This is a genomic window from Faecalibacterium gallinarum, from assembly GCF_022180365.1.
GTDB classification, from domain to species: domain Bacteria; phylum Bacillota; class Clostridia; order Oscillospirales; family Ruminococcaceae; genus Faecalibacterium; species Faecalibacterium gallinarum.
The window spans coordinates 1-57,060 of the sequence record NZ_BQKV01000098.1 but is presented as its reverse complement, the minus strand read 5'-3'; the positions used below and the strand labels follow the sequence as shown (position 1 = coordinate 57,060).

The 57,060-nt window shown below is 61.1% G+C and carries 49 protein-coding genes and 1 riboswitch (1 of these 50 only partly in view); of the genes, 28 read left to right on the top strand and 21 right to left on the bottom strand.

Features of this window, described 5'->3' with window-relative positions:
• The 15 genes from JCM17207_RS10830 to JCM17207_RS10760 all read left to right on the top strand — a co-directional run.
• Positions 1–7 carry the end of a linear amide C-N hydrolase gene (locus JCM17207_RS10830; protein WP_238317638.1) on the top strand. 1,202 nt of this gene lie to the left of the window's left edge, so the window shows 7 of its 1,209 coding nt (coding positions 1,203–1,209); its start codon lies off the left edge, out of view; it ends in the stop codon at positions 5–7.
• Positions 8–131: 124 nt separating this feature from the next.
• A riboswitch (cobalamin riboswitch) is annotated at positions 132–336 on the top strand.
• A gap of 175 nt (positions 337–511) precedes the next feature.
• A complete protein-coding gene (locus tag JCM17207_RS10825) occupies positions 512–1,708 on the top strand; it encodes an ABC transporter substrate-binding protein (protein WP_238317637.1) in 1,197 nt (398 codons plus the stop codon).
• Positions 1,709–1,786: 78 nt separating this feature from the next.
• A complete protein-coding gene (locus tag JCM17207_RS10820; RefSeq protein ID WP_238317636.1) occupies positions 1,787–2,893 on the top strand; it encodes a FecCD family ABC transporter permease in 1,107 nt (368 codons plus the stop codon).
• A 2-nt stretch (positions 2,894–2,895) separates the two neighbouring features.
• Positions 2,896–4,002 carry an ABC transporter ATP-binding protein gene (locus JCM17207_RS10815; RefSeq protein WP_238317635.1) on the top strand — a complete coding sequence of 369 codons (1,107 nt, stop codon included), beginning with the start codon at positions 2,896–2,898 and terminating at the stop codon, positions 4,000–4,002.
• A gap of 18 nt (positions 4,003–4,020) precedes the next feature.
• Positions 4,021–5,379, top strand: coding sequence for a cobyrinic acid a,c-diamide synthase CobB (locus JCM17207_RS10810; RefSeq protein WP_238317634.1), 1,359 nt, complete (start codon positions 4,021–4,023; stop codon positions 5,377–5,379).
• The gene (locus JCM17207_RS10805; RefSeq protein ID WP_238317633.1) at positions 5,372–5,995 is read left to right on the top strand and encodes a precorrin-8X methylmutase; all 624 of its coding nucleotides are present in this window, start codon (positions 5,372–5,374) and stop codon (positions 5,993–5,995) included. The genes JCM17207_RS10810 and JCM17207_RS10805 overlap by 8 nt, the downstream gene beginning before the upstream one ends.
• A 12-nt stretch (positions 5,996–6,007) precedes the next feature.
• A complete protein-coding gene (gene cobK / locus JCM17207_RS10800; protein ID WP_238317632.1) occupies positions 6,008–6,808 on the top strand; it encodes a precorrin-6A reductase in 801 nt (266 codons plus the stop codon).
• Positions 6,805–7,767 carry an adenosylcobinamide-phosphate synthase CbiB gene (gene cbiB / locus JCM17207_RS10795; RefSeq protein WP_238317631.1) on the top strand — a complete coding sequence of 321 codons (963 nt, stop codon included), beginning with the start codon at positions 6,805–6,807 and terminating at the stop codon, positions 7,765–7,767. The genes cobK and cbiB overlap by 4 nt, the downstream gene beginning before the upstream one ends.
• 18 nt (positions 7,768–7,785) lie before the next feature.
• Positions 7,786–8,847 carry a pyridoxal phosphate-dependent aminotransferase gene (locus JCM17207_RS10790; protein ID WP_238317630.1) on the top strand — a complete coding sequence of 354 codons (1,062 nt, stop codon included), beginning with the start codon at positions 7,786–7,788 and terminating at the stop codon, positions 8,845–8,847.
• A gap of 1 nt (position 8,848) precedes the next feature.
• Entirely contained in the window at positions 8,849–10,315 is a 1,467-nt protein-coding gene (locus tag JCM17207_RS10785) for a cobyric acid synthase (RefSeq protein WP_238317629.1), read from the top strand.
• A gap of 2 nt (positions 10,316–10,317) precedes the next feature.
• Positions 10,318–10,839 carry a cob(I)yrinic acid a,c-diamide adenosyltransferase gene (locus JCM17207_RS10780; RefSeq protein WP_238317628.1) on the top strand — a complete coding sequence of 174 codons (522 nt, stop codon included), beginning with the start codon at positions 10,318–10,320 and terminating at the stop codon, positions 10,837–10,839.
• A gap of 12 nt (positions 10,840–10,851) precedes the next feature.
• Complete coding sequence (cobT, locus tag JCM17207_RS10775) at positions 10,852–11,934, top strand: nicotinate-nucleotide--dimethylbenzimidazole phosphoribosyltransferase (RefSeq protein WP_238317627.1); 1,083 nt, start codon at positions 10,852–10,854, stop codon at positions 11,932–11,934.
• Positions 11,935–11,951: 17 nt separating this feature from the next.
• Positions 11,952–12,473: a bifunctional adenosylcobinamide kinase/adenosylcobinamide-phosphate guanylyltransferase gene (locus JCM17207_RS10770; protein WP_238317626.1), complete on the top strand. Its 522-nt coding sequence runs from the start codon at positions 11,952–11,954 to the stop codon at positions 12,471–12,473.
• Positions 12,460–13,227, top strand: a complete 768-nt coding sequence (locus tag JCM17207_RS10765) for an adenosylcobinamide-GDP ribazoletransferase (RefSeq protein WP_238317625.1) — start codon at positions 12,460–12,462, stop codon at positions 13,225–13,227. Before JCM17207_RS10770 ends, JCM17207_RS10765 begins: the two co-directional genes overlap by 14 nt.
• Complete coding sequence (locus tag JCM17207_RS10760; protein ID WP_238317624.1) at positions 13,224–13,784, top strand: histidine phosphatase family protein; 561 nt, start codon at positions 13,224–13,226, stop codon at positions 13,782–13,784. Before JCM17207_RS10765 ends, JCM17207_RS10760 begins: the two co-directional genes overlap by 4 nt.
• Positions 13,785–13,854: 70 nt before the next feature.
• On the opposite strand, the gene JCM17207_RS10755 is transcribed toward JCM17207_RS10760, so the two are convergent.
• From JCM17207_RS10755 to JCM17207_RS10745, 3 genes are all read right to left on the bottom strand, one after another.
• A complete protein-coding gene (locus JCM17207_RS10755) occupies positions 13,855–16,470 on the bottom strand; it encodes a cation-translocating P-type ATPase (RefSeq protein WP_238317623.1) in 2,616 nt (871 codons plus the stop codon).
• Between the two features lie 277 nt (positions 16,471–16,747).
• On the bottom strand, positions 16,748–17,122 hold the full coding sequence (locus tag JCM17207_RS10750) for a hypothetical protein (protein ID WP_238317622.1): 375 nt from the start codon (positions 17,120–17,122) through the stop codon (positions 16,748–16,750).
• A gap of 21 nt (positions 17,123–17,143) precedes the next feature.
• Positions 17,144–17,683 (bottom strand): hypothetical protein, encoded by a 540-nt coding sequence (locus JCM17207_RS10745; protein WP_238317621.1) that lies wholly within the window; start codon positions 17,681–17,683, stop codon positions 17,144–17,146.
• Between the two features lie 160 nt (positions 17,684–17,843).
• Here JCM17207_RS10745 and JCM17207_RS10740 point away from each other — a divergent pair, with 160 nt between their 5' ends.
• Positions 17,844–18,476 (top strand): CatA-like O-acetyltransferase, encoded by a 633-nt coding sequence (locus JCM17207_RS10740; protein ID WP_238317620.1) that lies wholly within the window; start codon positions 17,844–17,846, stop codon positions 18,474–18,476.
• Between the two features lie 56 nt (positions 18,477–18,532).
• Here JCM17207_RS10740 and JCM17207_RS10735 read toward each other — a convergent pair whose 3' ends face one another.
• The 9 genes from JCM17207_RS10735 to JCM17207_RS10695 all read right to left on the bottom strand — a co-directional run bounded on the left by JCM17207_RS10735 (position 18,533) and on the right by JCM17207_RS10695 (position 30,861).
• On the bottom strand, positions 18,533–20,239 hold the full coding sequence (locus JCM17207_RS10735) for a CocE/NonD family hydrolase (protein WP_238317619.1): 1,707 nt from the start codon (positions 20,237–20,239) through the stop codon (positions 18,533–18,535).
• Between the two features lie 27 nt (positions 20,240–20,266).
• Entirely contained in the window at positions 20,267–21,223 is a 957-nt protein-coding gene (locus JCM17207_RS10730) for an ABC transporter ATP-binding protein (protein WP_238317618.1), read from the bottom strand.
• 15 nt (positions 21,224–21,238) lie between these two features.
• Positions 21,239–22,228, bottom strand: coding sequence for an ABC transporter ATP-binding protein (locus JCM17207_RS10725; RefSeq protein ID WP_238317617.1), 990 nt, complete (start codon positions 22,226–22,228; stop codon positions 21,239–21,241).
• A gap of 5 nt (positions 22,229–22,233) precedes the next feature.
• On the bottom strand, positions 22,234–23,154 hold the full coding sequence (locus tag JCM17207_RS10720) for an ABC transporter permease (RefSeq protein WP_238317616.1): 921 nt from the start codon (positions 23,152–23,154) through the stop codon (positions 22,234–22,236).
• Between the two features lie 12 nt (positions 23,155–23,166).
• The gene (locus tag JCM17207_RS10715) at positions 23,167–24,114 is read right to left on the bottom strand and encodes an ABC transporter permease (protein WP_238317615.1); all 948 of its coding nucleotides are present in this window, start codon (positions 24,112–24,114) and stop codon (positions 23,167–23,169) included.
• Positions 24,115–24,234: 120 nt separating this feature from the next.
• Entirely contained in the window at positions 24,235–25,842 is a 1,608-nt protein-coding gene (locus JCM17207_RS10710) for an ABC transporter substrate-binding protein (RefSeq protein WP_238317614.1), read from the bottom strand.
• A gap of 260 nt (positions 25,843–26,102) precedes the next feature.
• Entirely contained in the window at positions 26,103–27,365 is a 1,263-nt protein-coding gene (locus JCM17207_RS10705) for a DUF3502 domain-containing protein (protein ID WP_238317613.1), read from the bottom strand.
• A gap of 125 nt (positions 27,366–27,490) precedes the next feature.
• Positions 27,491–29,074, bottom strand: coding sequence for a helix-turn-helix domain-containing protein (locus JCM17207_RS10700; RefSeq protein WP_238317612.1), 1,584 nt, complete (start codon positions 29,072–29,074; stop codon positions 27,491–27,493).
• Positions 29,071–30,861 (bottom strand): sensor histidine kinase, encoded by a 1,791-nt coding sequence (locus tag JCM17207_RS10695; protein ID WP_238317611.1) that lies wholly within the window; start codon positions 30,859–30,861, stop codon positions 29,071–29,073. The genes JCM17207_RS10700 and JCM17207_RS10695 overlap by 4 nt, the downstream gene beginning before the upstream one ends.
• 111 nt (positions 30,862–30,972) lie before the next feature.
• Between JCM17207_RS10695 and JCM17207_RS10690 the strand changes: the two genes are divergently transcribed.
• Entirely contained in the window at positions 30,973–31,383 is a 411-nt protein-coding gene (locus JCM17207_RS10690) for a PaaI family thioesterase (protein WP_238317610.1), read from the top strand.
• A gap of 58 nt (positions 31,384–31,441) precedes the next feature.
• Here the strand turns inward: JCM17207_RS10690 and JCM17207_RS10685 are convergent, their stop codons facing one another.
• From JCM17207_RS10685 to JCM17207_RS10670, 4 genes are all read right to left on the bottom strand, one after another.
• Positions 31,442–32,203, bottom strand: a complete 762-nt coding sequence (locus JCM17207_RS10685) for a ChbG/HpnK family deacetylase (RefSeq protein ID WP_238317609.1) — start codon at positions 32,201–32,203, stop codon at positions 31,442–31,444.
• 19 nt (positions 32,204–32,222) lie between these two features.
• On the bottom strand, positions 32,223–33,620 hold the full coding sequence (locus tag JCM17207_RS10680) for a PTS transporter subunit EIIC (protein ID WP_238317608.1): 1,398 nt from the start codon (positions 33,618–33,620) through the stop codon (positions 32,223–32,225).
• Positions 33,621–33,785: 165 nt separating this feature from the next.
• Positions 33,786–34,628, bottom strand: a complete 843-nt coding sequence (locus tag JCM17207_RS10675; RefSeq protein ID WP_238317607.1) for a PRD domain-containing protein — start codon at positions 34,626–34,628, stop codon at positions 33,786–33,788.
• Positions 34,629–34,794: 166 nt separating this feature from the next.
• Entirely contained in the window at positions 34,795–35,835 is a 1,041-nt protein-coding gene (locus JCM17207_RS10670; RefSeq protein ID WP_238317606.1) for a LacI family DNA-binding transcriptional regulator, read from the bottom strand.
• A 314-nt stretch (positions 35,836–36,149) separates the two neighbouring features.
• Between JCM17207_RS10670 and JCM17207_RS10665 the strand changes: the two genes are divergently transcribed.
• The 9 genes from JCM17207_RS10665 to JCM17207_RS10625 all read left to right on the top strand — a co-directional run bounded on the left by JCM17207_RS10665 (position 36,150) and on the right by JCM17207_RS10625 (position 46,911).
• Positions 36,150–37,520 (top strand): acyclic terpene utilization AtuA family protein, encoded by a 1,371-nt coding sequence (locus JCM17207_RS10665; protein WP_238317605.1) that lies wholly within the window; start codon positions 36,150–36,152, stop codon positions 37,518–37,520.
• Position 37,521: 1 nt separating this feature from the next.
• The gene (locus JCM17207_RS10660; protein ID WP_238317604.1) at positions 37,522–37,851 is read left to right on the top strand and encodes an AtuA-related protein; all 330 of its coding nucleotides are present in this window, start codon (positions 37,522–37,524) and stop codon (positions 37,849–37,851) included.
• On the top strand, positions 37,851–39,065 hold the full coding sequence (locus tag JCM17207_RS10655; protein ID WP_238317603.1) for a CaiB/BaiF CoA transferase family protein: 1,215 nt from the start codon (positions 37,851–37,853) through the stop codon (positions 39,063–39,065). Before JCM17207_RS10660 ends, JCM17207_RS10655 begins: the two co-directional genes overlap by 1 nt.
• A gap of 131 nt (positions 39,066–39,196) precedes the next feature.
• The gene (locus tag JCM17207_RS10650; RefSeq protein WP_238317602.1) at positions 39,197–40,618 is read left to right on the top strand and encodes a vWA domain-containing protein; all 1,422 of its coding nucleotides are present in this window, start codon (positions 39,197–39,199) and stop codon (positions 40,616–40,618) included.
• Between the two features lie 2 nt (positions 40,619–40,620).
• Positions 40,621–42,096 carry an AAA family ATPase gene (locus tag JCM17207_RS10645; RefSeq protein WP_238317601.1) on the top strand — a complete coding sequence of 492 codons (1,476 nt, stop codon included), beginning with the start codon at positions 40,621–40,623 and terminating at the stop codon, positions 42,094–42,096.
• A gap of 4 nt (positions 42,097–42,100) precedes the next feature.
• Entirely contained in the window at positions 42,101–43,507 is a 1,407-nt protein-coding gene (locus tag JCM17207_RS10640; protein ID WP_238317600.1) for a leucine-rich repeat domain-containing protein, read from the top strand.
• Between the two features lie 41 nt (positions 43,508–43,548).
• Complete coding sequence (locus tag JCM17207_RS10635) at positions 43,549–44,484, top strand: ROK family protein (RefSeq protein ID WP_238317599.1); 936 nt, start codon at positions 43,549–43,551, stop codon at positions 44,482–44,484.
• Positions 44,485–44,507: 23 nt separating this feature from the next.
• The gene (locus JCM17207_RS10630) at positions 44,508–45,329 is read left to right on the top strand and encodes an alpha/beta hydrolase (protein ID WP_238317598.1); all 822 of its coding nucleotides are present in this window, start codon (positions 44,508–44,510) and stop codon (positions 45,327–45,329) included.
• A 118-nt stretch (positions 45,330–45,447) separates the two neighbouring features.
• On the top strand, positions 45,448–46,911 hold the full coding sequence (locus JCM17207_RS10625) for a glycoside hydrolase family 1 protein (protein WP_238317597.1): 1,464 nt from the start codon (positions 45,448–45,450) through the stop codon (positions 46,909–46,911).
• 119 nt (positions 46,912–47,030) lie between these two features.
• Here JCM17207_RS10625 and JCM17207_RS10620 read toward each other — a convergent pair whose 3' ends face one another.
• Genes JCM17207_RS10620 through JCM17207_RS10600 form a run of 5 tightly spaced genes read right to left on the bottom strand, consistent with a single transcriptional unit; the run spans position 47,031 to position 54,118 of the window.
• Positions 47,031–49,421 carry a phosphoketolase family protein gene (locus tag JCM17207_RS10620; RefSeq protein ID WP_238317596.1) on the bottom strand — a complete coding sequence of 797 codons (2,391 nt, stop codon included), beginning with the start codon at positions 49,419–49,421 and terminating at the stop codon, positions 47,031–47,033.
• A gap of 28 nt (positions 49,422–49,449) precedes the next feature.
• A complete protein-coding gene (locus JCM17207_RS10615) occupies positions 49,450–50,928 on the bottom strand; it encodes an FGGY-family carbohydrate kinase (RefSeq protein ID WP_238317595.1) in 1,479 nt (492 codons plus the stop codon).
• Between the two features lie 16 nt (positions 50,929–50,944).
• Complete coding sequence (locus JCM17207_RS10610; protein WP_238317594.1) at positions 50,945–51,886, bottom strand: transketolase family protein; 942 nt, start codon at positions 51,884–51,886, stop codon at positions 50,945–50,947.
• The gene (locus tag JCM17207_RS10605) at positions 51,879–52,715 is read right to left on the bottom strand and encodes a transketolase (protein ID WP_373871959.1); all 837 of its coding nucleotides are present in this window, start codon (positions 52,713–52,715) and stop codon (positions 51,879–51,881) included. Before JCM17207_RS10605 ends, JCM17207_RS10610 begins: the two co-directional genes overlap by 8 nt.
• Before the next feature lie 2 nt (positions 52,716–52,717).
• Positions 52,718–54,118, bottom strand: coding sequence for an L-fucose/L-arabinose isomerase family protein (locus JCM17207_RS10600; RefSeq protein ID WP_238317593.1), 1,401 nt, complete (start codon positions 54,116–54,118; stop codon positions 52,718–52,720).
• Positions 54,119–54,395: 277 nt separating this feature from the next.
• Here JCM17207_RS10600 and JCM17207_RS10595 point away from each other — a divergent pair, with 277 nt between their 5' ends.
• On the top strand, positions 54,396–55,448 hold the full coding sequence (locus JCM17207_RS10595; protein WP_238317592.1) for a LacI family DNA-binding transcriptional regulator: 1,053 nt from the start codon (positions 54,396–54,398) through the stop codon (positions 55,446–55,448).
• A gap of 225 nt (positions 55,449–55,673) precedes the next feature.
• Positions 55,674–57,038, top strand: coding sequence for a PTS transporter subunit EIIC (locus JCM17207_RS10590; RefSeq protein WP_238317591.1), 1,365 nt, complete (start codon positions 55,674–55,676; stop codon positions 57,036–57,038).
• The last annotated feature ends 22 nt before the right edge of the window (positions 57,039–57,060 follow it).

Here is a 57,060-nt window from a genome sequence, read left to right as displayed (position 1 = left end):
GCCGTAACCGGCGCCGCCCTTCCCCAATCAGCGGGAATACAGCAAGAGAGGGCGCTCCCCAGGCGGGGAGCGCCCTCTTTCCTTTTTGGCAGGGATTGACAAAAGGGGGCCCGGCGTAGTATCATCAGAATGATATGGGCATTTGAGTGCCGCCGGTTCCGGTTCGGGCCGGCGGAGAATAGTGAATCCGGTCAGAATCCGGAACGGTACCGCCACTGTATGCGCGGAGGCCGTGCACGCGGCGAAAGCCAGTCATTGGGGGCAGCGCCCCTGAGAAGGCAGTGCACCGGCTGGGGAGGCGCGAGTCAGGAGACCTGCTTGAATGAAAGAGCTTATCGCCCCCGTGTTTTGGGGCAATGGGCTGTTTTTGTGCAGAAATCGGGCTGAGGCTGTCTGGAAACAGAGGCCGCGGCTTTTTCTTTTGTACCAAAAATTCAACGCAGCGGCGGGCCGGGCCCTGGCTTTGGCCGGAAAAGGCCCAACACAACCATCAACCTATGGAGGAATCTCAATGAAACGTTGCGTTGCACTTTGTCTTTCGCTGGCGCTGTCCCTCGGCATCCTGAGCGGCTGCGCCCAGCCGGCGGCCTCGTCTGCGGCCCAGAGCCAGGCGACGGCTTCTTCCACCGCAGCCTCGGCCCCCGCAGAAGATCTGCTGGGGAACGGCTGGGCGGTGGAGAGCAGCATGGAGCTGCAGTATGCCACCCAGTTCTCGGTGGATTATTTCGAGGGGGGCTACAAGCTGCTGAGCCTCTCCAACGGCGACCGGTTCCTGGTGGTGCCGGAAGGGGCCAGCCTGCCCGAGGGGATCGACCCGGACATCGTCCCTCTCTATCAGCCGCTGGATAATCTTTACCTGGCCGCTTCTTCGGCCATGAGCCTCTTTGACTCCCTGGGCCACGCGGACAAGATCCGCCTGTCCAGCACTAAGGAGACCAGCTGGTACATCGACTCGGCCAAGCAGGCCATGGCCGATGGCCAGATGGTTTATGTGGGCGCCTACAACGAGCCGGACTACGAAATGCTGGTGAACGCCGGCTGCCCCCTGGCCGTGGAGTCCCGTATGATCGACGAGGCCTCGGAGGTCAAGAGCAAGCTGGAAGAGCTGGGCATCGCCGTTCTGACCGACCAGTCCAGCCTGGAAAAGCACCCTCTGGGCCGCTCCGAGTGGATCCGGTTCTACGCCGCCCTCTTTAACGAGGAGGAAAAGGCCGCCGAGCTCTTCCAGCAGCAGGTGGATTTCCTGAACGAGGTCGCCAGCGCCGAGGCCACCGGCAAGACCGTCGCCTTCTTCTACATCAGCCCCTCTTCGGGCAGCGTGGTGGTCCGCAAGGGCAGCGACTACATCAGCAAGATGCTGGAGCTGGCCGGCGGCGACTATCTGTTCAGTGACCTGGACGACGGCGACCCCGAGAGTTCCACTGAGCCCATGGAGATGGAGGCCTTCTTCGCCGCAGCCAAGGACGCCGATTATCTGATCTATAACACCTCCGTCGGCGGCGATCTCGCCACCACTGCCGACCTCATCGAGCAGAACCAGCTGCTGGCCGAGTTCAAGGCCGTGCAGGAGGGCAACGTCTGGTGCACCAAGCGCAACCTCTACCAGGTGACCACCGAGCTGGGCCAGATGATCCAGTCCTTCCACGAAATTTTCACCGGCGAAGCAGACGAGACAGGGGATCTGCCCTATCTGTACCGGCTGCCGTAAGCCGCCTTACCGCTGCCGCTCGAAAGAGCGGCAGTTTTGCGCTGTTCTGCTGATTCCAACACGAAAGGGGTTTCTGCCATGAAGCCAAACCGTCCTGCCCCCCGGCTGAGCGATCCCGGCCGCTTTGCCCTGGTGATGTTTTTTTTGGCCGGGCTACTGCTGGTGGGCCTAGTGCTGAACGTCAACATCGGCTCGGTGTCCATTGCGCCGGGCCAGGTGTTTCGTCTGTTGTGGGACGCCATCCGGTACAGCGCGGCCAACCTGGTGACCCGGGGCGGCTACGCCGGAGCGTTGGAAGCCGTCGTCAAAGCCACCACCGAGAGCCAGATTCTGTTCAGCATTCGCCTGCCTCGGCTGCTGCTGGCCGCCGTATTGGGCGGGGCCCTGTCGGTCTCCGGCTATCTATTGCAGGTGTTTTTCCGCAACCCCATCGCCGGGCCCTTTGTGCTGGGCATCTCCTCCGGGGCCAAGATGGTGGTGGGCATCACCCTGATTTTCCTCACCCCCTATCTGGGCACCCTGAGCCCCTGGGTGCTGATCCTGGCGGCCTTTGCGGGGTCTCTCGTCATCACCCTGTTTGTGCTGCTTTTCTCCCAGACGGTGCGCAGCATGTCCATGCTGCTGGTGATCGGAATTATGGTGGGGTATCTTTGCGGCGCAGTGACCGATTTCAGCATCACCTTTGCCAGCGAGTACGACGTGGTCAACCTGACCAACTGGTCCATGGGCAGCTTCTCGGGGGCCAACTGGGCCTACGTCCGGACCGCCCTTCTGCTCTGTCTGCCGGGGGTGGCCGCCGCCGGACTTCTCTCCAAACCCATCGGGGCCTATGCTTTGGGGGAGGGCTACGCCCAGAGCATGGGGGTGCGGATCAAACCTTTCCGGGTGGCGCTGATTCTGCTGTCCAGCCTGCTTTCCGCCTGCGTGACTGCCCTGGCGGGGCCCATTTCTTTCGTAGGGATCGCGGTGCCCCACATCACCCGCAGCCTGCTGAAATCCGCAAAACCGGCCTTTGTGATCCCGGCGTCTTTCCTCTGTGGGGCGGTGTTCTGCGTCTTTTGTGATCTGCTGGCCCGGACGGTGTTTACCCCCACCGAGCTCTCCATCGGGACGGTGACCTCGGCCTTCGGCGCGCCGGTGGTGATTTATATGATGGTCCAGCGCCGCCGCACACAGGAGGGCTGAGAATGGATATTTACTTCAAAACCGATGATTTATCGGTGGGTTACAATGGACGCCCCCTGATCCGGGACATCTGCCTCCAGCTGGAAAAAGGCAAGGTCCTGACCCTGATTGGCCCTAACGGGGCGGGCAAATCCACCATTTTAAAAACCATCACCCGGCAGCTGTCGGCCCTGTCCGGCGTGGTGACCCTGGACGGCCGTTCCCTGACCGCCTGGCAGCCCCGGGAGCTGGCCCAGCGGCTGGCGGTGGTGCTCACCGACCGGGTCCGACCCGAGCTGATGACCTGCGCCGAGGTGGTGGCCATGGGCCGCTACCCCTACACTGGCCTATTGGGCCGCCTGACCCCCGAGGACGAGGCCGCCGTGGACGGGGCTCTGGCTCTGGTCCACGCCGAGAATCTGGCGGGGCAGGATTTTTCCACCCTGTCGGACGGCCAGCGCCAGCGGGTGCTCCTGGCCCGGGCTCTCTGCCAAGAGCCGGAGGTACTGGTATTGGACGAACCCACTGCCTACCTGGATATCCGGCATAAGATCGATCTTTTGGAACTATTGCGAGAGATGGCCCACCAGAAACAGCTGACGGTGGTGATGTCCCTCCACGAGATCGATCTGGCGGTGAAGAGCTCCGATCTTCTGCTCTGCGTCCAGGGAGACGGCATCGCCGCCTTTGGGCCGCCGGAGCAAATTCTGGCCCAGCACACCATTGAACAGCTCTATGGCCTCGAAGGGGGCTCCTATAACCCCCTCTTCGGCAGCGTGGAGCTGGGGGGCCCCAAGGGCAAGCCCAAGGTCTTTGTGGTGGCGGGGGCCGGGGCGGGGATTCCCTGCTATCGGCTGCTCCAAAAACAGGGGCTGCCCTTCGCCACCGGGATTTTGTTCGAGAACGACATCGACACCCCCATCGCAAAACAACTGACCGACTATGTAGTCACCGCCCCGGCCTACACCCCCATGACCGGCGAACAGTTTGAGGCCGCCGCCCGGCTGCTGGAAGGCTGCGAGCTGGTGCTGGACGCCGGGGCCCCCATCGGACCCCTGAACCGGATGAACCAAAAACTCCTGGCCCTGGCCCAGGAAAAACAGATTCCCGTCCGAAGGGTGGGCGAATAAACCAAAGGAGGCATCTGGATGGAAAAAGCAATCCCCCGGGTAATGCTGGCCGGGACGAACAGCGGCTGCGGAAAAACCACCGTCACCTGCGCTGTCCTGCAAGCTCTTGTGAACCGGGGCCGGAAAGCCGGGGCCTTCAAGTGCGGCCCCGATTACATCGACCCCATGTTCCACAGCCGGATCATTGGGGCCAAGAGTGCCAACCTGGACTCCTATTTCTTCTCCCCCAACACCCTGCGATATCTCCTGGCCAAAAATGGTGCCGACCGGGATATCTCGGTTTTGGAAGGGGTCATGGGCTACTACGATGGCCTGGGCGGCACGCCCCGGGCCAGCAGCTGCGAGGTAGCCCAGTGGACGGGCACGCCGGTGGTGCTGGTGATCGGAGCCCGGGGGGCCAGTCTCTCGGTGCTGGCGGTGCTGGCCGGATTTCTAGATTTTCTGCCCGAAAGCGGCATCTGCGGCGTCATTCTGAACCAGTGCGCCGCCCCCACCTACGCCTTGTTGGCCGAGGAAATCCAAAGGCGGTTCGGTGGGCGGGTGAAGCCCCTGGGCTACCTGCCGCCCCTGCCGGGCTGTACCTTAGAGAGCCGCCACCTGGGCCTTGTGACCGCCGCCGAGGTGGAGGGCCTGCACCAAAAGCTGGCCCAGCTGGCCGGCCAAGCGGAAAAAACGCTGGACCTGGACGGCCTCGAGGCCCTGGCCCAGAGTGCCCCTCCGGTCTGCTGCGAGGAGGTCCGGCTGCCCCATTTTTCGGAGTCGGTGCGGATTGGGGTAGCCCGGGACAAAGCTTTCTGTTTTTACTACGAAGACAGCCTGGAAGCCCTGGCCGAGATGGGGGCCGAGCTGGTGCCCTTCAGCCCGCTGGCTGACCCGGCTCTGCCCCCGGATCTCCAGGGGCTCTACCTGGGCGGAGGCTATCCCGAACTTTACACCGGCCCCCTGAGCGAAAATGCCTCCATGCGGGCCAGCATCCGAAAGGCTCTGGCGGCGGAGCTCCCCTGCATCGCCGAGTGCGGCGGGTTCATGTACCTGAGCCAGGCCATTGGAGATGCCCCTATGGCGGGGGCTCTGCCGGGGCGGTGCTTCGACGCCGGGCGGCTGACCCGGTTCGGCTATTTGCAGCTCACCGCCCGGGAGGATAACCTCCTCTGCCGGGCCGGGGAGAGCATCCCCGCCCACGAGTTCCACCGCTGGGACACCGACGCCCCGGGGGAGGGCTTCACCGCCCGGAAGGAGAACGGCCGGGAATGGAGCTGTGTATTCTCCACCCCCCGGCTCTACGCGGGATACCCCCACTTTCACTTTTACGCCAACCCCGCCTTCGGGGTCCGCTTTTACGAAACCTGTCTGGAGGAAAAACACCGCCATGATTGAACACATCCAGCCCATGGACATCGAACAGCGCAGCTTCGAGATCATCACCGAGCTGTTGGGCCAGCGCCGCCTGGACCCGGAAAACGAATTGGTCATCAAACGGGTGATCCACACCACCGCCGATTTTGAGTACGCCGACAGCCTGGCTTTCTCGGAACATGCCGTCCAGAAAGGGCTGGACGCCCTGCGGGCCGGATGCGACATCGTCACCGACACCCAGATGGCCAAAGCCGGCATCAACAAAACCGCTTTAACCCGGCTGGGCGGCCAGGTTCACTGCTTTATTTCCGACCCCGATGTAGCCCGGGAAGCGAAAGACCGGGGCATCACCCGGGCGGCGGTGTCTATGGAGCGGGCCGCCGGGCTGGAAAAGCCCTGTATCTTCGCCATCGGCAACGCCCCCACCGCCCTGCTGACCCTGCGCACCCTGCTGGACGAGGGGCGGGTCTCCCCCGCCCTCATTATCGGGGTGCCGGTGGGCTTTGTAAACGTGGTGGAGAGCAAGGAGCAGATCCTCACCGCCGGGGCGCCCTATATCGTGGCCCGGGGGCGGAAGGGCGGCAGCAACGTGGCCGCCGCCATCTGCAACGCCCTGCTCTACCAGATCACCCGCTGAGGAGGGGAAGTCATGAAAACACCCTCCCTCTGCATTTTTGCGGGCACCGCCGAGGGCCGGGCCCTGGCCGAGCTTTTAGAGAGCCAGCCGGTGCGGGTAACAGCCTGTGTGGCCACCGAATACGGCGAAGCCCTGCTGGGCCCCGCCGAAAGGAGAACCGTCCGGGCCGGGCGGCTGGACGAGGCCGGGATGGAGGAGCTCTTCACCCGGGCATCCTTTGACCTTGTGATCGACGCCACCCACCCCTATGCATCCCTTGTCACCGAACAGCTGGCCCGGGCCTGCCGCACTGCCGGGGTGGAATACCTGCGGCTGGTGCGGGGGGCCTCTGCCTTGCCCCCGGAGGCGGTTTGTCTGCCGGATGCTGCCGCGGCGGCGGAATTTCTGGCCGGAACCAAAGGTAACATCCTCCTGACCACCGGCAGCAAGGATTTAGCCTGTTTTAGTCGGATGCCCGGCTTCGGCCAGCGGGTATACGCCCGTGTGTTGCCCCTGGCTGCCAGTCTGGCGGCCTGTGAGGAAGTTGGCCTTGCCCCAGCCCACCGAATCGCCATGCAGGGGCCTTTCTCGGAGGAGATGAACCTGGCCACCCTCCACACCGTGGGGGCTCGGTATCTGGTCACCAAGGACGGCGGAGCCCCCGGAGGCTTTGCCGCCAAAGCCGCTGCCGCCCAAAAGGCCGGAGCCAAACTGGTGGTGATCGGCCGGCCGCCCCAGCCGGAGGGGCTGAGCTTTCAGGAGACGGCGGCTTATCTGAATCAGAAATTCGGGCTGGGGCTCTCTGTCCCCTGTCAGAAAGAGGAACTTCTATGAAATGGTCTTTGTTTGCCCTCCTGATCGGCTTTTGCATTGATCTTGTGGTGGGCGACCCCCATAGCCTGCCCCACCCGGTGGTGGCCATCGGCCGGCTGATCTCCGCCTCGGAGCGGTTTTTCCGGCGGGTGTTCCCCGCCACACCGGGGGGCGAACGGGCCGCCGGGGCGGCGCTCTGGGTCGTCGTGGCTGGGGTTTCGGCCCTGGTCCCCGCCGGGCTGCTCTGGGCCTGCCACACTCTTAGCCCCTGGCTGCGGCTGGGGGTGGAGAGTATCATGTGCTGGCAGATTCTAGCCACCAAATCTCTGCGGGACGAGAGCATGAAGGTCTATGCCGCCCTGGAAACCGGCGATCTTGATGCCTCCCGCCGGGCCGTCTCCATGATCGTCGGGCGGGAGACCGCCCGGCTGGACGAGGCCGGTGTGACCCGGGCCGCCGTGGAGACGGTGGCCGAGAACACCAGTGATGGGGTGGTGGCCCCCCTGCTCTATCTGGCGGTGGGAGGCGCACCCCTGGGCTTTTTCTATAAAGCCATCAACACCATGGATTCCATGCTGGGCTACACCGACCCGCCCTACCAATACATCGGCTTTGTGCCCGCCAAGATAGACGATCTGGCGAATTTTCTCCCCGCCCGGCTCTCGGCCCTTTTGATGCTGGGGGCGGGGGCGCTGCTGGGGATGGACATCAAAAACGGCTGGCGGATCTTCCGCCGGGACCGGCTGAACCACGCCAGCCCCAACTCAGCCCAAACCGAGGCCGCCTGCGCCGGGCTACTGGGGCTGCGGCTGGCTGGGGATGCCTGGTATCACGGAGTGCTCCACAAAAAGCCCTTTATCGGCGACCCGCTGCGGGAGATCGATCACGCCGACATCCCCCGGGCCTGCCGCCTGCTTTATGGTACGGCGTTTCTGGCGCTGGTACTCTGCGCCGGAATCAAAGCCCTGCTTCTGCTCTGAAAAAGGAGAGATTTACCCATGCTCTACCAAACCCGGAACCCCCACGGCGGGGACATTTATGACCAGAGCCAGCCCATCGCGCTGGATTTTTCGGCCAACACAAACCCCTTCGGCACCCCGCCGAGGGTGCTGGAAGCCATGCGCCAGGCCCTGGGCCAAGTGCACCACTACCCGGACCCCTATTGCCGGGCCCTGGTGGAGGCCATCGCGGAATTTGAGGGGGTGCCCCGGGAATATATCCTCTGCGGCAACGGGGCGGCGGACCTGATCTATTCCTACTGTGAGGCGGTTCGGCCCCAATCTGCCGCCGAGCTGGCCCCCACCTTCTCGGAATATTCCCTGGGTTTAAAACGGGTGGGGGGCGCCGTCCAGCGCTATACCCTGAAAAAAGAGGAGGCTTTTCTCCCCGACGGGCGATTTCTCCGCTGGCTGGAGGAAACCCGGCCCCAGACGGTTTTCCTCTGCAACCCCAATAACCCCACCGGCCAGCTGATTCCCTCCGTCCTTTTGGAAGAGATTCTGGATTTCTGCCATCGGACGGGGATTCGCCTCTTCTTAGACGAGTGTTTTCTGGATTTATCCGAGGGCGGCCGGAGCCTGAAACACCGGCTGGCAGATCACCCCGAGCTCTTTTTACTCAAGGCATTCACCAAAAGTTACGGGATGGCAGGGGTGCGGCTGGGGTACGGCCTCTGCTCCGACCCGGCCCTTCTGGCCCGGCTGGCCGAGACCACCCAGCCCTGGAACGTCTCCACCCTGGCCCAGGCGGCGGGCATCGCGGCATTGAAAGAACAAGCGTTCCTCTCAAAAACCCGGGCCCTCATCGCCGCCGAACGCCCCTGGATGAAAACCCAGCTGGAAGCTCTGGGCTTCTGGGTCTGCCCGGCCAGCGCCAATTATCTGTTCTTCCAGGGAGCGCCGGGCCTCTGCGAGGCGCTGAAACCCCAGGGCATCGCCCTGCGGGACTGCGCCAACTACCCGGGCCTCGGCCCCGGGTGGTACCGCACCGCGGTACGGCTCCACTCCCAAAACCAGCAGCTGATGGCCGCATTGGCCGCGCTGAACCCACAGGAGGGATAAAATGGCCAAAAACATCATGATTCAGGGCACCATGTCCAGCGCGGGCAAGAGCCTGCTGGCCGCCGGGCTCTGCCGGATCTTCCGGCAGGATGGGCTGCGGGTGGCCCCCTTCAAGAGCCAGAACATGGCCCTTAATTCTTTTATCACCCGGGACGGGGGCGAGATGGGCCGGGCCCAGGTGGTCCAGGCCGAGGCGGCGGGCATCCTGCCCGACGTGCGGATGAACCCCATCCTCCTGAAACCCACCACCGACGTGGGCAGCCAGGTGATTGTCAACGGCCGGGTCCAGGGCAACCTGCGGGCCATGGACTACTACCGCCGCAAAAAAGAGTATATCCCCGCCATTCTGGAAGCCTACAACAGCCTCTCGGCGGAGTATGACGTCATCGTCATCGAGGGGGCGGGCAGCCCGGCGGAAATCAACTTAAAGCAGAACGACATCGTCAACATGGGCCTGGCCCAGCTGGTGGATGCCCCGGTGCTGCTGGTGGGAGACATCGATCGAGGCGGGGTGTTCGCCCAGCTCTACGGCACGGTGGCCCTGCTGGAATCAGAAGAACGGGCCCGGGTGAAGGGCACCATCGTCAACAAGTTCCGGGGAGATCGGGCGATCTTAGAACCGGGCATTAAAACCCTGGAAGAACTCTGCGGGGTGCCTGTGGCGGGGGTGGTCCCCTACCTCGATCTGGACTTGGATGACGAGGACAGCCTGACCGAGCGGTTCAATCGGGCGGAGGGCCGCCGGGCCATCGACATCGCTGTGATCCGGCTGCCCCGGATCTCCAACTTCACCGATTTTTCCCCCTTTGAGCGGTACGAGAATGTTTCTCTGCGGTATGTGGGCCGGGTGGAGGAGCTCCACCAGCCCGACCTGATCTTCCTGCCCGGGACCAAGAGCACCATTGCCGACTTGCAGTGGCTGCGGCAATCCGGGCTGGAAGGAGCCATCCTCAAGGCGGCGGACGCCGGGGCGGTGGTCTTTGGGGTCTGCGGCGGCTACCAGATGCTGGGGCGGCGGATCGCCGACCCCGAGGGGGCCGAGGCCGCCGGGGTCACCGAGATCGCCGGGCTGGGGCTTTTAGAGATGGACACGGTCTTCTCCCCCGAGAAGATCCAAACGCAAACCAGCGGCGTCTTTGGCCCGGTGGAAGGGATACTCTCCCCCCTCAGCGGGCAACCCTATACGGGGTACGAGATCCACATGGGCCGGAGCGAATCCCCTGCCCCGCCCCTGGCAAAAGGCGCCGGAGCAGTCTACGGCAGCTACATCCACGGCCTGTTTGACGGGCCGGGGGTGGCGGACATCATCGTGGAGGCCCTGGCCCGCCGGAAGGGGCTCGCCCCCGAGGCGCTGGGCCGGTTCGACCCCGCCGCCTACAAAGAACAGCAGTACGACCGGCTGGCCGACGCGGTGCGGGCCGGGCTGGACATGAATCTCGTGTACCGCATCCTGAACCGGGAGGTTTGACTATGGAAGGTTTGATTCACATTTATTGCGGCGACGGCAAGGGCAAAACCACCGCCGCCGTGGGGCTGGCCGTCCGGGCCGCCGGGGCCGGAAAAAGGGTGATCTTCACCCAGTTTTTCAAAGACGGCTCTTCCTCCGAGATCAAAATGCTGGAAACTCTGCCCGGGGTGGAGCTGGTTCTCTGCCGGGTGCAGCACGGGTTTTACAAGTTCATGGACGAGGCGGGGCGGGCCGCGGCCCGGCGGGATTTCTCCAACCTTTTGGACGCAGCCCTGACCCGGGCCGCCGAAGGGGCGGACCTTTTGGTGCTGGACGAGGCCATTTCCGCCTGCAACTGCGGGGTGATTGACGAGGAAACGCTGGCGGCTTTCCTGGCCGAAAAGCCCGCTGGGCTGGAAGTTGTTCTCACCGGTCGGAACCCCTCCGAGCGGCTTTTGGCCCGGGCCGACTATATCACCGAGATGAAAAAGATCCGCCACCCCTACGACCAGGGCATCACCGCCCGGCTGGGGGTCGAGTATTGAGGGGGCTATAGAATGGAACAGGAATTGAAAAATCTGCTGGCTGCCATCCCGGAGGCAGACCGCCCCGCCATGGAGGCCGCCCGGGCTCACCAGGCCCGGCTCGCCAAACCCCCGGGCAGCCTGGGGAGCCTCGAAGATCTGGCGGTCCAGATGGCCGGGATCACCGGCCAGGTCCACCCCACCCTAGGCAAAAAGCAGCTGCTGGTTTTTGCGGCGGACAACGGGGTGGTGGCCGAAGGGGTGTCCAGCGCGCCCCAGTCGGTGACCTTGCAGCAGACCTTGAACCTAACCCGGGCCAAAACCGGCGCGGCGGTGCTGGCCAAGCACTTCGGCTGCGGGATCACCGTCTGTGATGTGGGGGTCAACGCGGAGATCCGGGATCCCGCCGTCCTCAACCGTAAAATCGCCTACGGTACCCACAACATCGCCCAGGGGCCTGCCATGACCCGGGCCGAGGCGGTGCAGGCCATCCTCACCGGGGCGGAGCTCGCCCGCCAGACCCCCGCCGATGCTTTGGGGGTGGGTGAAATGGGGATCGGCAACACCACTACCTCCTCGGCGGTGCTGGCCGTCCTGCTGGGGGCCGAGGTAGAGGCCGTCACCGGCCGGGGCGGCGGCATCACCGACGAGAGTTTCTCGAAAAAGAAAGCCGTCATCCGCCGGGCCATCGAGTTAAACCAGCCCGACCCCGCCGACCCGGTGGACGTCTTCGCAAAGGTGGGCGGCTTTGATCTGGCCGCCATGTGCGGGGCGTTTCTGGGCGGGGCAGCAACCCGCCGCCCGGTGGTCATCGACGGGTTTATCTCGGCGGTGGCGGCCCTCTGTGCGGTGCGGCTCTGCCCCCGGGTCAGGGACTACCTCGTCCCCAGCCACGCCTCCTATGAGATCGGCTACCAGCTGGCCATGGACGCCCTGGGTCTGCACCCCTTCTTGCAGCTGGGGATGCGGCTGGGGGAGGGCAGCGGCTGCCCCCTGGCTTTCCAGATTCTGGACGCAGCCTGCGCCATCCAGAACCAGATGGCCACCTTCGACCAGGCGGGAATTGACGACGGCTATCTGGACCAGATCCGCCAGGGCGACGCCTTTACGCCCTGAAAAAAGGAGGAAAATGTATGGGTCAGCTGATCTTGATTTCGGGCCCAAACGACAGCGGCAAAAGCCGTTTTGCCGAACAACTGGCGGCTCAGACCACCGGCCCCCGCTATTACATCGCCACCATGGAACCCGCCGTCCCGGAAAACTACGCCCGGATCGAAAAACACCGCCGCCAGCGGGCCGGGCTGGGGTTTGTGACCCTGGAACTGCCCCATGGGGTGGGAGATGCCCCCGTCTCTCCGGACAGTGTGGTACTGCTGGAAGATGTCTCGAACCTTTTGGCCAACGCCCTGTTTGGCCGGGGCGGCAACGCGACCGAGGTTCTGGAGGACCTGACCCGGCTGCAAAGCCGCTGCAAACTGCTGATTGCGGTGACCATCGGGGGGCTTTCCTCTGAGGGGTACGATGGGGAGACCGCCGGATACATCGACGCCCTAAACGGGCTGAACGACGCACTCTTTGCCCGGGCCAGCGGGGCAGCCCGGATGCAGGATCACCAGCCCCTGTGGCAGAAAGGAGGCCCCCATGCTCTGGATTGAATCCTTTTTTGTAGCTCTCTCTACGTACAGCGCCCTCCCCGCCCCTCAGTTCGAGTGGAACGAGAGGAACATGAAATACGCCCTCTGCTTCTTCCCGGCGGTGGGGCTGTTCTGCGGCGGGGGGCTGTTCGGGTGGTACGCCCTCTGTTCTGTGGTGGGGGCCAGCGACTTTTTCTTTGCGGCGGGGGCGGTCTGCCTGCCCCTGCTCATCACCGGGGGCATCCACATGGATGGCTACATTGACACGGTGGACGCCCTCTCCTCCCACCAGCCCCGGGAGCGAAAGCTGGAAATCCTCAAGGACTCCCACTGCGGGGCTTTTGCGGTGATCTACTGCGGGGTGTATCTGCTGCTGAGCCTGGGGCTCTTTTATGAGCTGGCGGGGCGACCGGGGGCCATCGCCGCCCTCTGTCCCCTCTACTGCTTCTCCCGGGCGCTGTCGGGGATCTGCGCCGTCCGGCTGCCGAACGCCCGGAAAAACGGGATGCTCTCGGCCTATACCCAGAGCGCCGAAAAGCGGGCCACCGCCGCCGTTTTGGCCGTAGTGGCCGCTCTGAGCGGGGCTGCCGCCCTTTTGCTCGCACCTCTGCCGGGGGTGGGTGCAGTACTGGCCGGGCTGGGGGCGATGGTATTTTATCGCCGGATGGCTCTGGCCCAGTTCGGCGGGGTAACCGGGGACACCTCCGGCTTTTTCCTCCAGATCTGTGAGCTGGCCTGTATGGCGGGGGCCTGGGCGGGAGGGCTGTTTGTATGATCGAGCTTCTTTTCATCCGCCACGGGGCCACCGCCGGAAATCTCCAGCGAAGATACATTGGCCGGACCGACGAACCCCTCTGCCCGGCGGGGCTAGACCAGGCCGAGGCCCTGGGGGCGCTGCACTTGCAGGCCGACCGGCTGATTGTCAGCCCTCTGCTCCGGGCCCGGCAAACCGCTGTCCTCGCTTTTCCCGGGCAGGAAATGAGTCTGGAACCGGGGTTCGCCGAGACGGATTTCGGGATCTTTGAGGGAAAGAACGCCGACGAGCTGGCCGACTGCCCGGCCTACCGGGCCTGGGTGGACACCGGCTGTCAGGGGCCCATCCCCGGGGGCGAAGCAGTTTCGGACTTCAAGGCCCGGTGCTGTGCTGCCTTCGAGGCACAGATGCAGACTCTGCCCGAGGGCTGCCGGGCGGCGCTGGTGGTCCACGGCGGGGTGATTATGGCCATCTGTGAAGCCTATGCCCTGCCCCGGCGGGACTTTTATTCCTATCACCTCCCCAACGGCGGACTGCTCCGGGCCCGGTATGAGGGTGGCACCCTGACCATTCTATAAAATCAGACAGAAAAACCCGGCCCCCTGTGCGGCTAGCGCAGAAGGGCCGGGTCTGTTTGTTTTTACCGGGTTATTTGCCCCGGATCAGCCGGGAGATCTGGATGCAGAGGGTTGGAGCAAAAGCCAGCCCCAGCACCCACATAAGGTTAGCCGAAGAGAGGGGCGCCACCAGGAACAGCCCTTCCAGCGCGGGGACGAAGAGAACCAGCGCCAACAGCAGGATGCCGATGCCGAAAGCCATCAGGGAATAGGGATTCGACCCCAGACCCAGCCGGACAATGGACTCGGGGCCCCGGCAGTTGAAGCCGTGGAAGAGCCGCGCCAGAGTCAGAGTTGCGAAAGCCATGGTGCTGGCCAGGGCTGCACCGCCTTCGGCCAGGCCGATATAGAAGGCGATCATGGAGGCCACGCCGATCATCAGGCCCTGCCCGAATACCCGGGTAATCATGGGGCGGTCCATCATAGATGCATTGGGGTCCCGGGGTTTCTGGTCCATCAGGCCGGGGCGGGCGGGCTCCATGCCCAGGGCGATGGCGGGCAGACTGTCGGTCAGCAGGTTGATGAAGAGCAGGTGCACCGGCTGGAAAGGCACGCTCAGCCCCGCCAGAGAGGCATAAATCACCGCCAGAATGGCGGCCATATTGCCCGAGAGGAGAAACTGCACCGCGCTACGGATGTTGGCGTAGACACTGCGGCCGTTGAGGACGGCTTTCACGATGGTGGCAAAGTTGTCGTCCGCCAGAATCATGGCGGCGGCGTCCTTGCTGACCTCGGTGCCGGTGATGCCCATGGCCACGCCCACATCGGCTTTTTTCAGGGCCGGGGCGTCGTTGACGCCATCGCCAGTCATGGCCACCACACAGCCCCGGCGCTGCCAGGCCGAGACAATGCGGATCTTGTGCTCGGGGGAAACCCGGGCGTAAACCGCCGTTTTGGGCAGAACCTCATCCAGGGCAGCATCGCTCATCCCTTCCAGCTCCACGCCGTCCAGAGCCTGGTCCCCCTCGCCAAAGATGCCGATCTGCTTGGCGATGGCGGTAGCGGTGGTCTTGTGGTCGCCGGTGATCATCACGGTGCGGATGCCCGCCCGCTTGGCGTCCGCCACGGCCTGGACGCTCTCGGGCCGGGGCGGGTCGATCATGGAGATCAGGCCCACGAAGGTGTAGTCAGTCTCCTCTTCCAGGGTCAGCAGCCGGGCGCTGGGCAGAGGCCGCAGAGCAAAGGCCAGCACACGCAGGCCGCTCTCGGACTGCTGCCGGTTGACCTGCTCGATCTGGGCCCGGAGTTCCGGGGTCAGGGGCACCGGCCCCTGGGAGGTGAGCAGCCGGGTGGACCGGGCCAAAAGCACGTCCATGGCGCCCTTGGTGTAGAGGGTGGGGCCCTCGTCGGTGTCGTGGAGAGTGCTCATCAGCTTGCGGTCGGAGTCAAAGGCCAGTTCGGACAGCCGAGGGTGCTGGGCACGGTAGGCCTGCTCCTCCACCCCAAACCAGGCGCCCAGCTGAACCAGAGCCACCTCGGTGGGGTCACCCACAGCGGCGGCGCCGGCGGTGTGGCCCAGGGTGGCGTCGCTGTCCAGCAGGGCAATCTTCAGCAGGGCCCGCTGGGCGTCGTTGGCCAGCTCCAGGTCGGTGCCCCGGGTCAGGATGCCGTCGGCCCAGATGTTCTGGACCGTCATCCGGTTCTGGGTCAGGGTTCCGGTTTTGTCCGAGCAAATCACCTGCACCGAGCCCAGGCTCTCGACGGCTTTGAGCTCTTTGATAATCGCGTTCTGCCGGGCCATTTTCTGGGTGCCCATGGCCAGAACGATGGTGACAATGGAGCTGAGAGCCTCCGGGATAGCTGCCACCGCCAGAGCCACGGCGAACATCAGGGAATCCAGGATGGTCATGCCGCTGCGGTAGACCGACAGCAGGAACACACCGGCGCAGATGACCAAAATCAGGAAAGCCAGCTTGCCCGAGAAGTCATCCAGGTTCTTTTGCAGAGGGGTCTTGCGCTGCTGGGTCTGGTTCATCAGGCTGGCGATCCGGCCCAGCTGAGTCTCCATGCCGGTGGCGGTGACCACCATAACGGCCCGGCCATAGGTGACCAGCGAGCCGGAAAAGACCATGTTTTTCTGGTCGCCCAGGGCAACTTTTTCCCCGGAGATGGCGGAGCTGATCTTTTCCACCGCCTCACTCTCGCCGGTGAGGGAACTCTCGTTGACCTTGAGGGACCAGCTGTTCAAAAGCCGGCCGTCGGCCACGATCAAATCGCCGGCTTCCAGCTCGATGATGTCCCCCGGCACCACCTGGCTGCTGGGGATTTCCTGCCGCTGGCCGTCCCGCAGCACCTTGGCGGTGGGGGCGCTCATGGCCTTGAGGCTCTCAAGGGATTTTTCGGCTTTGAAATACTGGACGGTGCCCAGCACCGCGTTCAGGATCAGAACCGCAAAGATCACCAAGGTGCTCTCAAGATTGCCCGAGAACATGGAGATCAGGGCGGCCGCAATCAGGATGACCACCAAAAGATCCTTGAACTGCCCGGCAAAAACTGCCAGGGCACTCTTTTTCTGGCCCTCGGCCAGCTGGTTGGGCCCCACCTTGGCCAGCCGCTGGGCGGCCTCGGCGCTGGTCAGCCCGCCTGAAGCTGCGTGCAGCTCCTGAAGGGCCTGCTGGGGTGTAAGGCGGAAGAAATTCTGTTCCATACGGGGTCTGCCTCCCTTTCTTTTGGACGAAATAGCGTACAAAGCCGGGAAATTTGCAACAAAAAAGACTCCCCGGCCCGATCGCATATGTAACAGCACATATGAAATCGCAGCCGAAAAGTCTTGTTACCTCTAATGTAAGTGGCACGCCCCGCCAGACTGCCCAAAAGAGCAGATCGGGATGTTGACAGGACGAATTGCAACTACTCCCTTTTCTCTGTGAGGGATACTATACCATGTTCCCCGCCAAAAAGCAAGGGGAATTTTTCCGCCGGGGTTATTCCATTCGGGCCAAAAGGGGCGAAAGCTCCCGGTAGGGGCAGATCAGCCGCCCCTCGGGCACCTCCTCCCCCCGCACCAGGAGAAAGTTCTGGGCCACCATCCAACGCTCACCGCAGCGGGGGCACTCCGCCGCCCAGACCCGGCAGGCCTGCTGCCCGGTGGGGATTTGCTCCAGCCCGGAGATGGGCCGGCAGCCCCGGAGATAAAACTCCGCTGAGAGATCTTCTGCCTGGTCCTGCCAGAGGGGCAGCAAAAACAACCGGGGTTTGCCGGTGAGGGTGGTACGGGCATGGCAGGCTTTGCAGTGGGGCGGCTTGACCAGCTCTTTTTGCAGCAGGCCGCCCAGCAGGTAATCCAAAAGTTCCAGCATAGGCCCTCCCCTTTCGCCGGGTCAGCGCACCCGCTGGCCCGCCCGGATCATCTCGCAGATCTGATCGGCCTTGGAGATTGCCTCCAGAACCCGGGGATCTTTCATTCCCAGCTGGCCGCGGGAAACCTGCAGGGTCGTAACCTTGATCTTTTTGCCGTCCAGCACAAACTCTGCCCACACCCGGGAAGTGCCCCGGAACTGCCGGCCGTCGCAGGTGCGGACCCCCGTCACCTGGGCCAGGTCAATGGTTTGCAGCTCGAAGGGGTTGAGTTTCCAGACTACCGCAGCACGGCTCTGGGCGGGATCAAAATAGAAGATGCCGTTGTGGGTGGTGAACCGAAGCTTGTGAGGGAAATTCTTGGCCAGCTCGGCAGCCTTTTTGTCCAGCTGTTTGTTCATCAAAATCGGGGTCGCCACGCCGACGGCCACAATCCCCAGGGCGCTCAGACCTGACATCAGGCCGTTTTTGGCGTTCCAGACCCCGAATACCAAAAGGGCCAGAATCAACAGCACCTCGCCGCCATACCAGGCAGCCGCATAGCGAACATCCGTCTTTTTCATATCCGATACCTCCTTACAACACAGAACCTGAAATTTGGTTCTAACCCTATTGTAGCACCGTTCTTTTTCCCCGTCCATACACAAGCGGTCTGGATGGCTGTATTTCCCACCCGGGCTATGGTATACTGGGGGCAACAATCCACCCAAAGGAGGCCGCCCCATGCAAATCCTCGACAAAGAAACCTGGCCCCGGAAAGAGATCTACGAATTTTTCTCCCGAATCGATTACCCCTTCTATTCCGTAACCCTGCCCCTGGACGTCACCAACGTCCGGGCCTTTGCCCGGGCACAGGGGCTCTCCTTCTATCACCTTCTGATCTGGGCCTGCACCAAAGCCCTGAACCGCCTGCCGGCCTTTCGGCTCCGCATCCGTGGGGAGGATCTGGTTCTGCTGGACGGGGCGGACCCCAGTTTTACCAGCATGCGCCCCGGGGAGGAAGTATTCCAGATCATCACCCTGCCCTGGGAGGCCGACCCCCGGGCTTTCTGCTCCCACGCCGGAGAAAAATCCGCCCGCCAGACCACCCTTTTGGATCAGGCAGCGGAGACCGACGAGCTGATTTATTTTTCCTGCACCCCCTGGTTCGACTTCACGGCCCTGACCAACGAGCACAATTTTGACAGGGACGACTCGGTTCCCCGGCTGGCCTGGGGCAAATACTACGAGGAAGGCGGGCGGCTGTGGGTTCACCTGTCAGTGGAGGTAAACCACCGGTTGATCGATGGAGTCCATCTGGGGCAGCTGAAACAGGCCCTGGATGAGGAGATCGCAGCCCTGGGCGGGTTTAACTAAAAGAGAGCTGGAGCCAGCTAAATCCCGCTGGCTCCAGCTCTCTTTTTGGGTTTTGATTACAGATTCAGGGGCAGTTCGATGCAGCTGCCCGGACAACCAGTAAAGATGGTCTGATGGGCCACCCGGGTTTCCGCCTGGTCCGCCCAGACCCCGGCATAATTGCTGTGGGCTGCGTACTGGGGGAAGTCAGAGGAGGAGACATCCAGCCGCAGGCGGCTGCCGGGCTGAACGGTCCAGGCGATATCCCACATTTCCACCGTGACATCCACCGGGGTTCCAGGGGTGTAACTGGCACCCTCGGGCAGGTCGGCGGCGATGGTGGTGATGCTGCCCCGGATGTTATAGGCGCTGCCGTCCGGGAAAACCTCACAGAGCTTGGCGGTGAAGGCGGTATCCTCGCCATCAGTGGATACCCGCAGCCGGACCTTGATTTTGCCGCAGATGGGCAGGGGCTGTTCCAGCGGCGCCGAGAGGAAAGTACGCACATCGGGCCGCCAACCCGGCTCCGGCTGGAGCAGTGAGCCCGCCTGATCGATGGTGGTCAGGACGCTCTCTGCCCCGCAGGTGGGGCAGGGGTCCGCCGGGTCGTAGTCAAAGGAGACTTCCCCGCCTCCCTGGGGCATCTCAGCCAGGCTTCCGTCCGCCTGGAGGTAGAGGTTTTGAACGGCGAAAACCGGTGCAGGCCAGGCGGCCAGCTCTTTCCAGCAGTCCTCCCGCAGGGTATAGGCCCGGACCCGGAGCCGGGGCTGCTGTTTTTGTTTGAGCAGCAGATCGAACCACTCCAGAATCCGCTTGACGTCGCCATTTTCCAGGTGCTTTTGTTCTCCCCAGGCCAGGCAGGGATGGGACATATGGTTCCAGCAACCCACATCCAGCCAGCTGTGCTGCTTGGTTTCCTCGTTCAAGGAGAGCCAGGTGTTCATGGCGCTGCCAAAATGGTGGTCGTACCAGGCGTCCACGATATAGACCGGCACCTTGACTTTGGCGGGGATATCCATCAGCTGCTTCCACCAGCCCTGCTGCCAGTAGGGGTCGCTGCGGCGAGTGGCGTGAATCCAGTCCTGGTACCAGTCCAGCCGCCCGCCCCAGAGGGCTTCGTCCACCCCGGCGTGGGGACGGTAGCGGCAGCTCTCAAGGTAATCCGCCGTGACGGGGTGGCCGGCGTTCTGCATGGCCCAGCCGGTCAGAACATCGTGCCGGAACAGCCCTTTTTCGTAGGCGGAGGTGAAGCGGTCGGTGCCGTAAACGGTCAGCAGCATCCCCTTCACCTTTTCGGGCACCGCATCGGCGATGGCCCAGCCTGTCAGAGCCAGGTAGCTGGCGCCAAAATAGCCGATGCTCTCGGCCCAGGGCTGGTCGTTCAGCCAGTTCAGGGTAAACAGGCCATCCGCCCGCTCGTTGACATTGGGCTCCCACTGACCCTCGCTCTTGCCGGTGCCCCGGCAGGTCTGGACCAGATATCCGTAGCCGCGGCGGGCCAGCTCCTCCCCGTAGACCTGGTAGAGGGCCGCCTGCTGGGGGTAACAACTGCGCTGGACCAATACGGGAAAAGAACTCTTCTCCGCCGGTTTATAAATCTGCATGTACAGCCGGACCCCGTCCGGCATGGTGAGGTATTCTTCTTCCTCCACCGGGGTGCAGGGCTCACCCTCAAAAGGGCAGGCGTCGAACTGGGCCCGCAGGCCCTGGACAGCCTCCCGAATGGTCCGCTCCATTTCGGCCTGCTTTTGGGCCAGTGCAACGGCTTTCTCTTGTTCCGTCATAAATTCTCTCCCTCTCCAAAGACTCTCTCAAAACCGGGTGCAGCTGACAAAATGGCCGGGCTCTACTTCCTTGAGGGGGATATCCTTGCCCCGGCAGGCATCGGTGGCATAGGGGCAGCGGGCCGCAAACCGGCAGCCCGGGGCCGGGTCGACGGGGCTGGTCAGCTCGCCCCGCATAATCTGGGTGGAGAGTTTTTTGGCTTTCAGGCTGGGAATGGGCACCGCGTCCAATAGGCCCTGGGTATAGGGGTGGAGGGGGTTGGCGAACAGGTCCTTTGTCTTGGCGTATTCGACACACTGGCCCAGGTACATCACCATGATCTCGTGGCTGATGTGTTTGACGACGCTCAGGTCGTGGGTGATGAAGATATAGGTCAAGCCCTTTTCTTTTTGCAGGTCCATCAGCAGGTTGAGGATCTGAGCCTGAATGGAAACATCCAGGGCCGAGACGGGCTCATCGCAGACGATGAACTCCGGATCCATGGCCAGAGCCCGGCCGATGCCGATGCGCTGGCGGCGGCCGCCGTCCAGCTCGTGGCTGAAGCTCTCGGTATATCGCTCGCTCAAGCCGACCGTTTTCATAATCTCAGCAATCCGCCGGTCGTACTCCTCCTGGTTTTTGCAGACCTTATAGATCTTCAGGGGTTCACCGATCAGCTCCTTAACGCTCTTGCGGGGGTCCAGGGAGCCGGAAGGATCCTGAAAAATCATCTGCATCCGGGCGCGGATGGGGCGGATCTCTTTGGAGTCCATTTTGGTAATGTCCACCCCATCGTACAAGATCTGACCGTCGGTCACATCGTACAGCCGCAGCAGCACCCGGCCCAGGGTGGATTTTCCACAGCCGCTCTCACCCACAACGCCCAGGGTCTGGCCTTTTTTGATGGTAAAGCTGACGCCATCCACCGCGTGAAGCTGGGCATTGGCCCCTACTTTGAAGTATTTTTTCAGGTTTTTGGCTTCGATCAAGATTTTATCTTCCATTTGCGGCTCCTCCTGTCAGCGTGCGGACTGCATCGGGTCAAACAGCCGGCAGCGGATGTAGTGGGTGGGGCCCACCTGACGCATGGGCTGCTGGGCGCGGCACTCGGCGGTGGCGTATTTACACCGATCGGCAAAGCGGCAGCCCTTGGGCTTCTGGGTGGGGTCTGCCATCATGCCCTCAATCGCCTCCAGCCGGTCACACTCCTCGTTCAGCTTGGGGATGGCGTTGAACAGCCCCTGGGTGTAGGGGTGGCGCTGGTCCGTCTCAAAGATATCCTCAGCGGTGCCATACTCAATGGCCTCGCCCGCATACATGACCATCACCTTTTCACAGGTCTGGGCCACGACGCCCAGATCGTGGGTAATCAGGATCATGGCCGTGTTCAGCCGTTTTTGCAGGTCGTTGATGAGGCCCAACATCTGGGCCTGGATGGTCACATCCAGCGCGGTGGTGGGCTCGTCCGCCAGGATCAGTTTGGGCTCGCAGGCCAGCGCAACGGCAATGACAATTCGCTGCTTCATGCCGCCGGAGAACTGGTGGGGGTACTCGGTTTTCCGCTTGGCGGGGATGCCTACCAGCTCCATCATCTCGTCCACCCGGGCTTCCAGCTGGGCGCGGCTCTGCTCGGGGTGGTGAATTTTCAGCACCTCCATGATCTGGGCGCCCACCGTCATCACCGGATTCAGGGCCGACATGGGATCCTGGAAAATCATGGACACGGTGCTGCCCCGCATTTTGCGGATGGTTTCCTCCGGGGTGTTGAGCATATCCACCCCGTCCAGCTGGATGCTGCCGCTGGTGACAAAGCCGATCCCCTCGGGGAGAAGCTGGATGATGCTCAGGGCCGTGGATGTTTTGCCTGCGCCGGTCTCACCCACAAGGCCCAGAGTCTCTCCGTAGCCCAGCTCCATATCCAGGCCATTGACCGCATAGACAGTGGAGATTTCGGTGTCATATTCTACGCTGAGATCCTGGATCTTCAGCAGTTTTTCCTTCTCGCTCATGGCCTTCAAACCCCTTTCGTTGCCTTGCGGCGCTTTTTGCTGCCGTTGCCCAGGGTTCCGCGCAGCTTCGGGTCCAGTGCGTCCCGCAGCGCGTCGCCGCACATATTGAAGCAAAGCACCACGATCATAATGGCGATGCCGGGCGCGATGGCGATGACCGGCTGGTTGGACAGATATTTATAGCCGCCGCTGACCATGGCGCCCCAGCTGGCAGTCGGGGGGCTGATTCCCATGCCCAGGAAGCTCAGATTGGCCTCGGCCAGGATGGCACCGCCCAGGCTGGCGGTCATGGTGACGATGTTGGCGGACAGACAGTTGGGGAATACATGTACAAGGGTGTTCCGCACCCGGGATGCGCCGCAGAGGGTGCCGGCTGTCACATAGTCGGCGTTGCGGACGCTCAGCACCTGGCCCCGGGTGATGCGGGCATATTGCGGCACCATGGAGATGCCGATGGCTAGACAGACGTTAAACAGTCCCTGCCCCAGGATAGCCCCCAGGAACAGTGCCAGAATCAGCATAGGCACCGCCATCATAGCGTCCATAATCCGCATGATGACCGAGTCCACCACGCCGCCGGCCACGCCCGAGATAAGACCCAGAGCCATGCCGATGACGCTGGAGATCAGCACCGCCACCAGGCCAACGGTGAAGGAGACCCGGGCGCCGTAGATGATCCGGCTCAGCACATCGCGGCCATTGGAGTCGGTGCCAAGCCAGTGCTCTGCAGAGCAGCCCTTGAGCACATTGTACAAATCGTCCTTGTTGGGGTCATAGGGCGCGATGACCGGGGCAAAGATCGCCACCAGGACCATCACCAGAATCAGCACCGCACAGACGACGATGATCTTGCGGCCGAACATAACGCGCAGCACGCGCGAGGATTTGAGCCGGTCCAACAGGCCCTTTTTCTTCGTGTTTTCCATCCGTTTTCCTCCTTAGCGCGTCCGCGGGTCGATGATGCCGTACAGGATATCCACCATCAGGTTGCACAGGGCGACAAAGATCGAGATGACTAGAACGCCATTTGCCACCAGCATAAAATCACGGCTGCTGATGCCGTTCATCATTACGCTGCCAAGGCCGGGGATAACAAACAGGTTCTCAATCAGAACCGTGCTGCCCACCATGGTACCCAGACGGCTGCCCATGACGGTGACGATGGGGATCAAAGAGTTGCGCAGCTGGTGTTTCATGATAATGGCATTCTTGGGCACACCTTTGGCCCGGGCGGTGGTGACGTAGTCCTGGCGGATAACCTCCAGCATGGAAGAGCGGGTCAGACGGAGGAACCCGGCGTTGACACCCAGGCTCATAACCAGAATGGGCATGATCATATGGCTCAGCCACTGACCGAAATCGCGCTCCATGGGGACATAGCCGGAGGTGGGCAGCCAGTGGAGACGCAGGCCCAGAACCAGCATCCCCATCATGCCCAGCCAGAACATAGGCATCGAAACGCCGATATTGGCGAAGAAGGAGATGACACTATCCAGCCATTTGCCACGATTCAGCGCCGAGACAATGCCCAGCAGCACGCCGGTGACCGTGCCGATGATAAAAGCGGGCACTACCATGGACAGGGTGACCATCAACCGGGGCAGCAGGATATCGGCAATTTCAGATTGATAGCTGATGGACTGCCCCATGGTGCCCCGGAACAGCCCGCCGATCCAGGACAGATACTGGACGATCACCGGGCGATCGTAACCATACAGATGGGTGTAGTATTCGATCTGCTCCGGGGTTGCCGAGGCGCCCAAGTAGTTCGCCACCGGGTTGCCGGGGACCAGCTGGATCAGGAAAAAGACAAACAGGGTGACCAGTAAGATGGTGATACAGGACTGAACGATCCGCTTGCCGATCATTTTCAAGAGGTTTGGCATAATTTCACTCCATTCTTTGGACAGATTGGGCTGGAACTTCACGGGGAGACCCCGGCAAAGCCAGAGTCTCCCCGTGAGCCCAACCGTGGGATTCTATGGATGAAGGAGAAATAGGAGAGATTACAGGTTCAGCCAGCAACCGGACAGATCCCAGGAGGCGCTGAAGGACATCCGGGAGAAATCGTCGATGACGTAATCGTACTTAAAGCTGGAGGCACTGTTGATGAACAGCGGGCGGCCAAACAGGCAGGAACCAGTCTCGGCGTCGTAGATCGCAGCCTGGAGCTCTTTTTCCAGCTCATGCTTCTCGGTTTCATCGACGCAGCCACGAATGGCCTCCAGCAGCTCCATCTCTTTTTCCGGGTGCTGGATGCCGGGGGCGTAGTAAGCGCCGTTGGCGTCCAGGTGGCGGCCCATATACAGGCCCAGATCCGGAGAAACGGTGGCGTAGTGAGGCATCAGGCCCTCCCAGGTGCCCTCCAGCATCAGCTGGTTCTGGGTCGCGGCATCCACCTGGTTGATCTGGCAGCGGATGCCCACCTCGGTGAGCATATTGCCGATGGCGGTCATCATGTCGGACAGAGAGCTGATCGCGTTGATCTTGGTGTCGAAACCATCGGCATAGCCGGCTTCCGCCAGAAGCTCTTTGGCCCGCTCGGGGTTGTAGGTGAAGTGGGTCAGCTCATCGTTGTAAGTCACCGCGCCGGGGACAGCCCACTGGTCGGTGAGCTGGGCAGTGCCCATCATAAATGCAGCGTTGATGGCGTCCATGTCGATGGCGTAGCACATGGCGCGGCGGACCCGGGCGTCGGCCCAGGGGCTGTCGATGGCACTGTTGGGGATCAGGCCCACCGTCTCAATGCCCACGCCGTTGGTGTTGCGCTCCTCGATATAGATGCCGGCGCCAGTCAGCTCCTGCTTAATCATGGGGCTCATATCACCCACCGAGATGATGTCGTACTCGCCCGCCTGGAAAGCGGTGCTCATGGTGGTGGGCTCAGAGATGACGGTGATCTCGACGCTGTCCAGATAAGGCTTGCCCTCTTCCCAATAATTATCGTTCCGGGTGTAGATGGCGTAAGCGTTGTTCTCAAACTCGCTCAGCTGGAAGGGGCCGGTGCCGCAGGTGCCCGCGTCCAGAGAGGAGGGGTTGGCGATGGCCTTGGGGCTCATATAGTAGACAAAGAAGCCGACGGACTCCAGGGTGGAGGAGTTGACCTGAGCCAGAACCATCTTGATGTGGGTATCGTCGATCACCTCGCAGCTGGCGATGTTGGCCACCTCGGTGCGGTTGTTGGCCTGATACTCCTCGATGTTGGCTTTGACCGCCTCGGCGTTGAAGGGCTCGCCGTCGGCGAACTGGACACCCTCCCGCAGGGTCCAGGTGATGCTGGGCTCGGCCTCGTCGAAGACCCACTCGGTCGCCAGGCGGGGCACCCGGTTACCGTCCACATCATAGGTGAACAGGTTGTCGTAGGCCAGGTTCAGATAGAACACCGCCGCATTGCCGCTGGCGCGAGGAGTATAGCCCGGGGTGGCAATGGGACTGCCATAGGCAAAGCGAAGGGTGCCGCCCATCTTGGGGCCGGAGGTGGGTGCGGCGCTGGCGGCACCGCCTGCAGAGGCCGCTGTCGAGCTGGAGGAAGAACTGCCGCATGCAGTCAGGCCAACAGCCGCCATAGCCAGACCAGCTGCTTTGAGGAAATTGCGCCGAGAAATTTTCTTCATAACATGTCTCTCCTTCTTCTTTCTTGTTCTCTAGGGGGGTAACATCCATTCCGTCCGGTTTTGTCTGCCGGGATTCTGGTTTAAGTTTAACGTTTATCTTGATTCCTTACCACCAAAAAACAGCGGGGATTTTTCATTTTTCGTACTTTTTTGCAGGGCTGTATCCCACACTTGTATTTTTCCGTTCTGCGGTTTTAAAAATCCGTCCTGCTGCCCCTGGATGCAAAAAATGCGGCGCCCCGAATGGGCGCCGCACCCCTTCACCGCGCATTCAGCCAGTTGTCCAAACGCTGTTGCTTGGCGGCAATCACCTTTTCAATTCCGGCCTCGTTCAGTTCGTTCAAGAAAAGAGGCAGGGCTTCATTTGGGTCCAGACAACCGCCGAGCAGTGCATGGTTATAGCAGCGCACTACAGCAGAACAGCTATCCATCTCTGCCATACATTCCGATGCATTCACCGAGAATCCATAAGCCGGAGAAACCCTCGCTTTCCCTGACTCCGGAAGCGGAGCAGACTCAGCCGCCCTGACCCCCAGACAGCAGTTCGCATTGCACCAGCGGTCTGCCCAAGCAGTATCCTGATCCTCTTCTTCTCCGTACAAAAACAAGTGGGCTGCTTCCGGGTCAGTACAGAGCAGCTCCAGAAAGGCCAGAGCCTCCTCTTTTTTGCTGGGCTGCACCGGCAGTCCCCATCCATCCGGCAGGCCGCTGCTATTCTGGATCATCTCATTGAGGGGAATGGCCGCGAGAGACTCGCCATAAGCCCTAGAATAGCAGTCCAGAGTATCGGCGTTGAGACGGCAGAAAAAACCAAACCCCCGGCATACCCGCATCAGATCCACCGCCGGCTCTGACCGCAGGCAGGCATTCTGGAGGATCAGCCCCTCCTGACGCCAGCGGTACATCTCCTGACAAAGCCCGGCATATCCAGCGCTGGCGTAGAGGTTCTGCACCCTCGTACCCTCCCCGCGGAGCAAGACCCCCAGCTGATCGTCCAAAGGGTCCTCCCCCAGGGAGAGGTTCATCCGGCCATAGTCCGGTACCACCGGCAGCACATCCGGCAGCTCCTCTTTCACCCGCAAAAGCAAAGAGTGGAGCTGGCTTAAGGTACGAACTTTCTCGGTCTGAATCCCCAGAGCATCCAGAAGATCCTGCCGGGCCAGAAATCCGCCGCAATAGCAGTCGGTGGTTCCGCTGGGCACAGCATAGATCCGCCGGTATTTCCGCTTGCTGTCCCATTGAGTGGGGCTAAACGCCCCATAAAGAGTGGGGTACCGCTCCAGCAGGGTGTCCAGCGGGTAGACGTTGTTTTCGTACACATGGGCCGCCAAAGTCTGGGCCGCCGAGAGGAAAAACAGGTCCGGCGCCTGTTTCTGCATCAGCCGCTGCCACAGGGCAGACTCGTACCGAGCAAAGGGCTGTTGTTCCAACTGGATCTCAAACCCCAGCTGAGGGCGGGTCAGGGCACTGAGCCGTTGGGAGATCCGGGCACAGGCCGACGACCCTGAGGGCCCGGGCATCATTAAAGTGAGAGGCTCGCTGCCTGAAGAGACTGCGGGCCCCGAATATGAGGGGGCTGCCGTTCCGGAGGCACAGCCGCTGATCGCCAGGGCAAGCCCCAGGCCCAAAAAACTTCTTCTGGAAAGTTTCATAAATCGTTCTGGCGCTCCTCCTGCGGGCTGCGGCCATAAGCCTTGCGGTATGAATTGGAAAAATGGGAGAAATTGCTGTACCCCACCTTGGCTGCGATCAGGCTGATGGGAAGGCTTGTGGTGCGCAGCAAGGACTGCGCTTCCTGCAACTTCTGCCGGACCACATACTCTTTAAGGGTCTGTCCTGTCTCCCGCTTGAAAATTCTGGTCAGATAATCCGGGCTGAGATGAGCCACCTGGGCCAACTCCTCCCGGCGGAGTTCACTTTCCAGATGCTGGGCAATATAACGGCAGACCTGCTCCACCACGCTGTGTTCCTCCTCGGCGCTGGCGCTGTTCAGGGCGGCAGTCACATGGCGGATAAGCGCCCGCATGGTGTGGACGTTCTTCATCCCGCTGCGATAAAGTTCCAGAGCCTCCGGCTCCTGGAACATGGCGTGGAGACGTTCCCGGTCCTGTTTCAGCGCATTAAAAAGCATCTGCATATAATCCTGGTAAAAGCACTGCAAAGTGGCTCGGTTCAGCTGACCAGCCGCGTCCAGGCTATCCAGCAACTGAAGGGCCTCCTGTTCAGCGGCAGAGGCATAGCCCTCCTGGAGCAGACGCTGCCAGCTGGCAATCTGGGTGTTATGGAAGGTCGGTTCCCCCCCTGCCTCCTGCTGGGGCTCGGCCCCAAAAATGCCGCTTTGGAGGGTTACATTGGCGCCGCACCGGGCCGTCAAGATCTGCCACAGCCCGGCCGCCCGCCGGAAAGGCTGCGGCCCGCCCGGGTAGAGCGCCGAGGTAAAGTGGAGATAATGTTTGCAGGCACTTTGGAGATAAGCCAACCGACTGGCCAGGGCCTCTTGGTCCAGCTCCTCCTGGGTACGGCTTTGGAGCGCCAATGCCAGACAATGGGTCTCCGGCATGGCGCAAACTAGAGAGAGTACCTCTTCCGATGGAAAAACATCCCCGCAGATGTTGCCCACGGCATACGAAAGCAGGTTCCACTCCAGCGGTTTACACTCCTCCTCCCAGCGCAGGGGCTGGATCAGGATCAGCCAGGCGTCCTGGGTACGCAGAGGCACGAGCCCCAGCTCCTCGAAGGACTCCAGATCCTCGGGCCGGACGGTTCCGCCCAGATGATCCCGCAACAAGTTGGCTGCGATGCCGCTCTGGCGCTTGTCGAAAATTTCACCCCAGCGCTGCAGCTCCTGGGCCATCTGGGAAGACTGGACATCGTTCACGGCCTTTTGGACCGCATGGGCAATCTGGGTATAGGGTGCCGGCTGAACAATATAGTCGAATCCCCCGTAGTGGATGGCTTCCTGGGCATAGTGGAATTTGGCGTGGGCCGTGAGGAAGATACAGCGGGTTTCCATCCCCTGTTCCCGCATCCATTTAAGGAGGTCCAGCCCGTTTTCCACCGGCATTTCGATATCACAGAGCATGACATCCGCTCTTTGACGCTGTAAACTGACCCGAGCATCCAGGGCATTCAGAGCAGTGTCCACTATATCAAAGCCCATTCCCTGCCAATCAATCCCTTTTACCAGGCCCCGCACCACGCTGGCCTGGTCGTCCACGATCAAAAGTTTCATTCTCGTTCCTCCCTGTTTCCGGCTGCCTCGTCAGGGCTAGCCGGCGCCCCTATTTCACTTTTCTCTCGTTTCATTGGCAAAAACACCTCAAACCGGGCGCCGCCCTCTCTTCCGTTGGTGGCTGCAAAAGCCACCTGATCGCCATATTGCAGCCGAAGCCGGCGGATCACATTGTAAAGCCCCACATGGTGGCCGCCAGGCCCCTGGGCGGGTTCCTGGTTGAGCTGGCGCAGGTTTTCCGCCGAGAAACCCGCCCCGTTGTCCGCCACGCACAGGTCCGCCACCGGACCGGTTTCGGTATGGAGCAGCCGTCCGGTAATCTCGATTTTCAGTGCCCGATCGGCGGTGCGGCCGTGTTTGATGCAGTTTTCCATCAGGGTCAGCAGGGAAACCGATGGCAGCCGCATTTCCAGCAGCGCCGGGTCAATATCCTGGAAAAAGCCCACCGGCTCCGGCTGGCCAATACTGGACAGTTGGGCGTAGTTGCGGCACTGCTCCACTTCTTCCTGAAGGGAAATGGTGTCTTGCTTATAGGACAGAATATACCGCAGATACCGCCCCAGCAGCAGCACCAGCTCCTGAATGTCCTCCACCGAACCTGTCTCGGCCAGGGCGTAGACGTTTTTCAGGCAGTTCAGGATAAAATGGGGTCGTATCTGGAATTTCAGGGCAGCCATTTCGCTCCGCTCCGCTTCCAGCTGACGCTCATAGGAGTCGATTTTCAGTCGGGTTATCTGGTCGATCATCTGGTTGAAGGTTTCGTTCACTTGGACAAACTCAGCGTTTCGGTAGGTGCCGCTGGGCCGGGCCTTCAGGTCCCCTTCACCGATCCGCTTCATGGTATCCACCAGAATATTCATGGGCCGGAACACCACGCCGTTCATATAAAACAACAGGAATGGGATGCTCAGCAGCACCAACACCGTGGCCAGTATGGTGAAAACCTCCAGTTTTCCGGCCAGCAGTCCCTTGGGATCATAAGGCTGCAGGGAGATAATCTCCAGCTCCTGCAGCCAGGCCCGGGCCGCCATCATGGATGTTCCCTGCACCTGGAGCCGCCCTGACCTTGGGTTACTCCAGCGGATCTGATCCCGCCAGTTACAGGCCGGGTCCCCCACCAGGAGCTCCTCCTGGCTGCCATATACCAGAATGGTTCCATCCATTCCATAGTTCTGAATGGTATCTTCAAACACCTGACAAAGATCAATGGCGGTGGAGATATGGACGTTATGGTATGCTACGCTGCGCAGCAGATACACCCGGCCGCCAATGGTTTCCTGGTACCAGTCGGTGGTGTTCAGGGTTTGCAGAAGGGTCAGCTGCATGAAATGGCTTTCCAGAGCCAATTTCTGGCACAGCTGCTGCTCGGCCGAACCGTAGAGCGCCCCATATTCCCCTACATACAAGTTGTTGGGCAGGCTGCAAAGGATCATACCCGCCAAAGCGTCGTTGTAGAGCAGAACTGCCGGCAGGGCCTGTTTCACCTGATAGAGATCCAGATACGCTTGGGTCTGATTGCTCCGATCGGCCAACCGGCGGAAGGCCGGATCGTTCAGAGACAGGTTGAGCATGTAGCTCTCAGCAGACTCCATCTGCTCGCTCAATGTCAGGGTGAACAACTCGAGGTTGCTTTGCATGGCCTGGGCCAGACGGCTGTACCCTTCCTCAGAGGCGGAGTAAAGTAGGAACAGGGCCGCCAGCAGCGCCGGGATCGCAACACCGGCAAAGATTATCAAAAGCTGCCGTTTGAGGGAGTGCAGCCGGGGGTTGGGTTTAAAGTCTTTCATAGGCAGACGACTTTCCTTTCCGAATCTTTCTGCAAAGAGTTGCAGCAAAGGGCTCCTCTCCTGTATAATATCAGAAAGTACAACGTTTTACAAAAGGAGAATGAACTTTTTATGGACAAGTCCGCAGCGCCAGGCAGAGGACGTTTTATCTGCGAGAATTTCTTCATGCTTCACAACCAGATCCGCCCCGGGGAGGCGGGTGAAGACTGGGCCGAGATGTATCTGGATGTGGTACAGGAATCCAAAAACCCCTATGGCCTGGTGCATGGCGGCGCCCTGTTCACCATGGCGGACTGCTGTGCCGGGCGGGTTGCACGGCTGGACGGACGGATGTACGTGACCCAGGACGCCTCGGTGCAGTTCATCCGCAACGTGGATTCCGGGCGTCTCACTGCCCGGGGCACTGTCCTGAACCGGGGCCGCCGGGTCTGCCTGATCCAGGTAGAGATTCGGGAGCCAGAGGGCGGGCTGCTGTTCCACGGCACATTCACCATGTTCTGCATCCGTGAAAAAGCAGACTGACCTCCACTATGCAGAAAAACCGGCAGAGCCTTGGGGCCCTGCCGGTTTTTGGTTCGCGTCAGATATCGTCGTAGGTGATGAGCTGAATTTCTTCCTCCGCCAGCCAACTGCGCAGGGCCTCGCTGCACAGCATTTCTACCTCTCGGGTGCGGTTGATGGTCAGGCTGGAGTTCCGCAGGATGAAGTCGTCGAGGTATCCGGGGTGGCAGATAAAGATGGCGGGCCGATCCTCCGGCGCAAGACGCAGCTCCTCTTTCAAGCTGGCCAGCGGGTCATAGTCAGGGTCCATACTGTGCATGGTGCAGATATGGACAGGTACCTGCCCCACCCGGTGGCCCCGGACGGCGAAGGAGGGCGGACAGTATTTCAGCCCGTGGCGATCCGCCACAATCTCCATCGCCTGGAAAAAGGTCTCGCTGGCTACGGCATGGCCCCCGAAGTAATGGGGCTTTTCCCCCACCAGGTCCAGGAACTTCTGGTACTGGGCCTCGCTCTCGAGGATGGCCTCTTCCAGCTGGACGAAATCCTCGCCCTTGGCATGGGCAGCGCGATACACCCGGCTGCTTTTAAAGCAGCCTGTTTCGTCTACCATGCTGGGGATCAGGGCCGGGTCGCTGACGGGACGGCCCATGCAGATATCGGTATGCTGGCCCAGGCAGACCGGGCAGCCCTCCAGCAGGGCCAGGCCGTGGGCGGCGGCGGGCATGCTGGGCATGACGCCCACGCTTCCGATCAGGCCGTCCCGAACCGATTTTGCGATGCCGCAGTTGACGCCCTCACTGTACCCCAGGTCGTCGGCGCGGAGAAGCAGTTGTTTCATCGGGTCCAATCTCCTTCCATCAGGCTTTGGCCTTGGGCTTGGACTCCACGCCCACAAAATAGGTCACGACCGCCGAGACAGCGGTGGAAATGATCAGAGCGATGATGCCATTGACCAGGTTGGCAGTGCTCCCGCCCACAAAACCGGTGAAGCTCAGGATGTTGGAGGGAGACATGGAGTAAACGGCCACATGCATCAGGCCCGCATAGGCGCCGCCCGCCAGGCCGCCGGCGATCATGCCCAGGAAGGGCCGGCGGTAGCGCAGGCCGATTCCGTAGAGGATGGGCTCGGTGACGCCGCCCAGAACAGCCGAGATCAGGTAACCCACGTTGGCCGAGCGCTCGTCATTGTGCAGCCGGAAGAAGGCGCCGATGGACATGCCGATGGTGGCGTAGACTGCGCATTTGCCGCAGACAAAGATCAGCTGATCGACGCCGGTTTCCATCAGAGTAGTCATAGCGGGCAGAACCAGCGGGGTGTGCATACCGGTCATGACCAGGAACTCCCAGACCGAAGCAATGATGGCCTTGCCCAGGAAGCCGCCGTAGGTTGCCACACCGTTCAGGATAATGGCCAGGTAGTTGCTGAGGATGGAACCCAGGGGCGCCAGCAGGCAGAGGGCGATGGGCGACATGACAAAAATGGTAAAGGTGGGCACAAAGACGATGGCCGCCGCGTCGGGGACAATCTTTTTAAACAGGCGCTCCACATAGTACAGGGCCGCCACCGACAGGATAATCGGCAGCACCGACTGGGTGTAGCTGACCAGTTTCATGGGGATGCCCAGGATGCTGAAAGGTTCGCCTGCCGACACCAGGGCCAGCAGGTCGGGGGCGATCAGGATACCGCCCATATAGGCGCCCAGCACCGGGGTGGCGCCGATCTTTTTGGCGGCAGTATAGCCGATGTAGATGGGCAGGAAGTAGAAGCCCGCATCATACAAAAAGTCCAGCAGGATATAGAGGTTGCTCTCTGCGGGGAGGATGTTCAGCATGGTAGAGCCGCAGATGGTGGTAACGGTCTTGAACATACCGGCTGCCATCAGGATGGGGATCAACGGGGTCATGGAGCCGGCCAGGTAATTCAGAATATTGCTGCCGATCTTTTTGGGGGTCAGCTTTTCCTTGGGAGCGTCCAGATTTTCGTTGATGGCCTCCTGCTCCTGGAATCCGCCCTCCTTGCACAGGGCTTCATAGACCTTGGGCACATTTTGGCCGACAATCACCTGGAACTGGCCGCCGGCCACTACTACGCCGATGACACCCGAAATTTTCTTGATCTCGTCCTGTTTGGGCAGACCCATATCCTTGAGGACAAAGCGCAGGCGGGTCATGCAGTGGGTCACGGAGGTCACGTTGCTCTTGCCGCCCACAGCGGCCAGCACGTCTTTTGCAATCTGTTCGTTGCGAACTGCCATGATGTTTTCTCTCCTTTTCTGAAAAAGATGCCAGGGGTCTCGAATAAGCGGGAACTCGTATGAAAAACAGCGGGCGCGCACCGCTGCAATTCCTAAAAAGAAAACCCCCACAGCGCAGGCGTACAAGACGCCCTGCACAGTGGAGGAAATGCCCCTTCTGACGGGTTACAGTCCTTCTTTGATGCAGATACGGTTTACATGCAGGATCAGGTAGAGCTGTTCTTCCTCGGTGAGGGTGCAGCCCCACTCCTGCTGGATATGATCCGCGATTTTCGCCACACAAGCGGCCACATCCGGATATTCCTCCCGGAGGGTGTGGTACATGGCCAGATTTTCGCTCTGGATGGCCTGCCCGGTGCGGATCCGGACAAAGAGATATTGCAGGTGGGTGGCATAGCGGGAGTAGTTGAAACCGCTTCGGTTTACAATACACCGGAAGTGATTCTCCACAATGGCGGTGATATCCTCCAGCATTTCCTCCCGCAGTTTTGCTTCCTCTGCCTCATCGGGTTCGGGCTGGTCAGCGGCCCGCCCGTTCAGCAGGTTCATGGCCACGGCCACTGCTTCTTCCGGCGGCAGCCCGATGTGAAACTCCTTCTGGAAACGGCGGACAATGTACTGCCCGATCTTATACTCCGTCGGGTAAAGCTGCTCGACGTCGTAGGCCAGCGGCATATGGACGCGGATATTTTTCAGCACCCGCTCCCGCGCAAAGGCCAGATGGTCCGCCAGGGTCAGTACCACATGCGCCCGGAGCTCATAGGGCAGCTCGTTGCGGGCGATGTCCAGCACCCGGGCGCTGAAATCCAGCATATCGGTGGGCAGATCCTGAAGCACCTGGTAGTACTTGGGATCGATGCCGTAAAAGGTCCGCTCCACATCGTCCAGCGAGAGCACCCGCGGCAGCCGCTCGTACCCCAGCCCTTTGCCCATCGCCACCAGCTCCCGGCCAGTTTCGTCCCGACAGATGACGGCGTTGTTGTTGATTTTGTGGAAAGCCTTCAGCATCTTTTCGCCTCCCGGTCTGCTGTATCACAAAAAGGCCGGCATCAACATGGGAAGCAGCCCGCAAGCGGAATGCCCTCTTCGGTTACAGCCACTTGCGTGACATTATACTACCACGTTTAACGTAACACTGTCAACTGTATTTTTCTACAAAAATCAGTTTAACGTTTTAGCCAATTGTTTTCTGCTCTTGGTCTGCAATGGGCCCGCAGCTCTCCCGCGGGATATAACGCGCTTCCAACAGACGGCTGGCAGGGCTGGACAGCCGGTCTGACATCCAGTCCATCAACAGCCGCAGGCACTCCCGTGCCATCTCTTCCATGGGCAGGTAGACCACGCTCAGGCTGGGCACCGACAGCTCGTCCAGCTCGGGAGCGCCGTTGCCGATGGCCACCACCCGAGGCAGCTGGGGCAGCCCCAGCTCCCGCAGAGCCCGCAGTGCACCATGCGCAATGAGAGAGGAACCACAGAACAGCGCATCCGGGTATTCCCCCGATTCTGCCGACCAGAGCGCCCGGGCTCCTTCATATCCGCCCCGGGCGCTGCTGTCACAATAGGGTGCCACCCGGGCTTCCAGGCCGTGGCGGGCCCCCTCCAGCAAAAAGCTCTGGACGCGGACCTCCATCCCGGCAAAGACTGGGGCGCCGGTAAGTACCACTCCGCGGCGGCAGCCCTGGTCACTCAGGGCCCGGGCTGCCAGAGCCCCCATCAGGGCATCGTCCACGTTCACGCTGCAATAACCCGGGCAGGTGCGGTTGTACAACACCACCGGAATGGCCAGCTGGGTTCGGCGCAGAAACTCCAGATCTGCATCCGAAGCATTGCAGATAATGGCCGCGTGGCAGTCGCTGGCACTGGTCAGGGCATGCACCTCATCCAGGTGATCGTTGGTATAAGGATAGATCACCAGCCGGATCTTGCGGTCCAACTGGGCCAGCTCAGCCCGCAGACCATCCCAGAAGCGCACCATCATGCTGGCCCGGAAATCCTCCGCCCAGAGCATCGCAACCCGAATCTCGTCCGCCCCAAAGCCGGCCCTTAGACTGCGGGCCGCAATGTTAGGCTGGTAGCCCAGCCGGTTGGCTGTCTCAAAGATCTTTTTCTGGGTGGCGGCGCTGATCTTACGCTCCTCTGCTTTTCCTCCCAGCACAATACTGACCGTGGTTGCCGAGATGCCCACCTCTGCGGCGATCTGCTTGATGGTGACCATACTGTACCGTCTCTTTCCCGCCGGCCTGCGTCATAGCTCGTTTCCGGCGTTTTTTGGCCGATCTGCCCCTGAGGGCAGACCGGCAAGTTTTTCTTTTATTATACCGAATTTAGCCGCTGGGCGCAACCGCACAAGCCCGCTTCAGCCGCTGGATTATGGCATTTTGACAGAAAAAGTTTAACGTTTTAGCCATTTTTGCCCTTCTCCCTCTTGACAAACCAGAAAAGAGCGTGTATTTTTAGTTTAACGACGCAGTCTAACGTTAAACTAACGTTGGATTTTCCGCCACATCATCCAGGGAGGCATGGACTGTAATGAAAAAAGTAGCAATCGGCGGCGGCCAGGGCTTCTGGGGCGACAGCCCGGATGCGGCCATCCACATGATCCGAAACGCAGACATCCAGTACATGGGCTGCGACTACCTCGCAGAGCTGACGCTCTCCATCATGGCAAAGCAGCAGCTCAAGGACCCCTCTAAGGGTTTTGCACCGGATTTTGTCACCCGCATCCTCAAGGAGGCGGGCAAAGAGGCCTGGCAGAAGAAGATCCGCATCTGCACCAACGCAGGCGGCATGAACATCACCGGCTGTGTGGACGCCATCAAGAACTGGGCCGAAGGCGCAGGGATGAGCGGCTACAAGATCGGTTACGTCACCGGCGACAGCATCAAGGAGAAGATTCCCCAGCTGCTGAAAGAGGGCTGGACCTTCCCCAACTTCGACTATGACGGCGACTTCAACAGCATTGTGGACAAGATCTACAACTGCAACGCCTACATCGGCCACGAGGGCATCGAGGGGTGCCTTGCCGAGGGGGCCGATGTGGTTATTACCGGCCGTGCCGCGGACAGTGCCCTCTTCCTGGCGCCCCTCAAATATGAGTTCGGCTGGGCGGCCGACGACTGGGACAATCTGGCCCGGGGCATTATGGCGGGCCACCTGCTGGAGTGCGGCGGCCAGGGCGCCGGCGGCAATTACATGTACGACTGGCGGAACGTGCCCCGGATGGACGAGTTGGGCTTCCCCATCGCAGAGCTAACCGAGGACACCATGGACATCACCAAAGCGCCGGACTGCGGCGGCATCATCTGTGAACAGAGCGTCAAGGAACAGTTCCTCTACGAGGTCCACGACCCCGCCAACTACTGGACTCCCGACGTGGACGTAGACGTGAGCCACGCCACTCTGACCCAGATCGGTGAAAACCGGGTGCGGGTGGGAGGCATCAAGGGCAAGCCCCGTCCCGATACTCTCAAACTCTGCGTGGGCTACCACAAGGGCTGGAAAACCGTCTCCATGCTGAGCTTTGCCTGGCCCGACGCCTACGAAAAAGCCCAGTATTGCGCGGAGGTCATCATGAAAAAGATGCAGCGCCGGGGCATGAAGGCCGACGACATCCACATCAGCTACATTGGCCTGAACAGCCTGCACCTGGGCGTGGCGGACATGAGCGAAGAGGCGCTGAAGAACCTGAACGAGTGCGTGCTGCGGATCGCCGTTTTCAGCGAGGACAAAAACGAGTGCGCCAAGATCATCCCCGAGATCAGCCCCCTGCAGCTGAACGGCCCTCCGGGCGCCTCCTTCTTCGGCGGCCGCGCCCATGTGCAGGAGGTCATGGCCCTGTGGCCCACCACCGTGCCCCGGGACGCCCTGAAGATCGAGAGCCATATTCTGGAGGTGAAATAAGATGCCTGAGATCTATCTGAACGACATCGCCCACGGCCGCAGCGGCGACAAGGGCGACACCAGCAATGTCTGCGTCTACGCACGCAAGCCGGAATACTACAAGATCATCCAGCGGGAGGTCACCCCCGAAAAGCTGAAAGCCTATTTCGGCGACATGGTCAAGGGCGAGATCACCCGCTATGAAGTGCCCAGCCTGGGGGGCTTCAATTTTGTGATGAAGCACGCCCTGGGCGGCGGCGCCACCATGAGCCTGCGGCTGGATAGCCTGGGCAAGAGCATGGGCAGCGCCGTCATGCGGATGAAGATTCATGTGGAGGATGGTGAAGTCTAATGAGTGACCACATGGCGCTGGAAAACCTGACGGTCCTGGACCTGACCCGGGTTCTGGCAGGGCCCTTCTGTACCATGATGCTGGCGGATATGGGGGCAAACGTCATCAAAATCGAGGTCCCCACCGGCGGCGACGACACCCGCACCTACCCGCCCTTCCGGGAGAAAAATTTGAACGGCCAGCGGGAGAGCCTCTATTTCGCCAACATCAACCGCAACAAAAAGGGCGTCACTCTGAACCTGAAAGCCCCCGAGGGCAAGGCCATCTTTAAAGAGCTGGTCAAAAAGGCGGACATCGTAGTGGAAAACTACCGCCCTGGCGTCATGGATAAGCTGGGGCTGGGCTACGACGTACTGAAAGAGATCAACCCCCGGCTGATCTACGCGGCGGTGTCGGGTTTCGGCTGCTACGGCCCCTACCATCTGCGCCCGGGCTATGACATCCTGGCCCAGGCCATGGGCGGAATGATGGCCATCACCGGCCCCCGGGGCGGCGAGCCCACCCGGGCCGGCAGCGCCCTGGGGGATATGCTGGGGGGACTACATGTCACCATCGGCATCCTGGCGGCCGTCAATGCCCGCACCATCACCGGCAAGGGCCAGCGGGTGGACGTCAGTCTGATGGACAGCATGATTGCCGCCACCGAAAACACCGCCCTGAAATATTTGGAGAGCGGCCAGATCCCGCCCCGGATGGGCAACCGCTACGCAGCGGTTTCACCCTACGATGCTTTCAAGGTCAAGGATGGGGTCATCATCATTGCAGCCGGCAACCAAAAGCTGTATGAAAAGCTCTGCACCGAGGTACTCCACCGACCCGACATGATCACCGACCCCCGTTTTGTGGATATGACCGGCCGACTGGAAAACCAGGATGCCATCCAGGAAGTTATTGAGGACACCCTGAAAGATTACACCATGGAGGAGGCCACCCAGCTGGTGCTCTCCAAGGGCATCCCGGCGGGACCCATCCTGAACATCAAGCAGATTCTGGAGGACCCCCACGTCAAGGAGCGGGAGATGTTCGTGGAGATGGATCACCCCACCCTGGGGCGGATCACCGTCAACGGCTGCGCCATCAAACTGATGGACACCAAACCCAGCGTCCGCACTCCGGCCCCCCAGCTGGGCCAGGACAACAAAGCCATTTACGAAGGAATGCTCGGCATGAGCGAGGAAGAATTCGCCGCTCTGCATGAGAAAGCTGTCTTCTAATCCCCTGTTCCCCGGCTTCGAGGCAGACTTGTTCTCCCCAGCAGGTCTGCCCCGATTCCCAAGGGCCGGTGCGTCTTTATTGAGCGTACCGGCTTTTGGGAATTGGATGATTCCCCGGAGGAGGTGCCCTTTTGCAAACCCTTTCATCTCTGGCTATCCAGGTGCTGACACTGGCCCGCAGCCGGCTGATGGCCGACCTGCGGTTTCTCTCCGGGTCACTGGAACAGCTGATCCCCGCCCCGGCAGAGGAGCTGCCCGCCCCCCTGGCCACCGACGGCGGCACCCTGTATTATTGTCCGGTCCGACTGCTGGAGCTCTTCAAACAGCAGCAGGACCTGCCTGCCCGGGCCCTGCTCCATCTGACCCTCCACTGTCTGTTGGGCCACCCTTTCCAGAAACAGGAGCTGGACCGCCCCCTCTGGAACCTGGCCTGCGACATCGCGGTGGAAGAGATCATCCGTCAGCTGGCCCCGCCCTCTTTCACCCCGGAGGTCTCTCCCGCCCGGCAGGACTGGCGGCTCCGTCTGGCGGAGCACTGTCCCCACATGACCTCCCAGGAAATCTATCACTATCTGACAGAACACCGCCCCGGCCAGGAGGAATGCGCGGCTCTGACCACCCTCTTCGCCCGAGACAGCCACGCCCTCTGGTATACGCGCTCCGCCTCCGAGGAGCCGGGCCCCCGCTTTCCCGGCGCCCCAACCCCCGGCGAAGAATCGGAAGACCCCCTGCGGGAGACCGAAACCATCCGCCCCCAGAACGACCAGACTGCGGAAAATCTTCTGCTCCGGCGGCGGCAAACTCTGCGCCAGCAGTGGAAGCAGCTGGCCCGGAAGGCGGAAGCCGATCTGAAACTTTTCAGCCGACGGTATGGGCGGCGGGCCGGCGCCCTGATGGACGGGCTGGCTCCCATCACCTTTGAGGAGTGCGATTACAGCGAGTTTCTCCGCCGGTTCGGGGAACAAAACGAGGTGATGCAGCTTTCCGACGACGCCTTCGATTTAATTTATTACACCTACGGCCTGAAAAAATACGGCAACGTCCCCCTGATCGAGCCCCTGGAATACCGGGACGACAAACGGATCCGGGAGTTTGTCATCGCCATCGACACCTCGGGCAGCGTCCAGGGCGAGATCGTCCAGAGCTTTTTGCAGCGTACCTGCGACGTGCTGCGCCAGAGCGGCAGTTTTACCAGCCGAGTGGAAATATATCTGGTCCAGTGCGACGCTGAAATCCAGAGCGTCCAGCGGCTGACGGATCTGGACCAGCTGCATGAGCTAATCCCCCAACTGAAGCTGCGGGGCTTTGGGGGGACCGATTTCCGCCCAGTGTTTGAATATGTGGATCAGCTGCTGGAAACCCGCCGCCTGACCCGGCTGAACGGGCTGCTCTATTTCACCGACGGGGCGGGGGCCTATCCCGAAAAAGTCCCCGCTTACAAGACCGCTTTTATCTTCAACCGAGATGACTGCCTCAGCCCGGAGGTGCCGCCCTGGGCCATCCGGGCGGTGCTGACCACCGACAACATCCGTCTGCTCAAGGAGGAACCCTGATCATGGACATTGCAGCTGCCAAGCAGCAGATCAAAAACACCGTACAGATCTATCTGCAAAAGGACCCCCTGGGCCGCTACCGGATGCCCCTGGTCCACCAGCGGCCCATCTTTCTGCTGGGGGCCCCGGGCCTGGGCAAGACGGCCATCATGCAGCAGATCGCGGATGAGATGGGTCTGGGGCTGGTGAGTTATTCCATGACCCACCACACCCGCCAGAGCGCCCTAGGCCTGCCCATCATTGTGGAAAAAGAATACGGCGGCCGACACTACTCAGTCAGCGAGTACACCATGAGCGAGATCATCGCCAGCGTATACGACTGCATGCGCCGGACCGGCCGCACCGAGGGGATTCTCTTTCTGGACGAGATCAACTGCGTCTCCGAGACACTGGCCCCGGCCATGCTGCTGTTTTTACAGTACAAGGTCTTTGGGGGCCATCCGATCCCGGAAGGCTGGGTGATCGTCACCGCAGGCAACCCGCCCCGCTTCAATAAGAGCGTTCGGGAGTTCGACGCCGCCACCCGCGACCGGCTTAAGGTATTGGAAGTGGAGCCCAGCTACCCGGCCTGGAAACCCTATGCCATCGAGCACGGGGTCAGCCGGTGTGTGCTGAGCTACCTGGACATTCGGCAGGAAGATTTCTACAAGGCGGAGACCACGGTGGATGGACTAAATGTGGTTAGCCCCCGGGCCTGGGAAGATCTCTCTGAGATGCTCCAGGCCCACGAAGAACTGGGCCTGCCCGTCAACGAGGATCTGACCGCCCAGTACCTTCAAAGCAAATCCATCGCCCGGGACTTTGCCATCTACTACGAGCTGTATCAAAAATACCGCCAGACCTACCAGATCGAGGCGCTGCTGGCCGGGACCTGGACCGAGGAAACCTTAGCCCAGGCCAGAGCAGCACAGCTGGATGAGCGTCTGACCCTGGTGAGCCTGCTGCTGGAGGCCGTCTTTGACGGGATGCACCACTGCACCCTCCGCCACGACGCCCTGGCCCTGGCCGCCGCCGACCTGAAAGCCCGGCGAGCTGCCCTGGAAGCCCCCGGCGAACCCCTGACTGCTCTGGCAGGTCTGGAAGACCACTGGCGGTCTGCCGCCAAAGAGGCCCCCGCCCGGCAGCAGGCCGCCTGGATGGAGCTCTTGAGCTTGTCCGCCGGGTGGCGCACCGCCCTCGCAGGAGAAACACCCTATGCGGCCCTGCGGGAAGTTTACCGCAAGGCGGTGGCCGCTCTCCAGCAGGAGGTAGAACAGACCCAATCTAAACTAGGACATCTGCTGGATTTTCTCAAGTCGGCCTTTGGGCCGGGCACCGAGCTGAGCCTGGCTGTCAACGATCTGACGGTTTCGCCGGAAGCGGCGGCTTTTCTGGGTCAGTTCCTCAGCCGGGATTATTTCGACGCCAGCCGGGAACTGATGCTGCACCAGCAGGAGCAACAGCTCCTGCACGAAATCGATCTGACGGGGCTGGTATAACGCCATGAAAACAGAAGAGACGACTGTTCTGCGCTTTTGCATCACCAACGAGGGCACCCTGGGGGAGGAGTACCGCCTTGCCCCGACTTCCTCCCCTGCTCCGACGGCTGCCCAGCCGGGGGCAGCGCTGACCGATCTGCTTGCCTATGCCGAAGAAGAGGACGAGGACTGGGGCGGGGATGCCCCGGACGTCAGCGTCGATTTTGCCCGGCTGAACGGCTCTGAACCGGAGCCGGTGCCCGAAGCTCTACCCCCCACCGCAGATTTTGCGCCGGACGGCCAGGGCGGGATGGTGCTGCTGCGGTGGCCCCGGCTGGCCCGGCCCGCCCGCCTGCCCCGATTCGTGGCCGGTCAGCCTCTGACCGCCATCGCCGCCACCGCCTTTGCCCCTCTGCATATCCCGGAAGGAAAATTCGGGGAGATGTACTCTTCCCCGGTGAGTTTCAGCGTGTTCTGTATGCGGATGGGTCGGCACACCACCACCGAACCCCGGGACGAAGGTGGGCCGGAAGAGATCACCCTGCCGGACAGCGTTACCCTGATCGGCCCCTATGCCTTCTGGCGGTGTACTCGCCTGAAACGTATTTCCCTGCCCCCGGATATTTCGGAGTTGCCAGCAGGGTGCTTTGGAGAATGCACTGCCCTGGAAGAAATTCGCCTGCCCGACCAGCTGCGGACCATCGGATGGACCCCCGCCCTCACCGACCAGGTCATGCCGGACGTGGGCGTTTTTGCGGGGTGCCACGCCCTGCGGGAGCTAACCCTGCCGGCTGGCGTCCAGGCGCTTGGGGCCCACACCTTCAACAGCGCCGGACTGGTGCGGCTGCGGGTTATCGATGGCCCGGATCTTGAGTGGAGCCGCACGGTCAATGCAGCTGCCACTGCCTTCGACCATACCGCTGCACTGCTCTGGCTGGAAAAACTGGACCCTGGCGGGCGGGTGCTGTACGCCCTGGGCCTGCCCCCCGCCCGAGACAAGATTCTTTCCAGTGACGCCCGGTTTGGCCAGCTGCTTCGAATTCCTTCTGCCTTTTTTCAAAACGGGCCGGAGTTTTTCGACCAAATGGCTCAAAACGCTTTCCGTTTGGATTTTTCGGCCCGGATGGCGCTGGCCCGTCTGGCCTGCCCCAGCGGCCTTGACGAGGGGGCACGGCAGTGGTACTTGGCCCTTCTGGTGCAGTATTTCGGCCGAGCGCCCCAGTTCATGCCGGACACCCCGGGGGAGGAAGCCTATTCCCGATTATTCGACTTTTTGGCGGAGCAGCCCGGGTTGACCGCCGCTCACCTGAGCGAGCTGGTGCGCACCGCCGGGCGGCTGGGCCTGTCGGCCCCTCTGATTACCCGGATGCTGGAGGTGCGCACCCAGCGATTTTCCACCGCCACTGGTTTTGAGGATTTGGAGCTTGACTAAAGCTTTGTTCAAACACCATTCCGCTGTTTGGAGGTAATTTTATGCAGCACTATGTAGTCATCGACCTGGGCGGCACCCTGGTCAAATACGCACTGGCAGACGAGACAGGTAATCTCACCCAGCAGGGCAAAACCCCCTCCACCTGCTCCAACGCCGAAGAATTGCTGGATCTTCTGGAGCGGGTTGCCCGGCAGTTCACCGTCCCCTACCAAGGGGTGGCCATCTCCATGCCGGGCCGGATCGAAACCCGAACCGGCGTCGCCCACACCGGCGGCACCTTCTCCTTCCTTCATCACACCCCCATCGCTCCCTTGCTCCAACAGCGTTTGGGCGTGCCGGTGACCATCGCCAACGACGGCAAATGTGCCGCCAATGCCGAGCTCTGGCAGGGCAGTATGAGAGATGTAGAAAACGGCGTGGTTATTGTGCTGGGCACCGGGACCGGGGGCGGCCTAATCCTGAACCACCAGGTCTACATGGGCCATACTCTGGGTGCCGGGGAGTTCTCTTTCCTGGCGGTGGATTACCAGCTGCTGCCCAAGGGGATTGCCGACAGCCGCGAGGATCTGACTCCGGTCTGGGCCCATTATATGTCCGCCAAGGGTCTGCTGCGGATCTACCGGGTCCACAAGCACCTGGCCCCGGATACCCCGCTGGACGGGTTCGGCTTCTTCCGGTCCTACGACGCCGGGGAACCGGAGGCCAAGGCGGCTTTGGAGGAGTTCGGCCGGTACGCGGCGGCGGGCATCTACACCATCCAGTCGGTGCTGGACTCTCAGAGAATCGCCATCGGGGGCGGCATCAGCGCCCGGCCCGAGATCGTCCAGGAAATTGCCCGGGCGGTGGATCGCCAGTATGCGGCCATCTCCTTCACCGCTTTCGGCAAGCCGGAAATTGTGCGCTGCCAGTTCGGCAACGACGCCAACCTGATCGGCGCGCTGGCCTTCCACCTGGCAGCAGCTGCACCCCAGCACTAAAACGAAAAAGGAGGCTGCGGCTTATGGCTCTTGTCCACCTGAATTTTCCCAGCAAGGCCCTCGGAGGCAACACCGATGTAAATATCCTGCTGCCGGATTTACCCCGGGGCCAGTCTCCCGCTGAATTTTACGCCAGCGGCAAAAAATACCCGGTGCTCTGGCTGCTCCACGGCACCTACGGCGATTACACCGACTGGCTGCGGAAGAGCAACGTGGAGCTTTATGCCTGCGAAAAGGAATTGATTGTGGTCATGCCTTCCGCCCTGAACACCGACTATGCCAACTGGCCCGGTTTCGGGCTGGGTTACCAGGCGGCCGACTATCTGACCGAGGAACTGATGCCCCTGGTGTACGGCTGGCTGCCCGCCAGCCCAAAGCGGGAGGATAACTTCATCGCGGGTTTATCCATGGGCGGGCGGGGGGCCATCCAGTATGCCTACCGCCACCCTGAAAAGTTTGCGGCGGTGTATAGTATGTCCTGCGTGCCCCAGGACATCCGCACCCAGCTGGAGGACCCCTTCTGGGCCAGCCGGAACCAGAACCGCCTAACCAATGCCGGTGGGCTGGAAGGGTACCTGGCCTCCCCCCAAAACACCTGGGATCTGACCGCCCAAATGGCCGGGCGGGAGGATCTGCCCCGGCTCTATTTCTCCTGCGGCACCTGTGACCCACTGATGTACAAAAATTTCTGTAAATTCCGCAGCTACGCCCAGAGCCTGGGGCTGCGGGCAGAGTTTTTCGAGACAGAGGGTTATTCCCATGAATGGCGCTACTGGGAGCTCTGCATCCAGGACGCCATCCAACGATTCCTTCCCGGGAAGAAAACCGGCGGGAACGCATTTTAATAGGCAGGTCAACAAGATTCCCGCTTGACCCGGCCCCCAGGGCAAGATAGACTAAAACCGAACGCCGGGCTGTCCCCACTGCGCCCGGAGCAAGACAGGAAAATCGGAGGCTGTTTGTATGAGTTTTCCCCAAGGATTCTTTTGGGGCGGCGCACTGGCCGCCAACCAGGCTGAGGGCGCCTGGAACATGGACGGCAAAGGCCCCAGTGTAGCGGACGTTGCCACCTATAAGCCCAATCTGGACGTAAAGAATTATCAGGCCCATGTAGCCATCAGTGACGAGGCCATCCAGGCCGCCATGACAGACCCCGACGACCAGATGTACCCCAAGCGCCGGGGCATCGACTTCTACCACCGGTACAAGGAGGATCTGGCCCTCTTCGCTGAGATGGGATTCACCATGCTGCGGGTCTCCATCGCCTGGAGCCGGATCTTCCCGACCGGCGAGGAGCTGGAACCCAACGAAAAAGGGCTGCAATTTTACAGCGAGCTTTTTGCCGAGATGCATCGCCTTGGCATCGAGCCGCTGGTGACCCTGAGCCACTACGAGATGCCCCTGGCTCTGGCCGTCAAGTACAATGGCTGGTTGGACCGCCGGGTAATCGAGTGCTTCACCCGGTTCTGTCACATCTGCTTTGAGCGGTACAAAAATGACGTCAAATACTGGCTGACCTTTAACGAGGTGGACAGCATCATCCGCCATCCCTTTACTACGGCGGGTATTATCCCAAGCCGGATACCAGAAGATCAGATGCTGCAAACCTGCTACCAGGCGCTGCATCATCAGCTGGTGGCCAGCGCCCTGGTGGTCAAGGACTGCCACGAGATCATCCCCGGCAGCAAGGTTGGCTGCATGCTGACCAAGCTCACCACCTACGCCCGCACCTGTGCCCCGGACGACGAGCTGGCAGCCCAGGCCAAAAACCTGGAGAACCTCTTCTACGCCGACGTCCATGTCTGGGGCGAATACCCCCGCCTGATTCAGAAGATGTTCCAGCGCAAAGGGATCACCCTGAAAATGCAGCCCGAGGACGCCGCCATTCTTAAAGCCGGCTGTGTGGATTTTGTCTCCTTCAGCTATTACATGACCATGACCGAATCGGTGGATCCCAACGCCGAGCGCACCCCCGGCAACACCGTTCTGGGGGTCAAAAACCCCTATCTGCCCTCCAGCGACTGGGGCTGGCAGATCGACCCCAAGGGCCTGCGTTACAGTCTGATCGAACTGTACGACCGCTATCGTCTGCCCCTGATGGTAGTAGAAAACGGCATCGGCGCCAAAGATACCGTAGAGCCGGACGGCTCCATCCACGACCCTTACCGGATCGAATATTTCCGGCAGCACATCCAGGAGATGGGCCGGGCCATCGATGAGGGGGTGGAGATGTGGGGCTACACCAGCTGGGCCCCCATCGATCTGATCTCGGCCTCCACCAACCAGATGAGCAAGCGCTACGGCTTCATCTATGTAGACCAGGACGACCTGGGTCGTGGCACCCTGGCCCGGAGCCGGAAAGATAGTTTCTACTGGTACAAAAAGGTGATCGCCTCCAATGGTGCAAATCTGGACCCCGATTTTTGAGGCAATTTTGTTCCAAAAAACTTTAAAAAGCACCCTGGTGCAGAAAACCCCCGGAGAGGATAATCTCTCCGGGGGTTTTTGTGTTTATTCTATTTTAGGGAGGGTAATCCAACTATTTTTTAAACCTGCCACTTCCAGTTGAGGATCTCGGGCAGATCCTGACCTACTTCGTGGATGTAGTTCTTGTGCTCCACCAATTTGTCGTTCATCTGCTGGATCAGATAAGCGCCCCGGTTGCCCAGCTGGGGCAGATGCTGAACTGCATCCTTGACCAGGTGGAACCGGTCGATCTCGTTCTGGACCCGCATATCAAAGGGGGTGGTGATGGTGCCCTCCTCCTGATAGCCGTGGACCGACAGATTCCGGTTGAACCGCTCGAAGGTCAGCTCACGCACCAGAGCCGGATAGCCGTGGAAGGCGAAGATGATGGGCTTATCCCGGGTGAACAGGGCGTCGTAATCTGCATCGGTCAGGCCATGGGGGTGTTTGGCGCTGGTCTGAAGTTTCATCAGATCCACCACGTTCACCACCCGAATCTTCAGCTCGGGCAGAGCCTGCCGCAGGATGGTCACCGCCGCCAGCGTCTCCAGAGTGGGGGTGTCGCCGCAGCAGGCCATCACCACATCCGGCTCCTGGCCCGCGTCGTTGGAAGCCCACTCCCAGATGCCTACGCCCTGGGTGCAGTGCTTGACTGCCTGCTCCATGGTCAGCCACTGGGGCCGGGGGTGTTTGGAGGTCACCAGCACGTTGACATAGTCCCGGCTGCGGATGCAGTGGTCAAAGCAGCTCAGCAGACAGTTGGTATCCGGCGGCAGATAGAGCCGGACCACGTCGGCTTTTTTGTTGGCGATGTGATCCAAAAAGCCGGGATCCTGGTGGGTATAGCCATTGTGATCCTGCTGCCAGACGTTGGAGGAGAGGATCAGGTTCAGCGAAGCGATGCTCTGACGCCAGGGCAGCTGGTTACAAACTTTGAGCCACTTGGCGTGCTGGGCCACCATGGAATCCACCACCCGGATGAAGCTCTCATAGCTGGCAAAGAAGCCGTGGCGGCCGGTCAGCAGATAGCCCTCCAGCCAGCCCTCGCACAGATGTTCGGACAGCATGGAGTCCATAATCCGGCCGTCGCTGGACAGGAATTCATCCCCTTCCACAATGGTGGAGTTCCAATCCCGCTGGGTTGCCTCGAAGCACTTGTACAGGCGGTTGGACATGGTCTCGTCCGGGCCGAACACACGGAAGTTTTTGGCGTCGGCGTTCAGCCGGAGCACATCCCGGATGTAGCCGCCCAGTTCGATCATATCCTGCTTTTCCACGGCGCCGGGAGCAGGGATCTCCACTGCATACTGTTTGAAATCCGGGGTACGCAGATCCCGCAGCAGCTGGCCGCCGTTGGCGTGGGGGTTGGCCGCGATCCGCCGGTCGCCGGTGGGCGCCAGAGCCTGGAGCTCGGGGATCAGGGTGCCATTTTCGTCAAACAGCTCCTCCGGGTGGTAGCTCTTGAGCCAGGCCTCGATCTGGCGCAGGTGTTCCTCCTGGTTCGGGGTGCCCACCGTGATATCAATGGGCACCTGGTGAGCCCGGAAGGTCCCCTCGATGGGTTTGCCGTCCACTACCTTGGGGCCGGTCCAGCCCTTGGGGGTGCGCAGCACGATCATCGGCCACTGGATGTGGCCCATCTTCTCCCCGGCCCGGGCCCGGCGCTGGATCTCGTGGATCTCCCGGATCACGGTGTCCAGGGTGTCGGCCATCTTCTGGTGCATGGTCATGGGGTCATCGCCCTCGACGAAATAGGGCCTCCAGGAGCAGCCCAGGAAGAAATGCTCGATCTCCTCGTGGGTCATCCGGCCAAAGACGGTGGGGTTGCTGATTTTGTAGCCGTTCAGGTGGAGAATGGGCAGGACCGCGCCGTCTCCCACCGGGTTCAGGAACTTATTAGACTGCCAGCTGGTGGCCAGGGGGCCGGTCTCGGCCTCGCCGTCGCCCACGGTAACCGCGGCGATCAGGTCCGGGTTGTCAAACACTGCGCCAAAGGCGTGGGCAATGGAATAGCCCAGCTCGCCGCCCTCGTTGATGGAGCCCGGGGTCTCAGGGGCCACATGGCTGGAGATTCCGCCGGGGAAGGAGAACTGTTTGAACAGTTTCTTCATGCCCTCCTCGTCCCGGCTGATGTTGGGGTACACCTCGCTGTAAGTGCCGTCCAGATAGGCATTCGCCACAAAAAAGTTTCCGCCGTGGCCCGGGCCGGAAATCAGGATCAGATCCTGGTCGAACTCTTTAATGATCCGGTTCAGGTGAACATAGACAAAGTTCTGACCGGGCACCGTGCCCCAGTGGCCCACGATCTTTTTCTTCACGTCGTCCCGGGTCAGGGGACGGCGGAGCAGCGGGTTATCCAACAGATACAGCTGGCCCGCCGCCAGATAGTTCGCCGCCCGCCAATAGGCGTCGATCTGCTTGCACTCCATTTGGTTCATGGTTCTCTCTCCTTTTCTCATTCTCTCGCACATGTTCTCTCACACATGCGCACATGTTCTCTCACACATGGGTCAGGGCCTGCCGGACTGCTCTCTGCCAGCCGGCGTACCGCTCGTCCCGCTCGGTCTTTTCCATCCGGGGGGTGTAGCTGTGGCGGTGCATCTGGCTGTGGACCACCGCCGGGTCATAAAACCCGCAGGAAAAACCTGCCGCGCAGGCCGCCCCAAAACCGGACAGCTCCTGGATCTCGGGTACGCTGACCTCTACCTGGGCCATATCGCTCTGGAACTGCATCAGGTAGCTGTTGGCGGTGGGGCCGCCGTCCGCCCGCAGCTCTGCCGGAGCCAGTCCGGCATCCTCCGCCATCCGCAGAATCAGGTCGGTGATCTGGTACCCGATGCAGTCCACACAGGCTTTTACAATCTCGGTCCGGCCGGTGGTCCGGGTCACGCCGGTCAAAAGACCGGTGGCCTCGCTGTCCCAATAGGGTGCCCCCAGCCCGGTAAAGGCCGGGACAAAATAGGTTCGGTCCGCCGGGTTCGCCAGCCGGGCCAGACCCTCGCTCTCGCTGTCCGAAGCCAGCAGGGCGGCATCCTTTTTCAGCCAGGTGATAACCGCGCCGGTATAATTCAGGTTGCCCTCCAGCACATATTCCACCTGGCCCCCCAGCCCCCAGGCCAGGCTGGTCACCAGGCCACAGCGGCTTTTGACTAGCCTCTGCCCGGTCTGCATCATCACTGAGGAACCGGTGCCGTAGGTGGCTTTGGTCTGGCCGGGGGCCCGGCAGTTCTGCCCCAGCAGGGCGGCGTGGCTGTCCCCCAGCACCCCGCAGAGGGGCACCGGCGTTTCCAGCAGCCCGCCCAGGGTGGTATGACCAAAGAGGCTGTCGCTCATGCAGACCTCTGCCAGGCAGGCCCGGGGCACCCCATACAGGGCGCAGAGTTCCTCGTCCCATTTCAGGGTGTGGATGTTGAACAGCTGGGTCCGGCTGGCGTTGGAATAATCGGTCTTAAAGGCTTTTTCCTCGGTGAGCTGGTACACCAGAAAACTGTCGATGGTGCCCAGGCAGAGCTTGCCCTCCGCCGCAAGATCCGCCGCCCCGGGGACATTCCGCAAAATCCAGGCCATCTTGGGGGCGGAAAAATAGGGCGAAAGAGGGATGCCGGTTTTCTCCTGCACCATGGGGCCCTGCTCTGCCAGCCCCTCGCAGATTTCCTTGGCGCGGGCGCACTGCCAGACGATGGCCGGACAAACCGGCGCGCCGGTCTCCCGGTTCCAGGCCGCCACCGTCTCCCGCTGGTTGCTCAATCCCACCGCCGCGATCTGCTGGGGGCGGACCTCCGCTTTCTGCAAGAGGTCCCGGGCCACCGCCAGGGTGTTGGCCCGAATCTCCTCCAGGTCGTGGCTGACCCAGCCTTTTTCGTTGATGTACTGCCGGTGAGGGCGGTCGGCCCGGGCGGCCAGCTGCCCCGCTGCGTCAAACAGCATGGCTTTGGTGCCCTGGGTGGACTGGTCAATGGATAAAATATACCGTTCCATACTCGTTTTGATACTTTTAGCAATTTGCCAGCAGTTGGGCGGCGGACTTGGCGATCCCGGCGGCGTCCAGGCCGTAGTAGGCAAAGACTTCCTTCGAGGTGCCGGTAATCACCGGGGCATCCGGCAGGGAAAGATTTTTCACCTTCCGGGGGCATTCTTCTCCCACCACCTGGGCCACCATGCTGCCCAGTCCCCCAAAGGGTGCGTGCTCTTCCACCGTCAGGACCACTTTTGCCCCACGAGCCGCCTTGAGGACAGCCTCCCGGTCCAGGGGCTTGACGCAGTACATATCCAGCACCCCGGCCGAAATGCCCTGGGCGTTCAGCAGGGCGGCGGCGGCCAGGGCCGGGCGGACCATCTCGCCGCAGGCGATGATGGCCACGTCGCTCCCCTCGGCCAGGACGGTGGCTTTGTCCATCTCAAAGGGGCAGGCATCCTCGGTGTAGACATCCTCCACCGGGTTGCGGCCCACCCGCAGATAGGCGGGTTTGGTATCCCGGAGCAGCGCCTCCACCAGCTTGGCGGTCTGGAAGCGGTCGCTGGGCAGGTAGACCCGCATATTGGGGATGGCGCTCATGGCCGCGATGTCCTGGGCCGAGTGGTGGCTCATGCCCAGGGCGCCGTAGCTGACGCCGCCGGAAATACCGATGAGGGTCACATTGGTGTTGGAATAGGCGCAGTCGATCTTGGCCTGCTCATAGCTGCGGGTGGTGAGGAAGCAGGCCGGGGATGCGGCAAAGGCTTTCTTACCGCAGCTGGCCAGGCCCGCCGCTACGCTGACCAGGTCCTGCTCGGCGATGCCCATCTCCACGAACTGTTCCGGGTAGGTGTCGGCAAATTTGGTCAGGCTGGCGCTGCCCCGGCTGTCGCTGCACAGCACCACAATGTCCTTGTCGGTAGCAGCCGCTTTCAGCAGGGTGTCGCAGATGGCCTGCCGGTTGGGAATCTTGTTAGCCATTGAGAAGGGCCTCCTTTCGCGCGGCAAAATCCGCGATGATCTGCCGGTATTCTTCCTGGTTGGGCAGATGATGGTGCCAGCTGGCCTTGTTTTCCATCAGGGGGCTGCCGTAGCCCTTGGTGGTGTTGGCCAGGATGACGGTGGGCTGGGCGGGATGGTGTTTGGCAGCGGTGAAAGCGGCGTCCAGCGCCTCGATGCTGTCGCCGTCCACGCTGATGACGTTCCAGCCAAAGGCCGCCCAGCGCTGCTCCTGGCTGTCCTGTTTCATGACCTCCTCGGTGCTGCCGGAGATCTGGAGCCGGTTGCGGTCCACCACGGCACAGAGGTTATCCAGCTGATAGTTGGAGGCGGCCATGGCAGCCTCCCAGACGCTGCCCTCGGCCAGCTCACCGTCCCCCATCACCGTATACACCCGGTAACTGCGGCCGTCCCGCTTGGCGGCCAGAGCCATCCCCACGCAGACCGGCAGGCCGTGACCCAGAGAGCCCGAGTTCATCTCGATGCCGGGGAGCTTGTTGTTGGGGTGGCCGATGTAGGGGGAGCCGAATTTGGAGAACCGCTCCTTGATGTCCACCAGGTCCAAAAAGCCGCAGTCCGCCAGCACAGCGTAGAGGGCCTCCACCGCGTGGCCCTTGCTCAGGACGAAGCGGTCCCGGTTCGGGTCGGCGGTCGTATAGAGGGTGATGTTCAGGTGGTTTTTATAGAGCACCAGCAGGGTGTTCAATACGCTCATATCCCCGCCGATGTGGCCGCCCCCGCCGGCCATGATGATCTCCACGATGTCACGGCGCAGATCCCAGCTTTTCAATTCCAGTTCATGCAGTTCCATTGTTATTCCCCCCGCAGATAGGCCTTGACCTGTTCCTCGATGGGGTCGTACAGGTCCGGCTTGATTCCCATGTATTTGCAGGCCTCGTACAGCACCGGCACCACGTCTTTATGGATGCCGACGCAGTGGTGGATGTAGGGGCCCTCCACGATCTTGGCTTCCAGCCGCTTGATGTTTTCCACCTCCACCCAGAGGTAGGTGCCCATTCCCTTGGGGCCATCCACTCCCTTGGCGTTGCCCAGCAGCAGGCTGTATTCACCGTTGTCGCCGTCGAACCGGGCCAGGGTCAGCCCGCCGTGCTTGGCCTCGGCGGTCAGGGCACCAGGGAAGTCGAAGGCCAGCGGATAGGTGATGCAGGGCTTGCAGCCCGCCACCGACAGGGGCCAGGGGCCGCAGTGCTGGAGCAGCTCGCCGTTGGGGATATCCGGGTGTCGAATGGTCCAGTCGGCAAAGAAGCTGCGGGTGTCGTCGTTGGCGGCCGCCTCCACCAGCAGCGCGGTGATGGCGCCGTGGATGTCGGTCTCGCAGACCACCGGAATTCCCTTATCGTTCAGCAGGGCATTGGCCGCACAGGGCATGATCCCCAGCTCACTCTGGAGAGCGTTCCAGCACTGGATGGCGGCGGCGTTGCAGTGGTACTTCCGGATCAGGCGCTCCATTGCCACCGCCAGCCCGGCGATGTTTTCCAGCTGGGCATCGGTGACCTTGACCTCCATCTTTTCCCGGCAGTAGGCCATGGTGGCCTGAACCTCGGCCCCCTCCGCAATGGCCTTTTTTACCTCGGCGGTCAGCTCCGGCAGAGGCACCGGGGCCAGCTGGACGTTGAACCGCTCCAGCAGTTCGCCCTCGTTGCACATGGTGGACCAGAAATCATAGGGCCGGGGACCGATCTGCAAAATCCGGATGTTCTTGAAGGTTTTCACCACGTTGCAGACCGCCAGGAAATCCCGCAGGCCCCGCTCAAAGGCTGGGTCTTCCAGGCGGCAGTTGGTCAGGTAGGTGAAGGGCACCTGGAAGCGCCGCAGCACCTTGCCGGTGGCGAACAGGCCGCACTGGGTATCCCGCAGGCGGACCCCGTTGGGCTCGGGGCGCTCGTCCAGGGGGCCCCACAGCAGCACCGGCACCCTCAGGTCTTTGGCCAGGCGGGCGCACTCGTACTCGGTGCCAAAGTTGCAGTGGGGCAAAAACAGTCCGTCGATTTTGGCGGCCTTGAATTTTTCGACGATCTTCAGCCGGTCGTTCTCGTCGTAGAGCAGGCCCTCGGCGTTGATGTCGTCAATGTCCACAAAATCAATTCCCAGCTCCCGCAGCCGGGCGGCGGTCAGGCCGCGGTACTTGATGGCGTCCGGCGCCGAAAAAATACTGCGGCGGGTAGGGGCAAAGCCCAGTTTGATCTGTGCCATAGGGTTGTGATCCTCCTTTTCCTGTGTTGGCTGACCTGGATTTTTTCTGCATCCAGTGTAGCACCATCCCCAAAAAGAGAGGGCGTGCTCCTCATGTATCCCGGATTTTCTGCAGATTGCAGAGTCCTTGTGCCGGGACTTTTGACAGAATTCACAAAGTACGGGGCCCACATCTCTTTTTTCACTAAATTATTTAGTAAAATTTTTACACTACGCAAATTGACAGCGCTTTTGGGACGGATACAATAAAAGACAGAAAAGGAAAGGAGCGGTTGAGATGCGTGTTACCGCAAAACAGCTGGCGGAAAAAGCCGGTGTTTCCCAGGCGACGGTATCGCTGGTTCTCCACGGAAAACCCGGCGTCAGTGAAAAAGTCCGCCGCCAGGTGCTGGCACTGGCAGAAGAAATGGGTCTGGAGCCGCACACCAGCACACCGGCCTCCAACGGGAAAAACCTCCAGCTGGTGATTTATAAACGGCACGGAAAAGTCATGGCGGATCTGCCCTTTTTCGAGCAGCTGACCCAGGGCGTAGCGGGCGCTGCGGCGGAGCTGGGGTATCATTTATCCATCAGTTATTTCTACGGCAACCAGCCCATCCGGGAGCAGATTCAAAGCCTTGCCAGCCAGAACTGCGCTGGGGTGATCCTGCTGGCCACCGAAATGCACACCGAGGATGTAACCCCTTTTTCGGAGCTGAATCTGCCACTGGTGATTCTGGACAACTCCTTCCCCGCCCTGAATTACGACGCTATTTCCATCGACAATATGCTGGGGGCCTGGCGGGCGGTACATTATCTAATCGAGTGCGGGCACACCCGAATCGGTTATCTGCACAGCAGCGTGGAAATCCGGAATTTCCGGGAGCGGTACAGCGGGTACCTGTCGGCCTGCCGCTCCTTGCCGGAAGATGCCGCTGTGGACTCGGCCAGGCGGATCATTCCGGTGAGCCCTTCCAGTGAGGGGGCCGCCGCCGATATGGCCAAGTATCTGGACAGCGAGCAGCTTCTACCCACCGCGTTTTTCGCCGACAACGACCGGATTGCCGCCGGATGCTGCGCCACTCTGTTAAAATATGGCTACCGCATCCCGGAGAATATCTCCATCATCGGGTTCGATGATTCTTCCATCAGCGAAGTGCTCAACCCTCCCCTGACCACCATGCGGGTGCAAAAGCAGCGGATGGGCGCTCTGGCCGTGGAGCGGCTGCACACACTGATCTGCACTGCACCGCCGGAAAGGGTCCATATCTCCATTGCGCCGGAGGTTTTGGTCCGGCAGAGCGTCCTGATTCGGGCGCCGCGAACACCAAATAAAAAGCGCCGGATTTAAATTTCATAAAGAATTTACTAAATTCAGCAGGCATTCTGCTTTCTCCTTGCTGTTTGCACCAACCAGCAGCCGCATCCAATCGGCATTTTTGCCAAAAGTTTTGTGCACAAGTTCATAATTCGTTCATTTTCGTCAAAGTCCGATATAATGGGAGCAAGAAAAGGCCCGTTGGATTCCGAAACGGCCCGAACAAATTCACCGAAACTGTGTGAAAGGATGGAACTTATGGCAAAAGATTACACTTCTCTGGCAAGAGACATTGTCGAGAATGTGGGCGGCAAGGAAAATATCGCCACCCTGACCCATTGTGTCACCCGACTGCGCTTCACCCTGAAAGACCCCGCCAAGCTGAACAAATCGGTACTGGAACAGCTCAAAGGGGTGATTCAGGTCCTGGATGTGGGCGGCCAGATCCAGGTTGTCATCGGGACCAAAGTTGTCCAGGTATATGACGCCGTTCTGGAGGTGACCGGCCTGGTAGGCGGCGGCGAAGTGGCCGCCCAGGAAACCGGCAAGAGCAATTTTGTCGGCAAGTTTATCAGCCTGATCTCGGGTTTGTTCACACCCCTGATGGCCGGCTTCACCGGTGCCGGTATGCTGAAGGTTGTGTTGATCCTGCTGACCAACTTCAACCTGCTGGACACCGCCAGCGGCACCTACCAGATCCTCTATGCCGGCGCGGACGCGATCTTCTACTTCCTGCCGCTGGCTCTGGGTTTCAGCGCCGCCAAGAAGTTTGGGTGCAACCCTTATGTCGCCCTGGCTGTTACGGGCGCTTTGATCTACCCCGACATGGTGGCCGTCTATAACGCAGGCACCGAGCTGAAATTCCTGGGTATCCCGGTGGTTTTGATGAGCTACGCCTCTTCGGTCATCCCTGCCATTGCAGCCATCTGGTTTACTTCTCTGGTTGAGAAGGGCCTGAGAAAAGTAATCCCCGACGTTGTGCAGAACATTTTCCTGGGTATGCTGGAGATTATGATCTGCGTCCCCGCAGCCTACCTTGTGATCGGCCCCATTACCAGCTATGCGGGCACCCTGATGGCTTCCGGCTACACCTTTATCATGAACATTAACCCTGTCATTGCCGGCGCTCTGGTTGCCTTCTTCTGGCCCTGCTTCGTCATCTTCGGCCTGCACTGGGGCTTTATTCCCATCGTTCTGAACAACATCGCAACCACCGGTTTCGACACGCTGTTTGTCATTACCGGCCCCAACAACATGGCCCAGGCCGGCGCAGCTCTCGGCGTCTTCCTCAAAACCAAGGACTCTGAGCTCAAAGGCGAGGCTGGCTCCTGTGCTTTGACCGCTATTCTGGCCGGCGTAACAGAGCCCGCCATCTACGGCATCAACTTGAAGTACAAAAAGCCCTTCTACATTGCGATGGTCTTTACCGGCATCGCCGGCGGCATCGTAGCTGCTGCGGGCACCCGTGTCCCCGCCCTGGTGGGCACCAGTCTTCTCACCCTGCCCGCGTATGCCGGGGTCGGTTTTGTCGGTTTCCTGATTGCCTGTGCCATTGCTTACTTCGGCACCGCTATCTGCACTTATCTGTTTGGTTTCAACGATTCCATGATCATCCGCAAGTAACCTTCCCAGAAGCGGGGGGGCG

What these genes read in the sequence shown, in the direction of transcription:
- JCM17207_RS10825 (WP_238317637.1), top strand. Translation starts at nt 512, where the DNA reads ATGAAACGTTGCGTTGCACTTTGTCTTTCGCTGGCGCTGTCCCTCGGC.
- JCM17207_RS10820 (WP_238317636.1), top strand. Translation starts at nt 1,787, where the DNA reads ATGAAGCCAAACCGTCCTGCCCCCCGGCTGAGCGATCCCGGCCGCTTT.
- JCM17207_RS10815 (WP_238317635.1), top strand. Translation starts at nt 2,896, where the DNA reads ATGGATATTTACTTCAAAACCGATGATTTATCGGTGGGTTACAATGGA.
- JCM17207_RS10810 (WP_238317634.1), top strand. Translation starts at nt 4,021, where the DNA reads ATGGAAAAAGCAATCCCCCGGGTAATGCTGGCCGGGACGAACAGCGGC.
- JCM17207_RS10805 (WP_238317633.1), top strand. Translation starts at nt 5,372, where the DNA reads ATGATTGAACACATCCAGCCCATGGACATCGAACAGCGCAGCTTCGAG.
- cobK (WP_238317632.1), top strand. Translation starts at nt 6,008, where the DNA reads ATGAAAACACCCTCCCTCTGCATTTTTGCGGGCACCGCCGAGGGCCGG.
- cbiB (WP_238317631.1), top strand. Translation starts at nt 6,805, where the DNA reads ATGAAATGGTCTTTGTTTGCCCTCCTGATCGGCTTTTGCATTGATCTT.
- JCM17207_RS10790 (WP_238317630.1), top strand. Translation starts at nt 7,786, where the DNA reads ATGCTCTACCAAACCCGGAACCCCCACGGCGGGGACATTTATGACCAG.
- JCM17207_RS10785 (WP_238317629.1), top strand. Translation starts at nt 8,849, where the DNA reads ATGGCCAAAAACATCATGATTCAGGGCACCATGTCCAGCGCGGGCAAG.
- JCM17207_RS10780 (WP_238317628.1), top strand. Translation starts at nt 10,318, where the DNA reads ATGGAAGGTTTGATTCACATTTATTGCGGCGACGGCAAGGGCAAAACC.
- cobT (WP_238317627.1), top strand. Translation starts at nt 10,852, where the DNA reads ATGGAACAGGAATTGAAAAATCTGCTGGCTGCCATCCCGGAGGCAGAC.
- JCM17207_RS10770 (WP_238317626.1), top strand. Translation starts at nt 11,952, where the DNA reads ATGGGTCAGCTGATCTTGATTTCGGGCCCAAACGACAGCGGCAAAAGC.
- JCM17207_RS10765 (WP_238317625.1), top strand. Translation starts at nt 12,460, where the DNA reads ATGCTCTGGATTGAATCCTTTTTTGTAGCTCTCTCTACGTACAGCGCC.
- JCM17207_RS10760 (WP_238317624.1), top strand. Translation starts at nt 13,224, where the DNA reads ATGATCGAGCTTCTTTTCATCCGCCACGGGGCCACCGCCGGAAATCTC.
- JCM17207_RS10755 (WP_238317623.1), bottom strand. Translation starts at nt 16,470, where the DNA reads ATGGAACAGAATTTCTTCCGCCTTACACCCCAGCAGGCCCTTCAGGAG.
- JCM17207_RS10750 (WP_238317622.1), bottom strand. Translation starts at nt 17,122, where the DNA reads ATGCTGGAACTTTTGGATTACCTGCTGGGCGGCCTGCTGCAAAAAGAG.
- JCM17207_RS10745 (WP_238317621.1), bottom strand. Translation starts at nt 17,683, where the DNA reads ATGAAAAAGACGGATGTTCGCTATGCGGCTGCCTGGTATGGCGGCGAG.
- JCM17207_RS10740 (WP_238317620.1), top strand. Translation starts at nt 17,844, where the DNA reads ATGCAAATCCTCGACAAAGAAACCTGGCCCCGGAAAGAGATCTACGAA.
- JCM17207_RS10735 (WP_238317619.1), bottom strand. Translation starts at nt 20,239, where the DNA reads ATGACGGAACAAGAGAAAGCCGTTGCACTGGCCCAAAAGCAGGCCGAA.
- JCM17207_RS10730 (WP_238317618.1), bottom strand. Translation starts at nt 21,223, where the DNA reads ATGGAAGATAAAATCTTGATCGAAGCCAAAAACCTGAAAAAATACTTC.
- JCM17207_RS10725 (WP_238317617.1), bottom strand. Translation starts at nt 22,228, where the DNA reads ATGAGCGAGAAGGAAAAACTGCTGAAGATCCAGGATCTCAGCGTAGAA.
- JCM17207_RS10720 (WP_238317616.1), bottom strand. Translation starts at nt 23,154, where the DNA reads ATGGAAAACACGAAGAAAAAGGGCCTGTTGGACCGGCTCAAATCCTCG.
- JCM17207_RS10715 (WP_238317615.1), bottom strand. Translation starts at nt 24,114, where the DNA reads ATGCCAAACCTCTTGAAAATGATCGGCAAGCGGATCGTTCAGTCCTGT.
- JCM17207_RS10710 (WP_238317614.1), bottom strand. Translation starts at nt 25,842, where the DNA reads ATGAAGAAAATTTCTCGGCGCAATTTCCTCAAAGCAGCTGGTCTGGCT.
- JCM17207_RS10705 (WP_238317613.1), bottom strand. Translation starts at nt 27,365, where the DNA reads ATGATGCCCGGGCCCTCAGGGTCGTCGGCCTGTGCCCGGATCTCCCAA.
- JCM17207_RS10700 (WP_238317612.1), bottom strand. Translation starts at nt 29,074, where the DNA reads ATGAAACTTTTGATCGTGGACGACCAGGCCAGCGTGGTGCGGGGCCTG.
- JCM17207_RS10695 (WP_238317611.1), bottom strand. Translation starts at nt 30,861, where the DNA reads ATGAAAGACTTTAAACCCAACCCCCGGCTGCACTCCCTCAAACGGCAG.
- JCM17207_RS10690 (WP_238317610.1), top strand. Translation starts at nt 30,973, where the DNA reads ATGGACAAGTCCGCAGCGCCAGGCAGAGGACGTTTTATCTGCGAGAAT.
- JCM17207_RS10685 (WP_238317609.1), bottom strand. Translation starts at nt 32,203, where the DNA reads ATGAAACAACTGCTTCTCCGCGCCGACGACCTGGGGTACAGTGAGGGC.
- JCM17207_RS10680 (WP_238317608.1), bottom strand. Translation starts at nt 33,620, where the DNA reads ATGGCAGTTCGCAACGAACAGATTGCAAAAGACGTGCTGGCCGCTGTG.
- JCM17207_RS10675 (WP_238317607.1), bottom strand. Translation starts at nt 34,628, where the DNA reads ATGCTGAAGGCTTTCCACAAAATCAACAACAACGCCGTCATCTGTCGG.
- JCM17207_RS10670 (WP_238317606.1), bottom strand. Translation starts at nt 35,835, where the DNA reads ATGGTCACCATCAAGCAGATCGCCGCAGAGGTGGGCATCTCGGCAACC.
- JCM17207_RS10665 (WP_238317605.1), top strand. Translation starts at nt 36,150, where the DNA reads ATGAAAAAAGTAGCAATCGGCGGCGGCCAGGGCTTCTGGGGCGACAGC.
- JCM17207_RS10660 (WP_238317604.1), top strand. Translation starts at nt 37,522, where the DNA reads ATGCCTGAGATCTATCTGAACGACATCGCCCACGGCCGCAGCGGCGAC.
- JCM17207_RS10655 (WP_238317603.1), top strand. Translation starts at nt 37,851, where the DNA reads ATGAGTGACCACATGGCGCTGGAAAACCTGACGGTCCTGGACCTGACC.
- JCM17207_RS10645 (WP_238317601.1), top strand. Translation starts at nt 40,621, where the DNA reads ATGGACATTGCAGCTGCCAAGCAGCAGATCAAAAACACCGTACAGATC.
- JCM17207_RS10640 (WP_238317600.1), top strand. Translation starts at nt 42,101, where the DNA reads ATGAAAACAGAAGAGACGACTGTTCTGCGCTTTTGCATCACCAACGAG.
- JCM17207_RS10635 (WP_238317599.1), top strand. Translation starts at nt 43,549, where the DNA reads ATGCAGCACTATGTAGTCATCGACCTGGGCGGCACCCTGGTCAAATAC.
- JCM17207_RS10630 (WP_238317598.1), top strand. Translation starts at nt 44,508, where the DNA reads ATGGCTCTTGTCCACCTGAATTTTCCCAGCAAGGCCCTCGGAGGCAAC.
- JCM17207_RS10625 (WP_238317597.1), top strand. Translation starts at nt 45,448, where the DNA reads ATGAGTTTTCCCCAAGGATTCTTTTGGGGCGGCGCACTGGCCGCCAAC.
- JCM17207_RS10620 (WP_238317596.1), bottom strand. Translation starts at nt 49,421, where the DNA reads ATGTGCGAGAGAATGAGAAAAGGAGAGAGAACCATGAACCAAATGGAG.
- JCM17207_RS10615 (WP_238317595.1), bottom strand. Translation starts at nt 50,928, where the DNA reads ATGGAACGGTATATTTTATCCATTGACCAGTCCACCCAGGGCACCAAA.
- JCM17207_RS10610 (WP_238317594.1), bottom strand. Translation starts at nt 51,886, where the DNA reads ATGGCTAACAAGATTCCCAACCGGCAGGCCATCTGCGACACCCTGCTG.
- JCM17207_RS10605 (WP_373871959.1), bottom strand. Translation starts at nt 52,715, where the DNA reads ATGGAACTGCATGAACTGGAATTGAAAAGCTGGGATCTGCGCCGTGAC.
- JCM17207_RS10600 (WP_238317593.1), bottom strand. Translation starts at nt 54,118, where the DNA reads ATGGCACAGATCAAACTGGGCTTTGCCCCTACCCGCCGCAGTATTTTT.
- JCM17207_RS10595 (WP_238317592.1), top strand. Translation starts at nt 54,396, where the DNA reads ATGCGTGTTACCGCAAAACAGCTGGCGGAAAAAGCCGGTGTTTCCCAG.
- JCM17207_RS10590 (WP_238317591.1), top strand. Translation starts at nt 55,674, where the DNA reads ATGGCAAAAGATTACACTTCTCTGGCAAGAGACATTGTCGAGAATGTG.